54 protein-coding genes (1 of these 54 running past the window's edge) are annotated in these 57,671 nt (G+C 39.5%); 21 read left to right on the forward strand and 33 right to left on the reverse strand.

From position 1 onward, the window contains the following. Window positions 1-375: 375 nt before the first annotated feature. From BW142_RS12020 to BW142_RS12035, 4 genes are all read right to left on the reverse strand, one after another. Window positions 376-1,323 carry a hypothetical protein gene (locus BW142_RS12020; protein ID WP_076925005.1) on the reverse strand — a complete coding sequence of 316 codons (948 nt, stop codon included), beginning with the start codon at window positions 1,321-1,323 and terminating at the stop codon, window positions 376-378. Continuing rightward, window positions 1,320-2,108 carry a hypothetical protein gene (locus BW142_RS12025; RefSeq protein ID WP_171972329.1) on the reverse strand — a complete coding sequence of 263 codons (789 nt, stop codon included), beginning with the start codon at window positions 2,106-2,108 and terminating at the stop codon, window positions 1,320-1,322. The genes BW142_RS12020 and BW142_RS12025 overlap by 4 nt, the downstream gene beginning before the upstream one ends. 582 nt (window positions 2,109-2,690) lie before the next feature. Beyond that, the gene (locus BW142_RS12030) at window positions 2,691-4,007 is read right to left on the reverse strand and encodes a tyrosine-type recombinase/integrase (RefSeq protein ID WP_076925007.1); all 1,317 of its coding nucleotides are present in this window, start codon (window positions 4,005-4,007) and stop codon (window positions 2,691-2,693) included. A gap of 529 nt (window positions 4,008-4,536) precedes the next feature. Next, entirely contained in the window at window positions 4,537-4,866 is a 330-nt protein-coding gene (locus BW142_RS12035; RefSeq protein WP_024590599.1) for a 5-carboxymethyl-2-hydroxymuconate Delta-isomerase, read from the reverse strand. Between the two features lie 207 nt (window positions 4,867-5,073). Here BW142_RS12035 and BW142_RS12040 point away from each other — a divergent pair, with 207 nt between their 5' ends. The 6 genes from BW142_RS12040 to BW142_RS12065 all read left to right on the forward strand — a co-directional run bounded on the left by BW142_RS12040 (window position 5,074) and on the right by BW142_RS12065 (window position 10,102). Continuing rightward, window positions 5,074-5,559 carry a CreA family protein gene (locus BW142_RS12040; protein ID WP_076925008.1) on the forward strand — a complete coding sequence of 162 codons (486 nt, stop codon included), beginning with the start codon at window positions 5,074-5,076 and terminating at the stop codon, window positions 5,557-5,559. Between the two features lie 35 nt (window positions 5,560-5,594). Beyond that, on the forward strand, window positions 5,595-6,368 hold the full coding sequence (locus tag BW142_RS12045; RefSeq protein WP_076925009.1) for a hypothetical protein: 774 nt from the start codon (window positions 5,595-5,597) through the stop codon (window positions 6,366-6,368). An 11-nt stretch (window positions 6,369-6,379) separates the two neighbouring features. Further along, window positions 6,380-7,006 (forward strand): LysE family transporter, encoded by a 627-nt coding sequence (locus tag BW142_RS12050; RefSeq protein ID WP_076925010.1) that lies wholly within the window; start codon window positions 6,380-6,382, stop codon window positions 7,004-7,006. Between the two features lie 26 nt (window positions 7,007-7,032). Beyond that, window positions 7,033-7,527, forward strand: coding sequence for a gamma-glutamylcyclotransferase family protein (locus BW142_RS12055; RefSeq protein WP_076925011.1), 495 nt, complete (start codon window positions 7,033-7,035; stop codon window positions 7,525-7,527). Between the two features lie 15 nt (window positions 7,528-7,542). Beyond that, the gene (locus BW142_RS12060) at window positions 7,543-9,084 is read left to right on the forward strand and encodes a serine hydrolase (RefSeq protein ID WP_076925012.1); all 1,542 of its coding nucleotides are present in this window, start codon (window positions 7,543-7,545) and stop codon (window positions 9,082-9,084) included. Window positions 9,085-9,184: 100 nt separating this feature from the next. Beyond that, window positions 9,185-10,102, forward strand: coding sequence for a histone deacetylase family protein (locus BW142_RS12065; RefSeq protein WP_076925013.1), 918 nt, complete (start codon window positions 9,185-9,187; stop codon window positions 10,100-10,102). Window positions 10,103-10,115: 13 nt separating this feature from the next. Here the strand turns inward: BW142_RS12065 and BW142_RS12070 are convergent, their stop codons facing one another. From BW142_RS12070 to rsmD, 14 genes are all read right to left on the reverse strand, one after another. Continuing rightward, entirely contained in the window at window positions 10,116-10,409 is a 294-nt protein-coding gene (locus BW142_RS12070) for a hypothetical protein (protein WP_002957811.1), read from the reverse strand. Between the two features lie 6 nt (window positions 10,410-10,415). Further along, window positions 10,416-11,225, reverse strand: a complete 810-nt coding sequence (locus BW142_RS12075; RefSeq protein ID WP_076925014.1) for a DUF2797 domain-containing protein — start codon at window positions 11,223-11,225, stop codon at window positions 10,416-10,418. Between the two features lie 22 nt (window positions 11,226-11,247). Continuing rightward, the gene (locus tag BW142_RS12080; RefSeq protein ID WP_076925015.1) at window positions 11,248-13,788 is read right to left on the reverse strand and encodes an EAL domain-containing protein; all 2,541 of its coding nucleotides are present in this window, start codon (window positions 13,786-13,788) and stop codon (window positions 11,248-11,250) included. 112 nt (window positions 13,789-13,900) lie between these two features. Beyond that, window positions 13,901-15,184: a phosphoribosylamine--glycine ligase gene (purD, locus tag BW142_RS12085; RefSeq protein ID WP_076925016.1), complete on the reverse strand. Its 1,284-nt coding sequence runs from the start codon at window positions 15,182-15,184 to the stop codon at window positions 13,901-13,903. A 15-nt stretch (window positions 15,185-15,199) separates the two neighbouring features. Further along, window positions 15,200-16,021: a class I SAM-dependent methyltransferase gene (locus BW142_RS12090; protein WP_024600158.1), complete on the reverse strand. Its 822-nt coding sequence runs from the start codon at window positions 16,019-16,021 to the stop codon at window positions 15,200-15,202. Between the two features lie 106 nt (window positions 16,022-16,127). Then, the gene (purH, locus tag BW142_RS12095) at window positions 16,128-17,714 is read right to left on the reverse strand and encodes a bifunctional phosphoribosylaminoimidazolecarboxamide formyltransferase/IMP cyclohydrolase (RefSeq protein WP_076925017.1); all 1,587 of its coding nucleotides are present in this window, start codon (window positions 17,712-17,714) and stop codon (window positions 16,128-16,130) included. 191 nt (window positions 17,715-17,905) lie between these two features. Beyond that, entirely contained in the window at window positions 17,906-18,196 is a 291-nt protein-coding gene (gene fis / locus BW142_RS12100) for a DNA-binding transcriptional regulator Fis (protein WP_002957804.1), read from the reverse strand. Window positions 18,197-18,215: 19 nt separating this feature from the next. Then, complete coding sequence (gene dusB / locus BW142_RS12105) at window positions 18,216-19,187, reverse strand: tRNA dihydrouridine synthase DusB (RefSeq protein ID WP_010553368.1); 972 nt, start codon at window positions 19,185-19,187, stop codon at window positions 18,216-18,218. 281 nt (window positions 19,188-19,468) lie between these two features. Further along, window positions 19,469-20,350: a 50S ribosomal protein L11 methyltransferase gene (gene prmA / locus BW142_RS12110; protein WP_076925018.1), complete on the reverse strand. Its 882-nt coding sequence runs from the start codon at window positions 20,348-20,350 to the stop codon at window positions 19,469-19,471. 67 nt (window positions 20,351-20,417) lie between these two features. Beyond that, a complete protein-coding gene (gene rpoD / locus BW142_RS12115) occupies window positions 20,418-22,265 on the reverse strand; it encodes an RNA polymerase sigma factor RpoD (protein WP_007586533.1) in 1,848 nt (615 codons plus the stop codon). A gap of 390 nt (window positions 22,266-22,655) precedes the next feature. Beyond that, complete coding sequence (gene dnaG / locus BW142_RS12125; protein WP_024603725.1) at window positions 22,656-24,407, reverse strand: DNA primase; 1,752 nt, start codon at window positions 24,405-24,407, stop codon at window positions 22,656-22,658. A gap of 244 nt (window positions 24,408-24,651) precedes the next feature. Further along, complete coding sequence (locus BW142_RS12130; protein ID WP_076925019.1) at window positions 24,652-25,098, reverse strand: GatB/YqeY domain-containing protein; 447 nt, start codon at window positions 25,096-25,098, stop codon at window positions 24,652-24,654. Between the two features lie 19 nt (window positions 25,099-25,117). Further along, window positions 25,118-25,333: a 30S ribosomal protein S21 gene (gene rpsU / locus BW142_RS12135; RefSeq protein WP_002957797.1), complete on the reverse strand. Its 216-nt coding sequence runs from the start codon at window positions 25,331-25,333 to the stop codon at window positions 25,118-25,120. A gap of 145 nt (window positions 25,334-25,478) precedes the next feature. Continuing rightward, window positions 25,479-26,084 carry a 16S rRNA (guanine(966)-N(2))-methyltransferase RsmD gene (gene rsmD, locus BW142_RS12140; protein ID WP_076925020.1) on the reverse strand — a complete coding sequence of 202 codons (606 nt, stop codon included), beginning with the start codon at window positions 26,082-26,084 and terminating at the stop codon, window positions 25,479-25,481. Between the two features lie 208 nt (window positions 26,085-26,292). On the opposite strand from rsmD, the gene ftsY reads away from it, so the two are divergent. The 4 genes from ftsY (at window position 26,293) to rpoH (ending at window position 31,300) form a co-directional block, all read left to right on the forward strand. Further along, a complete protein-coding gene (gene ftsY / locus BW142_RS12145) occupies window positions 26,293-28,392 on the forward strand; it encodes a signal recognition particle-docking protein FtsY (protein ID WP_076925021.1) in 2,100 nt (699 codons plus the stop codon). 87 nt (window positions 28,393-28,479) lie between these two features. After that, window positions 28,480-29,157, forward strand: coding sequence for a cell division ATP-binding protein FtsE (ftsE, locus tag BW142_RS12150; RefSeq protein WP_007582842.1), 678 nt, complete (start codon window positions 28,480-28,482; stop codon window positions 29,155-29,157). Further along, a complete protein-coding gene (gene ftsX, locus BW142_RS12155) occupies window positions 29,154-30,140 on the forward strand; it encodes a permease-like cell division protein FtsX (protein ID WP_007582840.1) in 987 nt (328 codons plus the stop codon). The genes ftsE and ftsX overlap by 4 nt, the downstream gene beginning before the upstream one ends. 296 nt (window positions 30,141-30,436) lie before the next feature. Further along, window positions 30,437-31,300, forward strand: coding sequence for an RNA polymerase sigma factor RpoH (gene rpoH, locus BW142_RS12160; RefSeq protein ID WP_024600152.1), 864 nt, complete (start codon window positions 30,437-30,439; stop codon window positions 31,298-31,300). 158 nt (window positions 31,301-31,458) lie between these two features. Here the strand turns inward: rpoH and BW142_RS12165 are convergent, their stop codons facing one another. From BW142_RS12165 to gpmM, 4 genes are read right to left on the reverse strand one after another with little or no spacing between them, the layout of a single operon-like run. Next, the gene (locus tag BW142_RS12165; RefSeq protein WP_143475935.1) at window positions 31,459-32,220 is read right to left on the reverse strand and encodes a divergent polysaccharide deacetylase family protein; all 762 of its coding nucleotides are present in this window, start codon (window positions 32,218-32,220) and stop codon (window positions 31,459-31,461) included. A 50-nt stretch (window positions 32,221-32,270) separates the two neighbouring features. Beyond that, window positions 32,271-33,536, reverse strand: a complete 1,266-nt coding sequence (locus tag BW142_RS12170) for a S41 family peptidase (RefSeq protein WP_076925023.1) — start codon at window positions 33,534-33,536, stop codon at window positions 32,271-32,273. 34 nt (window positions 33,537-33,570) lie between these two features. After that, on the reverse strand, window positions 33,571-34,710 hold the full coding sequence (locus BW142_RS12175; RefSeq protein ID WP_024600149.1) for a peptidoglycan DD-metalloendopeptidase family protein: 1,140 nt from the start codon (window positions 34,708-34,710) through the stop codon (window positions 33,571-33,573). Window positions 34,711-34,713: 3 nt separating this feature from the next. Further along, window positions 34,714-36,258, reverse strand: a complete 1,545-nt coding sequence (gpmM, locus tag BW142_RS12180) for a 2,3-bisphosphoglycerate-independent phosphoglycerate mutase (RefSeq protein WP_076925024.1) — start codon at window positions 36,256-36,258, stop codon at window positions 34,714-34,716. 546 nt (window positions 36,259-36,804) lie between these two features. Here gpmM and BW142_RS12185 point away from each other — a divergent pair. From BW142_RS12185 to gpsA, 4 genes are read left to right on the forward strand one after another with little or no spacing between them, the layout of a single operon-like run. Further along, the gene (locus BW142_RS12185) at window positions 36,805-37,236 is read left to right on the forward strand and encodes a rhodanese-like domain-containing protein (RefSeq protein WP_002957784.1); all 432 of its coding nucleotides are present in this window, start codon (window positions 36,805-36,807) and stop codon (window positions 37,234-37,236) included. A gap of 31 nt (window positions 37,237-37,267) precedes the next feature. After that, window positions 37,268-37,525, forward strand: coding sequence for a glutaredoxin 3 (grxC, locus tag BW142_RS12190; protein WP_024600147.1), 258 nt, complete (start codon window positions 37,268-37,270; stop codon window positions 37,523-37,525). A 34-nt stretch (window positions 37,526-37,559) separates the two neighbouring features. Then, the gene (gene secB, locus BW142_RS12195) at window positions 37,560-38,045 is read left to right on the forward strand and encodes a protein-export chaperone SecB (RefSeq protein WP_024600146.1); all 486 of its coding nucleotides are present in this window, start codon (window positions 37,560-37,562) and stop codon (window positions 38,043-38,045) included. A 3-nt stretch (window positions 38,046-38,048) separates the two neighbouring features. Next, window positions 38,049-39,056: an NAD(P)H-dependent glycerol-3-phosphate dehydrogenase gene (gene gpsA / locus BW142_RS12200; RefSeq protein WP_024600145.1), complete on the forward strand. Its 1,008-nt coding sequence runs from the start codon at window positions 38,049-38,051 to the stop codon at window positions 39,054-39,056. 69 nt (window positions 39,057-39,125) lie between these two features. Here the strand turns inward: gpsA and trmL are convergent, their stop codons facing one another. Then, window positions 39,126-39,590, reverse strand: coding sequence for a tRNA (uridine(34)/cytosine(34)/5-carboxymethylaminomethyluridine(34)-2'-O)-methyltransferase TrmL (gene trmL, locus BW142_RS12205; RefSeq protein ID WP_024600144.1), 465 nt, complete (start codon window positions 39,588-39,590; stop codon window positions 39,126-39,128). A gap of 160 nt (window positions 39,591-39,750) precedes the next feature. Here trmL and BW142_RS12210 point away from each other — a divergent pair, with 160 nt between their 5' ends. Then, entirely contained in the window at window positions 39,751-40,617 is an 867-nt protein-coding gene (locus BW142_RS12210; protein WP_076925113.1) for a cation diffusion facilitator family transporter, read from the forward strand. On the opposite strand, the gene BW142_RS12215 is transcribed toward BW142_RS12210, so the two are convergent. From BW142_RS12215 to BW142_RS12225, 3 genes are read right to left on the reverse strand one after another with little or no spacing between them, the layout of a single operon-like run. Next, window positions 40,577-41,524: an alpha/beta fold hydrolase gene (locus BW142_RS12215; RefSeq protein WP_076925025.1), complete on the reverse strand. Its 948-nt coding sequence runs from the start codon at window positions 41,522-41,524 to the stop codon at window positions 40,577-40,579. The genes BW142_RS12210 and BW142_RS12215 overlap by 41 nt on opposite strands. 3 nt (window positions 41,525-41,527) lie before the next feature. Then, window positions 41,528-42,943, reverse strand: a complete 1,416-nt coding sequence (locus BW142_RS12220) for an ATP-binding protein (RefSeq protein ID WP_076925026.1) — start codon at window positions 42,941-42,943, stop codon at window positions 41,528-41,530. After that, window positions 42,921-43,610, reverse strand: a complete 690-nt coding sequence (locus BW142_RS12225; protein ID WP_024600142.1) for a response regulator — start codon at window positions 43,608-43,610, stop codon at window positions 42,921-42,923. Before BW142_RS12225 ends, BW142_RS12220 begins: the two co-directional genes overlap by 23 nt. Window positions 43,611-43,787: 177 nt before the next feature. Between BW142_RS12225 and BW142_RS12230 the strand changes: the two genes are divergently transcribed. After that, window positions 43,788-44,276 (forward strand): Spy/CpxP family protein refolding chaperone, encoded by a 489-nt coding sequence (locus BW142_RS12230; protein ID WP_076925027.1) that lies wholly within the window; start codon window positions 43,788-43,790, stop codon window positions 44,274-44,276. 74 nt (window positions 44,277-44,350) lie between these two features. Here the strand turns inward: BW142_RS12230 and yacG are convergent, their stop codons facing one another. The 7 genes from yacG to nadC all read right to left on the reverse strand — a co-directional run bounded on the left by yacG (window position 44,351) and on the right by nadC (window position 51,229). Further along, window positions 44,351-44,581, reverse strand: coding sequence for a DNA gyrase inhibitor YacG (gene yacG, locus BW142_RS12235; RefSeq protein WP_076925028.1), 231 nt, complete (start codon window positions 44,579-44,581; stop codon window positions 44,351-44,353). 114 nt (window positions 44,582-44,695) lie between these two features. After that, window positions 44,696-46,372 carry a type IV-A pilus assembly ATPase PilB gene (gene pilB / locus BW142_RS12240; RefSeq protein ID WP_076925029.1) on the reverse strand — a complete coding sequence of 559 codons (1,677 nt, stop codon included), beginning with the start codon at window positions 46,370-46,372 and terminating at the stop codon, window positions 44,696-44,698. Between the two features lie 126 nt (window positions 46,373-46,498). Then, the gene (gene coaE / locus BW142_RS12245) at window positions 46,499-47,140 is read right to left on the reverse strand and encodes a dephospho-CoA kinase (RefSeq protein ID WP_076925030.1); all 642 of its coding nucleotides are present in this window, start codon (window positions 47,138-47,140) and stop codon (window positions 46,499-46,501) included. A 1-nt stretch (window position 47,141) separates the two neighbouring features. After that, window positions 47,142-48,035 carry an A24 family peptidase gene (locus BW142_RS12250; RefSeq protein WP_076925031.1) on the reverse strand — a complete coding sequence of 298 codons (894 nt, stop codon included), beginning with the start codon at window positions 48,033-48,035 and terminating at the stop codon, window positions 47,142-47,144. 161 nt (window positions 48,036-48,196) lie between these two features. After that, window positions 48,197-49,417 (reverse strand): type II secretion system F family protein, encoded by a 1,221-nt coding sequence (locus BW142_RS12255; protein WP_076925032.1) that lies wholly within the window; start codon window positions 49,415-49,417, stop codon window positions 48,197-48,199. 63 nt (window positions 49,418-49,480) lie between these two features. After that, window positions 49,481-49,894 (reverse strand): pilin, encoded by a 414-nt coding sequence (locus tag BW142_RS12260; protein ID WP_216351715.1) that lies wholly within the window; start codon window positions 49,892-49,894, stop codon window positions 49,481-49,483. A 483-nt stretch (window positions 49,895-50,377) separates the two neighbouring features. Beyond that, window positions 50,378-51,229 carry a carboxylating nicotinate-nucleotide diphosphorylase gene (nadC, locus tag BW142_RS12265; RefSeq protein WP_076925033.1) on the reverse strand — a complete coding sequence of 284 codons (852 nt, stop codon included), beginning with the start codon at window positions 51,227-51,229 and terminating at the stop codon, window positions 50,378-50,380. A gap of 237 nt (window positions 51,230-51,466) precedes the next feature. Here nadC and ampD point away from each other — a divergent pair, with 237 nt between their 5' ends. From ampD to aceF, 5 genes are all read left to right on the forward strand, one after another. Continuing rightward, the gene (gene ampD / locus BW142_RS12270; protein WP_076925034.1) at window positions 51,467-52,021 is read left to right on the forward strand and encodes a 1,6-anhydro-N-acetylmuramyl-L-alanine amidase AmpD; all 555 of its coding nucleotides are present in this window, start codon (window positions 51,467-51,469) and stop codon (window positions 52,019-52,021) included. A 13-nt stretch (window positions 52,022-52,034) separates the two neighbouring features. Beyond that, window positions 52,035-52,886, forward strand: a complete 852-nt coding sequence (gene ampE / locus BW142_RS12275) for a beta-lactamase regulator AmpE (protein WP_076925035.1) — start codon at window positions 52,035-52,037, stop codon at window positions 52,884-52,886. Between the two features lie 352 nt (window positions 52,887-53,238). After that, complete coding sequence (gene pdhR, locus BW142_RS12280; RefSeq protein WP_008170672.1) at window positions 53,239-53,988, forward strand: pyruvate dehydrogenase complex transcriptional repressor PdhR; 750 nt, start codon at window positions 53,239-53,241, stop codon at window positions 53,986-53,988. Between the two features lie 90 nt (window positions 53,989-54,078). Beyond that, a complete protein-coding gene (aceE, locus tag BW142_RS12285; protein WP_024600130.1) occupies window positions 54,079-56,745 on the forward strand; it encodes a pyruvate dehydrogenase (acetyl-transferring), homodimeric type in 2,667 nt (888 codons plus the stop codon). A gap of 10 nt (window positions 56,746-56,755) precedes the next feature. Next, on the forward strand, window positions 56,756-57,671 hold the 5' portion of the coding sequence (gene aceF, locus BW142_RS12290) for a pyruvate dehydrogenase complex dihydrolipoyllysine-residue acetyltransferase (protein ID WP_076925036.1). Its footprint extends 1,004 nt past the window's final position; 916 of the gene's 1,920 nt are visible here — the first part of the coding sequence; it begins with the start codon at window positions 56,756-56,758; its stop codon lies off the right edge, out of view.

Here is a 57,671-nt window from a genome sequence, read left to right on the forward strand (position 1 = left end):
TCGTTGGTCAGGAAAGTCTCGAGATTGGACGATGATCAATGAAGTAGATTTAAATCCAGAGAAAAAAGAAGAAGTACGGGCGGCATAAAATTTAACTTGATGCGACAACTAACTTGAAAAACTCCGATAGAGATGTTTTAATTTTTAATTCAACCACAGGAGGTAGTACTTTATTTGAGGAAAAGGCTAACGAGCTAGGAATAGAGTTAGAGGAAGGTGAAGCTGAAAATTAGTACTAAGTTTCAGCTAATAGGTTTAGAAGAGATAAGGTGCTAATCTTTAAAGCGTTATTAGCTCTATACTGTTAATTACTCCATCTCTATTGTATTGTTAGGAGTATTAATAAGTCATGTAACTTTGACGTCGCAGCTAAGTTTACTTGTCTAGATCTTCTCGCGCGGACTTAGATATCAGAGAGGTAACAAATATAACGAAGGATAAATTCTCGTAAGATATCTTCTTACTATTAAATGAACTAACCCATTCTAATTCCTCTTTATTGTACAAGAAGTTTCCATGAGGTGTTTTAGGCTTACTAGGGACAATATGATAGGTGTCGCATAACTTTTTAGCCTCTTGATTCTTGTACTTTTCATCTAATAAAGTTACTAGGTAAGAACGGATAGTACGATAATCTGTGGTTTTTTCATTGATCCAATAAGGTAAAATTTCTGATGAAATATCTAGTTCCAGAGTTTCTCTAACGGTTTTTTCTTCTTTTATTCTATGATTTTTTTCAATAGCAGTTAATAAGAAATTTTTGTAAAGTGAGCTGAGGTTTTTGTGTTTAGACTCAAGAATGGTTACATCATTAGAGTTGCTTCCTTGAAAGTAAACATTAAACTTATTTGAGGGGTTTTCTATTTTCTTAAGCTTTACATCATTATGTTTATTAAAAGCAGGCACAAGGTTTGAGATGACTTTTCTAAATAAATAATGTTTATTTGTTATACAGCCACTGTACTCTGGAAGAGTGTACTGGCAGAAATCACTTATAGATCTATAGAAAAATGGTGAATCAATATAGTCATGAAGATTTTGCTTAAAATACCTTTTCATGTAGTTAACATCACCGGATGATATTTTTAATTTACGATCCTGAGTGGAGTATATAGCATAGTCGCCAATGCCTACGTAGTCATCACACATATCATCGTAAATATCTAATTTATCTATATGAATTTTTTCAAATCCGGTGACTTTGTGAGCATCATTGATTTTTTGAGCGTAGAGAATGCTGTCTTTTTCAAACACAGGAGTTATAAAGCCTGCGCTAGAGCTCAAAGGAGAAATATAGCCTAGCAGTTTGTAACGTTTTGTCATGCTAATATCCTCTCTCGTTTATAATACTCATTCAATTCAGTAATTATATGTGGTGTTATCGCGCTAGGATCCCACCTCATTGTTTCATAAGAAATACCTTCAATCCCCATATTATATAAGTAGTTAGATACTATTTCGTCATCTAAAACAGAGGAAGGCAAAATTACCGCTTTAACTACACTTGGAGAAAGCTGTAATCCAGCCTTACTCTGAACTTCAATTGCTGAACATCTGTCATCTGTCATAGTGGCGCATTTGTTAGCTGCTAGGCTATAAATTGACTGTAATTCAAATGACATGGTTGGGATATCAGATTCGTTTATCTGAATTTTACCATAGTAGTAGTTTTCATTAGTTTCGTAAAAAAGAGAGATAAACTTCTTTATAAAATCAAATGTTGATTTGAGTTTAAAGTCAGCAATCTTTGCATTTTGATTGATAGCATCTTTATACAAGTCAGCAGAATAAGCTCCTGTATCAAATGGATAAACATTATCTATATACTTTAAATTATTGGGCTCTATAACTAAACAGACTGGGAAGTTACTCATACTTGAAGATGACATTCCTTTATTGTTTACTCTATAAGAAGGTCTACCATAAAAAAAGTACGCTAAATCTTCATCAAAAACAGGGCAAAGTGTAGGCGCAATCCTATTACTGACTAAGATTCCTCTAAAATGTTGACCGTCACAGGTATGCACCAAAGGCAATGTCTTGATATCGTTGTGCTCTGTTTTATCTATATGGCTGACATAAAAATCATCTAAAGTTAAATTAGTCATTTCCCTGTACATTAAATAATTCATTTAAATTCATAATAAAACATATAGTTAATTCCCGCAATGAGTATACTTAACAACTTGTTCAAGCAAGATTCACGAGGCACTGTTTTTACATTATGTCTGTCTTAGTTGTTATGGGTGGTTAAAGAAATAAGCCTTAAGTAGATTCATTATAGTTTGCTTATGATACATATGGACGATGTGGAGCCTTGTTAACCAAATCATATATTTCAGGTAAAGACTTATTCTCTCAAGTACCATTATTCAAGGTGCAAATCACTTTTTAGTTTAGCTAGAGCCAGAATATTCAAAGGAGCACAGTATCGTATTTTTAATTATGGATAGACACGTACTTTTGATACGGGGTATCGTACTTTTAATACAGTTTCATCGTACCTTTGGTTACCGGAATTGGTGTTAAGTTTTTGCTTTTAAATGACTTTTCATGTGCTAATCTTTAAACGTAATTAAATAAATAAAATAAACCGATTTTTCACATTCTTTTAGCGAGTTTTAGTCTGTGGGCAATTAGCTTGTAATTAGATAGCCTTCACTAAATGCCCTCTGTGAAAGTGCTGCACTTTAACTTAATAAAGTGCTCATCAACTCAACTTTTTGTTCTTTAGTTAAGCTTGCCAACAGACTTTTCATTTCAGCCATTTGGTTCTCAGGTTCTTGCTCAATCAAACCTGCATATTTGGCTATCGTTTCTGTTACTTTTTCTGCTGGCTCTTTGAGCTCCTCAGCCGTTAAAATTAAATAGCCAGCAGTTACATCACTTTTATCTGTAATATGGTTTAGAAGGCGTTTCAGGAGGTATCCTGATACTCCGCTACTCTCAGCCATTGATGTAAATGTGCGCCGTAAATCATGCGAAGTAATTTTTACTCCTGCAATTTGGCATACATGTTTCAACGTCTTTTTAGGATCAGTGAGGTAGCCTTTTTTACTTTTTGTCCCAAACACATAATCAGATACTTTGTATTCTTTTCGTCGATTAAATATCTCAGCTAATCGATCTGTAATTGGAAACTCGACGTCCAAGCCATTTTTTGTATCTTCTAGAATGAATATTTTATCTTCAAGGTGTACTTGTGACCATGGGAGTTGCAGTAGCTCAGACCTTCTCAGGCCTGAAAAGGTTAAAAACTCCAGATAATCACAAAAACCAACGCGAGTATTTTGACGATATTTAGCTGCTTCATTTCTAACTTCATATAATGCATCTACAAAAGGTTTTAGTTGTGAACGACGCAGCCGTGTTGTTTTACGCTTTACATTATTCCAGCTTCGTTTTTCAGAAAGTGCATCTACAGGGTTTTCTGGAAATAATGAGCGACCTTCAGAAGATTTGTATTCAGCTTTAGCAAAGTTAAATAAAGCACGCATTAGGCGCATGGTATAATTTGCCTGAGCAGGACTTCTTGAGGTTATTTCTCGTTGGCGCTTTAAAATCATTGTTTGATTAATATCGGCTAGACGTTTGTTATGCCAATCAGATAGGTAGCAATCTATTTTTTGTTGATACCCTCTTTCAGTTATAGGCTTAAGATCTCTAGATTCGATGTATGAATCAAAGGCTTCTTTCAAGGTAATTGAAGCTGCTCTAAATTGGCGCTTAAGGTCGTTCGGGTTTATACCCTCAGCAATATCTGCCATTACTTTACGAGCCATTCGCCTTGCATCATCAAGTGTAATTGATGGAAAGTACCCAAGGGTGACATTAATAGGGGTGTCTCTTCCTGGTATTTTTTTATAAACTCTAAATGACTTCTTACCTGCTACGCTCACATCTAAAATGAGTCCTGACAATAGATTGTCATAATAGCGAGTGCGTTTACCGTTTGATTCTATCTTTTCAAGCGACAATTCTGTGAAGCGAAATTTTGTGTCTGACATATGGTGCTACCTCTGTGCTACTTTGAACGTAAAATTTAACGTTCTGAAATACATAATGATTTATGCATCAGAGGTAGGGGTTATTCAATAACCCTATGATATAGCTATGAAAATTAGTAAATAGTTATATTTAAAAGTAACTCGTAGTAAGTCCTTGTTTTGCAACTCATAATCGTTAGGTCCCCAGTTCGAGTCTGGGAGGGGCCACCACTTTTACAAACTTTCCAAAAATACCTACTCAAATTATTTAAAGCTACATAAATTTAATATCGTGTAATTTATTACTCTTTTTTTACCCATAATAATAAATATAATTTAAATAAAGATAATCCATAGATTAAGCTAAGCTCTCTTAAATTTGAAATAGTGCGAATGCACTATTAAGTTCCAGCGTTAGATCGGACGTCATTCATGCTCTGTTTTGTAAATGACAATGAGCTGCATCTGATTTCAGGATACAAAAAAAGCCCCTGTTGGGGCTTTTTACTTATTAGCGATTACTTTTATTGCTCAAAACTACAAGAGTTAACTAATTTTTACGGTATATTTCATGCTCAATATCGTAAATATTTACACTTAGGCTGTCTGATGCTCTGCAATATGTTTTTAAGCACGAAAGTAGCAGTTCGCTTAGCATTTGCTTTTGTTCAATTGAGCGCCCAGCTAATATATGTACCGCAATATGTATAAACCCTGATTTTCCTGCGCCTAGTTGATATTGCTGATAAGCAATAGCGCGCGTTTTTATGGTTTCTAACTCAAATAAATCGCTTTCAAAGGCGGTATTGTGAATTTTTTCTACGAGAACTTGTGGTAATACAGGGAGGTCTTCTGAGTGTTCAATAATAATGTGCGGCATTTAGGCGTTTCCTATTATGAGTTACTGCATGGGCGAGAGTTAATTGTATCAAATACAACAGGGTTCGCTAAACCCTGAGCTATCTAAAATCTTTACTTTAAACTAATTTAGTCGTATTTATTTTTGATGTTAGTATAAAAACATACAGGTGAACCTTCGCTTAGTAACGTAGGTGCTAAGTTACTTATATATTAATTAAGGATAAGTATGAAATTACCACAAAAATTTAAACGTTTAGTTTTACTTGCAGGTGCTGTTGTTACATTAAGTGCTTGCTCTGATGATGTTGCGTCGGTAAGTCTTGGGTTATTTACAACTAAAGATGTTGTAGTTAATTCGCAGCAAGATCCAATCCTCGAAGGCGTTACTTGTCATATTAGTCATATAGAGGCTAATTTGGACTTTTCTGACCCGTCAGATATGTCTATAGCGTGTCGTCAAACAGGGCCTATTACAGCGCAGCAACTACAAAAAATAGACCGCAGTAAATCAGGTGAGGTGATATTTAAATCATCTAAAAGTATATTATTTAAATCACTAAAAGTACGCCGTATTTATGATGCTGAAAACCGTACCTTATTGTATTTATCGTATTCAACTAAAGAATCCAGTGGTAGCCACCACCATGCACTATCAACAGTGCCGCTATACAATACTCAAGCGTGGGATTGGGCGCTTACACAAAAAAACTAAACTGGTACCTAAACTAAAATCTAAAAGAGCACACTATGTTAGCTTTATTTAAATCAAAGCCATTATTAGAGCAGCAAGAACAGCAATGGCTTATTGATACATTTATTTGGGCTGTAGAAAACTTTGATGCTGAATTTTTTACAAAGCACACTCAAATAATACTGCCAACGGCCACTTTTTTCCCCGATTCGGTATCGAGCATTGAAGAGATGGCGAGTAATGTTTTTACCCGCGTTACTAATTACGCGGGTATGAACGCATGGCCTATCCAACTAGTTGCACCGCAGCAGTTACAACCGCAAGTTTTTCCGCACTTTGAATTTAGTGATGAAATACGTGGCAAAGGCAGTCATTTAATTGTGCCGCCAAGCCATAAGGTCAGTATCTCTTTTAATCCTAATCAGATTAATCAGCCACAAGATTTAGTGGCAAGTTATGCGGGTACATTGGCCACCATACTTATTCATCACGTTGGGGTGTTACCGCCAGGTGGTAGGGAGTATTTACCACAAGCTGCAGATGCACTTGCCTGTTTTTTAGGGTTTGGTGTGATGATGAGCAACACGGTGTATCAGTTTAAAGGCGGTTGTGGCTCGTGCTATAACCCATACGCTAACCGTGAAGCTAAGTTAAGTGAAACGCATACGGTATTTATGCATGCCCTGATTAGTTACTTTAAAAGCGATAAAGTGTCTAAAAAACACTTAAAGCCGCATTTACGTGGTCAGTTTAAAAAAGCACAAAAAGAAATTAAAGCGTTGGTAAGTAACTCGGCTAACCCGCTGTTATTAGCTTATTCGCCAAACTAGCAAGGACCTGCGTGGAATACTTAGATGAATTTTTACTGATTGTTATTGCTCATTTTTTTGCAGTAGCAAGCCCTGGGCCTGACTTTGCTGTTGTACTCAAACAGAGTGTGCAACAAGGTAGACGCAATGCACTCTGGACAAGTGCCGGTGTTGGCGCTGCTATTTTATTGCACGTTGCCTATTGCGTTTTAGGTGTTGCGCTTATTTTAACGCAGTCACCTAGCTTATTTATGGCGCTTAAATATGTGGCTGGTGCCTATTTAGCTTATTTAGGTGTGCAGGCGCTTAGAGCGGCAAAACCACCAACAAGTAATCAAGACAATGTAGAAATAAAAACGGTAGTCGAAGAACCTGTTTGGCTTGCTTTTAGGCGAGGCTTTTTCACAAATGCATTAAACCCAAAAGCCACGTTATTTTTTATGTCGTTATTTACACTCGTGATTAGCCCAACAACACCTACTAGTATACAGGTAGGCTACGGCGTATACATGGCATTGGCTACGTGGGCGTGGTTTTCAATGCTTTCAATGATACTTTCTAGAAATAATGTAAGGGGTTTTTTCCAACAACGCGGTTATTGGTTTGACCGTGGAATTGGCGTTATTTTAATTGCCCTTGCAGTACGTGTTGTTATTTAACTTATTTAAAAAGTGTAGGAGATAAAATGCCGTTATATAATTTTTCGTTTGGCTCTAATATGTCATCTAATCGTTTGCTAGCGCGCTTACCGAATGTAAAGCGTGTAGGAACAGCGGTACTTAAAGGTTATGAGCTAACTTTTGATATGCTATTTAAAGATGGCTCAGGCAAGTGCAGTATTTGCCCAAGCGATAAAGAAGACGCGCTGGTTTACGGCGTTATTTATGAGCTCAATGAAGATGAAAAAGCTATTTTAGATGGTATTGAGGGCGTAGGTTACGATTGTGTAGATATAGCCCCAACGCTTTTAACGGGTGAGACTGTAGCCGCACATTGTTATATAGCTAATACCCATGACAGCGATGTACTCCCATATGATTGGTACATAAAACACGTTCATCGCGGTTCACTTGAAGCGGGCGTACCAAAAGAATACAGTGATGCCATATTAAATCGCGCACAAAAAAGCGACACCAATCAAGAGCGCGCAGCAATTGAATTTGCAGTTCATCAAAAATAATAAAATAGGATTGATATGAAATTAACCAAACTTGCCGTAATTGCACTATTAGCAGGCTCTACGTTTAGCAGCTGGGCACAAGTTGATACCAACAAAGTTGACGACGTAATTAAAGCGTCAATGGCACGTTTTGACGTACCCGGTATGGCAGTTGCCATTGTTGAAAACGATAAAGTAATATTTGCTAAAGGCTTTGGTGTAACTAATCTCGATACCAACAAAAAAGTAAACAAAGACACTTTATTTGGTATTGCTTCAAACACAAAAGCATTCACTACTGCGGCACTGGCAAAGTTGGTTGATGAAGGTAAATTAAGCTGGGATGACCGCGTCATTGATCATTTACCAGAGTTTAGATTGCACGATTCGTACGTAACACGCGAAATGCGTATTCGTGACTTATTAAGTCATCGCAGTGGGCTTGGGCTTGGGCAAGGAGATTTAATGATTTGGCCAAGTACCGATAAATCAGTTGATGAAATTTTAGCGGGATTACAGTATTTAAAACCAGCGAGCAGCTTTCGTAGTAAGTACGCTTATAACAACTTGATGTTTGTTACCGCTGGTGAAGTGGTTGCACGTGTGGCGGGGATGAGCTGGAACGATTACATCGAAAAAAATATATTACAGCCGCTGCATATGGATAACTCACGCGCGGGATTTTCACGTATTCCTAAAAGTAATAAAAACTGGGCGACAGGTCATATTCCTATGGATGGCACGCTTCATCCATTTTTTGTGAACTACCTTGAGGACTTTAGAGGCGCAGGCGCCATTGCATCAAGTGTAAGCGACATGAGCCAATGGCTTCGTACGCAATTAGCAGGCGGTAAAATGCCAAGTGGCGAGCAGCTATTTAGTGAAAAGCAACAAGCGCAAATGTGGCACCCGCATATTACGTCTATGGCGTCTAAAAGTGCGTTTGAATCGTATCACCAGCAGTTTAGGGGTTATGGGTTAGGCTGGAGTATTGAAGACTACCACGGCTTTAAAAAGCTAGGTCACGGCGGTGGTATTTTGGGAATGGTATCGCAAGTTACTTTATTGCCTGAGAAAAACCTCGGTATTGTTATTTTATCTAATCAACAAGCTTTTGGTGCACTTTCGGCAGTAACCCATGAAGTGCTTGAAGATGCACTTGAACTTGAAGATAAAGACTGGGTAGAAGATTTAGCTAAAAGTCATTTTGAAGGCAAGCAACAAGCGTATGCTAATGCAAAACCAGAAGCCCCCGCTGACTACCAACCACAATTACCAAATATTAATTACACCGGAACATTGCACGATGACTGGTACGGCGATGTAATTATTGAGCAGTTAGATGGTAAATTACGCATTGATTTTACGCACACTAAACGCTTGAAAGGTACTCTTGAGCATTACACCGGTAATACATTTATTGTTAAGTGGGATGAAAAATTACTAGAAGCAGATGCGTTTATTCGTTTTGAAATGAGCTCACAAAATCGTGTAAACAGTGCCAAAATGCGCGTGGTATCAACACAAGTGACCGACTTTAGCTTTGACTTTAGAAACCTACATTTAAAAGCAAAATAGCTAATATTGATATTTAAAGTATTGATATAAACCAAAGTCGCAAAGCCACCCATCGGTGGCTTTGCTATATTAAGTTTTTACACCTTGTAAGGGACTTTTTATGCGTACCGCTGTTATTTCTCATCCTCATTGCCGTAAGCATAAAATGATAGACGACCACCCCGAGTGCCCAGAACGTCTAGATGCCATAACCGATAGATTACTTGCCAGCGGCGTAGATGTTGGCTTAACACACCTCCAAGCACCCAAGGCCGAGCGTGAGCATTATTTACTTGCTCACGATGAAGCTTTACTTAAACACGTAGAAAATACGCTACCAACAGAAGGGCTCGCTAATTTAGATGGCGATACGTGGCTGTGCCCCGATTCGTTTAAAGCGATTGAGCGGGCAGTAGGTGCAGGATTGTTAGCGGTTGATGAAATACTTGCCGATAAACTCGATGCTGCTTTTTGCTCAGTGCGCCCGCCAGGGCATCACGCTAATAAAAACTCATCATCTGGGTTTTGTGTGTTTAATAACTTAGCTATTGCTGTTAAGTACGCACAAAGCAAAGGGGTTAAGCGCATTGCTATTGCGGATTTTGATGTACACCACGGTAATGGCACGCAAGATATTTTTATTGATGACGAAAATGTACTGCTTTGTTCGTTATTTCAGTATCCGTTTTATCCAAATACAGCGGTTAAAAATAATAGTCATATAGTTAATTCACCTCTGCCAATTGCCAGTAATGGCGACGATTTAAAAGAGGTGTTTGCTCAGCAATGGCTACCAAAATTAAAAGCGTTTAAACCTGAATTACTTTTTATAAGCGCAGGGTTCGATGCTCACCTAGAAGATGATATGGCAAGCTTAAAGTTTGTAGAGGATGACTATATTTGGCTTACCGAGCAACTATGTGGTGTTGCTAAAGAGGGCGGTTGTAAAGGGGTTATTTCGTATTTAGAAGGTGGCTATGCGCTATCAGCTTTAGGTCGCAGTGCTGTAGCGCATATAAAAGTGCTTACTGAGGTTTAAATAAAGAGAGTGTTTATAGCCCTAGTAAATCAAACGCCTGCGCAGTACTTAGGGTTTTGATTTTACCAAGGCAGCATTGCCCTTCATTTAATAAGTAAGCTGTAACAAGCTGTGCTAGTTGCTCGCCATTCAATTTAGGGCAAACAGTGCCTTGTAAATTAAGGTAGTCACCTTGCTTGTTAAGTACTCGCACATCGCTTAGCTCACTTTGCGTAACGCTGTGCAAGCACTCTTGTTGCTCTTGTTGGTTATGGGCTATCTCAAGCTCATTATAAATAACCAATAATTGTGGGTAGCTGTTTAACATGGCCCGTTAGCCTACGGTTACTTCATAAGACGTAAATTTACGTATATTAATAACGCCTTTTTCAAAGATTAAGTACTGACCTTTAATACCTTGTAAAACACCACTTACTACAGGGTCTTTGTCAAAGTTAAATGAGCTGATTTTTGTAGGATACTCGGTTACTGGGAAGTCTAAATCAACCACATCTTCATCAAGTTGTTCTATTGCTGTTGCACCAAATAATTCACTTAGCTCATTTAGCTTCTCACTAATTTGTGGGATCAGTTCGGCTGCAGCTGCTTTTAAGTCAATTGCTTCGTTTTGACCTTTTAACATATTGCGCCAATTAGTTTTGTCGGCAATAAATTCAGCCAATGCAACTTCCACTAAACCTGATTGCAGGCGAGTTTGCACTTTAAAAATAGGCAATGCTTGAGTCGCGCCTTGATCAACCCAACGAGTCGGTATTTGTGTGTGGCGGGTAATACCTACTTTTAACCCAGAGGTGTTAGCGAGATATACATAGTGTGGGATCATGCAGTTTGCTTCGCCCCATTCTGGCTCTCGGCAAGTACCTTGGTCATAGTGGCAGGTTTCTGGTTTCATAATACACATATCGCAACTAGCAAGCTTGCGCATACATACAAAGCAGTGACCTTGAGAATAGCTTTTTTTGGTTTTTTTACCGCAGTTAGAACATAAAATAGTGCCACTAAAGGTAAGCGTAAGCTCCTTACCTATAAATGCATTTAAGTCTACTAAGTGCTCACCTACTGGTAAGTGATATTGTACTGGTTCGGTTAAGCTCGATTTTAGTTTACGCAGTGTGCCTTGCATCTTTACTTGGCCCCTAAAGATGTTAAAAAGAGGAGTCTAACATTTTTAAGCTATATTGGCTTTTTAAGAAGTGTAAATAGTCGGTGTAAGGCAGTGCTTTTGCGTATAAATAACCTTGGGCGGAATCAGCGTTCATATCTTTGAGCAAGTGATGGATTTCTTGGGTTTCTACCCCCTCAATTGTTATTGATAAATTGAGGTTATGCGCCATATCAATGGCTGTTTGTACAATAACTTGGTGAGTTGGGTTATTAGGCAAATCAAAAACAAATGACTTATCTATTTTAAGCTCACTAAAGTGATAATTAACTAAGTAGCTAAGTGACGCGTAGCCTGTCCCAAAGTCATCCAGTACCACTTTAATACCTAATGCGGTTAACTCATCAACTAACTTTATAAGTGCATCTTGACTATCTACGAAGGCCGATTCGGTTAGTTCAAATTTAAGTAAGTGTGCCGGCACTTGGTATTTAATTAAAATATTTTCTACTTTTTCGGCTAAGTTATTTATGGTTAAGTTTTTAGCACTTAAATTTACGCTAATTGTGTGCTCGTTATAGCCATTTTTTGTAAGCTCAACTATGTCTTTACAGGCTTGCTCTATTACCCACAGTGTTAGCTCGTTAATAATACCTGTGTGCTCAGCAAGTATTATTAATTCTTCAATTGATAAGTTGCTGTAAGTTGGATCGGGCCAACGCAATAAAGCTTCTGCGCCACTTACGTGGTTACTGAATAAATTAATTTGAGGTTGATAGTAAAGCGCTAGTTGATTGGTTTGGATGGCTTTTTGCAACTTAGCAGCTAAAGCAACATCCATCATCAGGTTATTTGTGTTTGACGATGACCCAACTTGATTAGCGCTACTTTTTGCTTTTTTAAGCGCTAAATAACCACGTTTTAACCAATATTCAAAATCGTTACTTTTACCTGCACTACTAATACCTATGCTGTAGCTAAGCTGCAGGTTTAGTCCTTTAATTTCATATTGTTTTGGCAGGCTACTAATTATTTTTGTTAATAATGTTTCTAGCATTTCTTGGTTTTGTGTTTTAGTAGAAATACAGGCAAATACGCCACTACTCAAATCGGCTAAGCGTGGGCTGGTGTTTAAATCTGTTTCGAGGTTTGTAAATTCGCGTTCATGGCTTAGTTCTAATTCAAGCTCTTTGGCTACATGCTTTATGAGTGTGTAGCCCTGAGAAGAGGTAATAATAGTATTGAGCGAATTAAAGTGACGTATTTTTATTAGGCATAAAGTTGTTGAGCGGTTTTGACTTTGTAGTGCCATAAATGCCTGTTTTAGCTTAGAGCTATTAAGTAACCTTGTTTGTTGTGTGTGCGTGGCATGGTAAAGCGCACGCTCTCGCTGATACCTTACTCGGTCTGCTAATGCCATTGCCATTAAAATAACTTCACACAGAATCGCAACTAAAAATGCATGGCGAGTTGTAAAGGTATACGGTAAAACTCCAGTAAGTTCCATAGGTTGAATTACCGCACCAATTATTAGTGGTACCCATGAAAAAACATAAAACTTAGCCCACCTAAAACCACTACGTAACTTGTTATATATTAAAATAATACAGGTAATATAAAGTAGTGCCATCACACCAAAAAATATAGGAGCCGCTATGTTCTCGGGAATAAATAAGCTACATACAGCAAGAATAAACATAAGCCAAAGTAGGGCGATGCTCATTTTGTAGCGCCAGCATTTATCCTTATGGTAGCGTAAAAACATGATGCAAAAAGAAAGGGTGAAAAAAGCGACACCATAATTACTAAATACGACTTGTTCGTTTATAAGGAGCTGCCAGTGATTAGGCCATATATAAAAACCAAAACCTAATACAGCCCCCATTAGCGTAATAGCGCTGACGATGTAGCCAATATAAATTAAATAAACACGGTCTTTTATGCCAAAATAAAGCACCAAGTTATAAAGCGCAGCCATCAATAGCACGCCTACAAAAATACCCCAGATCCCAGTTTGAGAGCGCACTAAGTCAATAAACTCTTTATCACGGTATAAGTTTACAGGTGTTTTACTTATGCCGATTGTGTCTATTTTCATTACTAGGCGCTGTGACGACTTTCTTTCTACTAAAAAACGAATATGCGGTACGCTGTATTCAAACAAAGAGAGGGCTTCTTCTTTATCGCCGAGTTTGTATGTTTCAATTAGTTTGTTGTTTTTATCGAGGCGGTAAACCGTAAGGTGATCGACCATAGGGTTGTCAAAATGTGCCACAACATTTTGCTTGTTAAGGCTTTTATTTTCTAAATCAAGAAACAACCAATAGTTTTGCTGGCTAAAACTCCATGGAACATCTGAAAATGGTTGATGAGTAAGTAATTCAGGTTGGTTAATGATCGTATCGAATGTTTTAGTTTTAGTTTCGTCAATGTAGTAGGCGTAATCGAGGTACATTGGAGCCGTTTTATCAATTGTATATCGTGTAGGCACGACAAGGTTTGATGCCAATGTACTGATTATAAAAAATATAAAGATCAGTATGGCAACAGCAATTGCATGATAACGTAAAGTTCTTAGTTCCAACGTTTGTGTACTTTCAAAAAACCTTTTAATTAGTGTAGCACTAAAAAAGCGCAGGGAAACTGCGCTTTTTTAGTTAAATTAATTGGTTATACCAATGAATAGGTATTACAAGCTATTGCTCGCGTGCAATAGCACGGTAAGCAATATCAGTACGATATTCCATACCATCCCAGCTAATTTGTTTAACAAGCTCATAGGCGCGCTGCTGCGCTTGCGTAACGGTATTACCAAGTGCTGTTGCGCATAATACGCGACCGCCTGCGGTTACAACGTCATTGCCACTTTGCTTAGTACCCGCATGAAACACTTTTTCACCCGCAGGGTAATCAACTTGTAGCCCCGAAATTGCGTCACCTTTAGGATAATCACCAGGGTAACCTTTAGCTGCAAGTACAACACCAACGGCTGCGCGTGGGTCAAACTTAATCGTTGTTTTATCAAGTTCTACACGGTTAGCGGCTTCAATCAATTCAACTAGGTCTGATTGTAAACGTAGCATCATTGGTTGAGTCTCAGGATCGCCAAATCGGCAGTTGTACTCAATTACTTTAGGGGTACCTGTTTCGTCAATCATCAAACCTGCGTATAAAAAGCCGGTGTAAGGATGGCCTTCGCTTGCCATGCCTTCTACCGTAGGGTAGATCACTTCGTTCATAATACGCTGGTGGATTTCATCAGTAACAACTGGCGCAGGTGAGTATGCACCCATGCCACCCGTGTTAGGACCAGCATCGCCATTGTAAGCGCGTTTATGGTCCTGACTGGTAGCAAATGGTAATACGTTTTTGCCATCAACCATTACAATGAAAGACGCTTCTTCACCGTCTAAAAACTCTTCGATAACAACACGACTTCCCGCATCGCCAAAAGCATTACCCGCAAGCATATCGCGAATAGCATCTTCGGCATCGGCTTCCGTCATTGCTACAATTACGCCTTTACCTGCAGCTAAACCATCTGCTTTTACAACAATTGGCGCGCCTTTTTCTTTTAAATAAGCAAGGGCAGGGTCAATCTGTTCAAACGTTTGATAATCGCCTGATGGAATATTGTGGCGTGCTAAAAAATCTTTAGTAAACGATTTAGAGCCTTCAAGCTGGGCTGCGCCTGCCGTTGGGCCAAAAATAGCCATGTTATGTTCACGAAACTTATCAACAACACCCAGTACTAACGGTATTTCTGGACCTACAATAGTAAGCTCTACCTTATTTTGCTGTGCAAAACTAAGTAAACCCTCTAAATCGTCAACGTTTATTGCTACGTTTTCAAGTTTTGGTTCAAGTGCAGTACCCGCATTACCAGGGGCTACAAATACAGTATTTACTTTGGTGTTTTGAGCGGCTTTAAACGCAAGTGCGTGTTCGCGGCCGCCGCTGCCAATGACTAAAACATTCATGGCGAAAATTCCTATTTAAAGCGGTTTCTTAAATTTCAGCGTCATGCGGTCGCTTTCACCAATGGCTTTGTATTTGTCAGCATCTTGTTCGCCGAGTCTTAAGCTTGGTGGTAGCGTCCATACACCTTTAGGGTGATCGGCTGTATCTTTTGGATTTGCATTTATTTCACTGCTTGCCACTAATTCAAACCCAGCTTGTTTAGCAAGGTCTACTACGTAGCTCTGCTTCATATAACCTGATGTTTTTTGATCTTCGTCAGCACGTTCTTCAGCTAAACGGTGTTCAACTAAACCTAATGTACCACCTGGTTTAAGGGCTTTGTAAAAAGCTTGGAATGCACTTAATGCACCGCTTTTATCTTTACCCATGTACCAGTTATGCACATTACGGAATGTTAAAACCATATCGGCACTGCCAGCTGGCGCAATATCTAAATGTGTTACAGGTGCAAACTCAGTAATTTTAACGCTACTAAAGCGCTTATCTTCAGCTACTTTTTGTTCAAAGCCTGCAAGAGAGCGTTGGTAGTAGCCAACTGATGAATCAGCAGGAAAATGCGCGGCATAATAAGTGCCTTGCTCTTTTAGTGCTGGCGCTAAAATTTCACTATACCAACCACCGCCTGGCGCAATTTCAACAACTGTCATAGTTGGTTTAAAGCCAAAAAATGCCAGTGTTTGAGCCGGGTGACGATATTCGTCACGAACGCTGTTTTTAGCGCTACGTTCGCTTGATTGAAGTGCATGCTCTAGGCTCGATTCGTGGTTATGGCTAAGCGCCATAGTCGATGTCATCGTTAGTGTGGCTACAAGTAGCGATTTTAGCGCAAATTTCATTGTTTGTTCCTTCACATTATAATTTTAAATAGGTTATTGAATAATCAGAATACGTGAATTTATAGCAAACAAAAAGGGTTAAACCAACGTTTAACCCTTTGTGTGATTAGTGGCGGAAATGGCGCATACCAGTAAGCACCATTGCCATGCCAGCTTCATCAGCAGCTGCAATCACTTCTTCATCACGCATTGAGCCACCAGGCTGAATTACCGCAGTAATGCCAGCGGCTGCTGCAGCGTCAATTCCATCACGGAATGGGAAGAACGCATCAGACGCCATAACTGAACCTTTAACTTCAAGGTTTTCATCTGCTGCTTTTATGCCTGCAATTTTAGCTGAGTATACGCGGCTCATTTGGCCTGCGCCTACACCAATGGTCATACCGTCACGGGCATAAACAATCGCGTTTGATTTAACAAACTTAGCTACTTTCCAGCAAAATAGTAAATCTTTAAGTTCTTGCTCTGTAGGTTGACGTTTAGAAACAACTTTTAAGTCGCCTTGCGTTACCATGCCTAAATCGCGGTCTTGAACTAAAATACCGCCATTAACGCGTTTAATATCTTGGCCAGCGGCTTTACCTGTCCACTGTCCACATTCTAATAAACGAACGTTCTTTTTAGCTTCAACAATTTTTGCAGCGTCGCCCGAAATACTAGGTGCAATAATTACTTCAACAAACTGACGGTCAACAATTGCTTGTGCAGTTGCTGCATCTAGCTCTCGGTTAAAGGCAATAATGCCACCAAATGCTGATGTAGGGTCTGTTTTAAAAGCGCGCTCGTATGCTTCGAGGATGTTGTCCCCAATTGAAACACCACACGGGTTAGCGTGCTTTACAATTACGCACGCAGGTACGTCAAATTCTTTAACACATTCAAGTGCTGCATCAGTATCTGCAATGTTGTTAAACGAAAGGGCCTTACCTTGCAATTGAGTTGCTGTTGCAACTGATGCTTCAGCAATGTCACTTTCAACATAAAAAGCTGCATCTTGATGTGAGTTTTCACCGTAGCGCATATCTTGCTTTTTAGTGAACTGCATATTGATAGTACGTGGGAATTTAGTCTCTACAGCAGCTTCCTCGGTGTAATCAGGAACCATTTTACCGAAGTAGTTAGCAATCATGCCATCGTATTGTGCAGTATGCTCGTAAGCGGCAATCGCTAAATCAAAACGTGTTTTGTACGTTGTTGAACCATTGTTGTTTTGCATTTCGCTAATAACACGGTCGTAATCGCTCGCGTTTACCACGATTGTTACGTCTTTGTGGTTTTTAGCGGCTGCACGAACCATTGTAGGGCCGCCAATATCAATATTTTCAATGGCATCTTCAAGGCTGCAGTTTTCTTGAGCGACTGTATTCGCAAAGGGGTATAAGTTAACTACAACTATGTCGATAGCAGAAATGTTGTTATCTGCCATTACGCTTTCATCTTGTCCGCGACGGGCTAATATGCCGCCGTGAATTTTTGGGTGAAGTGTTTTTACACGACCATCCATGATTTCAGGGTGGCCTGTGTGATCTGATACTTCAGTCACTTTTATGCCATTATCAGCAAGTAGTTTACATGTGCCGCCAGTTGATAATATATCAACGTCTTGCGCTTCTAGTGCGCGGGCAAATTCAACAATACCGGTTTTATCAGACACACTTAATAGTGCGCGACGAATGGGACGATGAGTATCCATTGTAGTTTGATTTCCTCAGTTAATGAGCTAGCTTAGAAGCGGGCATTTTAACTGATTACAACTCAAAAAACGACTTATAAAGCGTTAATGAGGGTGAGCATTTTGCAACTCGGCTATTAAATTACGGGCATAAAAAAAGCACCCTAGGGTGCTTTTTTAATAATTAGCTGTGGTGAATCACAGCCAGCATATTAGTTCATGCCGTATTTTTTAAGCTTTTTACGTAAAGTACCACGGTTGATACCTAGTAAAATTGCTGCACGAGTTTGGTTACCACGTGTATATGTCATCACTTCTTCAAGTAATGGCGCTTCTAGCTCTGAAAGAACAAGGTCGTAAACGTCTTGCACATCTTGACCGTTAAGCTGCTTTAAATAGTGGTGAACAGCTTTTTTTACTGCATCACGCAATGGCTGCGGTTTCTCGTGTGACTGAACATGAGGGTTAGTGATAAATGGAGAAGTCACGTTTTGTTCGAACATTATTAAGTCTCTTTCTTTCTTAGTTAGCTGCTAGTGTTTTAAAGTATTGCTCTAATGCGACGACCTGTGCCTGTGGGTTGTCGAGCGCATTAAATACTCGCCTAAACTGACCATCACTGTCATGGGTTTGCAAATACCAAGATACATGTTTGCGAGCAATTCGCGCTCCCATTGGCTCACCGTAAAACAGATGGAGGTTTGTTAAATGCTCCATTAAAATACTGCGCACCTCTGCAATAGCAGGCGGCTGTAAATGTTCCCCAGTTCGCAAATAGTGGTCTATCTCCCTAAATATCCAAGGGCGACCTTGGGCGGCTCGGCCAATCATAATGGCATCTGCACCCGTATAGTCTAAAACCTGTTTTGCTTTTTCTGGTGATGTAATATCACCATTGGCAACAACAGGAATCGACACTGAACGTTTTATATCCCTAATCGTGGCGTACTCAGCATCACCTTTGTACATACATGCGCGCGTACGCCCATGTACAGCAAGTGATGCAATGCCATAACGTTCAGCTATTCTCGCAATCTCTACACCATTACGGTTATCCGGATCCCATCCTGTACGGATTTTAAGTGTCACAGGTATATCAACAGCATTAACGACTGCATCAATAATCTCTTCCACAAGTTCAGGAAACTGTAATAAGGCAGAGCCTGCGAGTTTCTTGTTCACTTTTTTTGCTGGGCACCCCATATTGATATCTATGATCTGTGCACCGTTAGCAACATTGAATTGTGCGGCCTGCGCCATAAGCTCAGGATCTGCTCCTGCAATTTGCACCGCGCGTATACCCGATTCACCGCTGTGATCCATACGGTTCATCGACTTTTCCGTTTTCCAAACCTTAGGATTAGACGATAGCATTTCAGAAACAGCTAGCCCTGCGCCTAAACGACGGCAAAGTTGTCTAAATGGTCTGTCTGTAATGCCAGCCATTGGCGCGACAATTACATTATTCTCAAGTTGGTATTTACCGATACGCACTATATTCAATAGGCCTCTTTTCAAGGGGCGCTAAGTTTACGGTTTTTTTCACAAAAATCAAAGGCTATAAATTGAACAAAAGTAACTTTTTTTTGCCCTTTTCGTATTGACATTTGATAACCGCATGACAAGTAGGTTGATTTGTTTGAAAATCATACAAGTTTTATTTTTTACATAATAATCAGAAAACTTTTAATATGTAAAAAAATAGTAAAGCCTGTTAAATACAGGCTTCACATGCAGGTTTTGAGCTAATGCTCTAAATTTGATTGTGCAGTTTATTACGCTTTTTTAGTGCCACTAACTCGAGTCCAATCACCTTCAACGGCAATGTCATCTAGTTCAATAAACGGTGCATAAATGTCAGCAACTGATTGCGCTTGCTCTTCTAAAATGCCCGACATGGCAATTTTACCACCTGGCTTTAATAAGCCTAAAATTACACTGTGTAGTTCGCGAAGTGGCTGGGCTAAAATATTAGCAACTACTATATCGGCAGTAAATTCAGGTTGGTTTTCTGGAAGATATACTTCAAGTTTGTCAGCAACGCCATTGCGGTTAGCGTTATCTAGGCTTGCTTCAAGTGCTTGAGGATCAATATCAATCCCAATCATGCGCTCAGCGCCTAGTTTTATAGCTGCAATACCTAAAATGCCTGAGCCACAACCAAAATCAACAACCGTTTTACCTGTTAGGTCTTGGCTTTCTAACCACTTAAGGCACAAGGCCGTTGTTGCATGTGTGCCCGTACCAAAAGCAAGGCCAGGGTCAAGCAGTACATTTACCGCAGTAGGGTCTGGAATGTCGCGCCAGCTTGGACAAATCCATAGCCTTTCACCAAATTGAATAGGGTGGAAGTTATCCATCCATTCACGTTCCCAGTCTTTATCCTCAAGCTGCTCTATTTTGTATACTAAATTGTCTTTTAGCTCATCATGGCGTTTCAGTAACGCAACGACTGCATTCATATCGTGATTAGCTTCAAACAAGCCAATTACTGTGGTATCAGCCCAAAATACAACGGTGCCAATTTTAGGCTCGTAAATAGGGGTGTCTTTTGCGTCAATAAAGGTTACTGAAGCACTACCCGCTTCCATTAATAGGTCACTTACTGCATCTGCTGTTACAGCATTGGCGTTAATACGAATTTGGATCCAAGCCATGATTATTTCCTTCAAATAGAAAAAAGGCCGCTATAGCGGCCTTTTTAGTTTATATAGTAGCGCTAAATTATTTAGCGTCTAAAAAGCTTTTCAGTAAATCTGAGCGAGAAGGGTGGCGTAATTTACGCAGCGCTTTCGCTTCTATTTGACGAATACGTTCACGTGTTACGTCAAACTGTTTACCTACTTCTTCTAAGGTGTGGTCGGTATTCATATCAATACCAAAACGCATACGTAGTACTTTAGCTTCACGGGCTGTTAGGCCTGCAAGTACATCGTTAGTTGCGCCACGAAGAGACTCCATTGTTGCCGAATCAATTGGCGAATCAATAGTTGTATCTTCGATAAAGTCACCTAAGTGAGAATCTTCATCATCACCGATTGGTGTTTCCATTGAAATTGGCTCTTTAGCAATCTTAAGTACCTTACGGATTTTATCCTCAGGCATCATCATGCGTTCTGCTAATTCTTCTGGATTTGGCTCACGACCCATTTCTTGTAACATTTGACGAGAAATACGGTTAAGTTTATTAATCGTTTCAATCATATGTACTGGAATACGGATTGTTCTTGCTTGGTCAGCAATAGAGCGAGTGATTGCTTGACGTATCCACCACGTAGCATAAGTAGAGAACTTATAACCACGGCGATATTCAAATTTATCAACCGCTTTCATCAGACCAATGTTACCTTCTTGAATTAAATCCAAGAATTGTAAGCCACGGTTTGTGTATTTTTTAGCAATTGAGATTACAAGACGTAAGTTAGCTTCAACCATTTCTTTTTTCGCACGGCGTGCTTTCGCTTCACCAATGCTCATTCGACGGTTAATGTCTTTAATACGCTCAATGCTTAAACCTGTTGTTTGTTCAATAACAGATAATTTATTAATGCTACGAATGATTTCTGGCTTAACTTCTTCAAGTTTAGCTGAATACTTTTCGTTACCCGAAATTTCTAAATCTACCCATGAAGCGTCAGTTTCGTTGTTAGCAAAATGCTTAACGAATGTTTTCTTCGGTAATTTAGCAATTTGTACAGCTTGTTTCATGATTAGACGTTCTTGAACGCGAACACGATCCATCATTTCACGCATGTTATTTACCATGCGGTCAAACTGTTTAGGTATTAATTTAAAGGTTCTGAAAAGCTCACCAATTTCAAAAATGGCGGCTTGTGATTCAGGATGCGAACGACCTTTAGCTTCAAACGTATCACGTGCTTTATTGTATAAATCACGTAAATTTTCAAAATGAATGCGCGCTTCTTCAGGATCTGGCCCTGTGTCTACTTCTTCTTCATCTTCGTCATCGCTATCAGCATCATCTTTGTCATCTTTATCGTCATCAAGTTGCTTAGCACTTAATTCTGAACCGATATTAGTTGCTGAAATTGGCGCTGTATCTTCATTAGGATCAATAAATCCAACGATGATATCGCTTAAACGCATTTCTTCAGCTTCAAACTTATCCCACTGCTCTAGCAGGTAAGTGATTGCTTCAGGGTACTCTGCAACAGAAATCTGTACTTGGTTAATGCCTTCTTCGATACGTTTAGCGATTACAATTTCGCCTTCACGTGTAAGAAGTTCAACAGTACCCATTTCACGCATGTACATGCGAACCGGATCCGTTGTACGGCCGATTTCTTTTTCTACAGTCGCAAGGGCTGCAGCGGCAGCTTCAGCTGCGTCTTCGTCTGTCGTTGTTTCTTGCATCATTAATTCATCAGCATCAGGCGCATTTTCGCTAACCTTAATACCCATATCATTAATCATGCTTATGATATCTTCTACTTGATCTGAGTCTATAATGTCTTGTGGAAGGTGATCATTTACTTCTGCAAAAGTTAAGTAGCCTTGCTCTTTACCTTTTTGAATCAGAAGTTTTAATTGTGACTGAGGAGTTGGATCCATAGAGATTGTTTCTTCCACTCTGATAAGTTGATACAACAGGCGCCATCATGTAGTTTGCCTTAAAGCCAACTAGAATAATGTGACGCAGTGAATAGCACAGTATAACAGTTTAAATCAATTTTGACTAGGGTCTGTTGGTCTTTCAGGATTAAAGTTTATTCTATCCAAGGGTGGTTTAATCGCGGCGCGAGGTTTGTAACCTAGTGGGCTAAGTAAAAACCGAGCAACAAAGAGTAAACCTCCCTTGGGTCGAACCCAAAGGGCAGCGCGTGTTTAGCATTTATGCTGCGTTATCGCCTATTTATGTGGAATAATCACACTACATAGGCTCTGTCTTGTCTAAATACCAAACACACTGCTGTAAACTTAACCGCGAAAGATAAACACACCCTAACTGTTAGTCGCTTTTAACGCTGTCATTAACAAATGACACTCAAGTCTTTCATCGCTACTAAGGCCTTGAGTCTTGTCCTTTATTAATAGGGTCTCGAGTCGATAATTTAAACACTGATCTTCAATAAACTTGAAAGTATTTTTAAAAACCGTTTCTAAACGTTCTTCATTTATGTCGTGTTGCCACGTTGCAAGCTTGATTAATGGCTCATAATCTTCAGTTCCTCTAAAAAATTCGAGCAATTGTGCAGTGGTAACATTTTCTTTCTCTAAAGCTTGCTCTTGTAAACGTAACAATAGTCCTATACCAGCAATATTCATTTGTGCGAGCTCAGGTAAGTACGGCACATTTTTAGCTAAATTAGGATGTTGAATTAAAATACCAATCGCTTGTCGCATCGGTGTTATTTTAAATTTACGTTCAATAGAATGCTGTTGTTTTGGTGTTTTTAAACGGTTATTTAATTGCTCACGTGTTCTTCCGATTAAACGCCCTAATTGTTCAAGAATGTTTTCTTGATAAAATTCACTTGGGATTTTTTCAATTAGTGGAAGCGCTGCACTGAGTAATTTAGCTTTCCCTGAGTCGAGTGTTAAATCAACTTCTTGGCTTAATTTATTAAATAATACTTTAGTAAAGTCATCCGCTTGGCTTAGGCGCAATTCGAATTGCTCCTTCCCCTCTTTTTGTACAAGAGAGTCAGGGTCTTCGCCATCAGGTAAAAACGCAAATTGCAGTGCTTTACCATCATTTAAATAAGGAAGTGCGTTTTCAAGCGCTCTCCAGGCTGCATCACGGCCAGCTCTGTCACCATCGTAACAACAGATTACTTTATCTGTTGTTCTAAACAGAGTATGCATGTGCTCGCTTGTTGTTGCTGTGCCTAAAGATGCTACAGCGTATTCAATTCCTTGTTCGGCTAGGGCAACAACATCCATGTAACCTTCAACAACCATTACATGTTCAAGTTTTTTATGGGCTTGCTTTGCTTCATAAAGCCCATAAAGCTCAAAGCCTTTATGAAAAATTCGGGTCTCTGGCGAGTTTAGATATTTGGGCCCTTGGTCAGCTTGCATTACACGTCCACCAAATGCAATAACGCGTCCGCGTTTATCGCGAATAGGGAACATTAATCGGTCGCGGAAAAAATCAAATTGTCTGCCTGGTGTTTTTTCTGAAGCTAGTTTTAATTCAACCAACTGCTCTTTTTGTTCTTTATTACGGCCAAGTTGAAGGCATAATCCATCCCACTCGCTGGGAGCGTAGCCAATCATAAACTTTTTAACTGTTTCACCACTTAAACCACGGCCTTTTACATATTCAATAACGGCAGCAGAATTACTGTGGTGTTTTAATTGGTGTTGATAAAAGCGCGCAGTATGAAGCATTAAATCGTAATCAGAGCGCTTTTGTGCAGCAGTACGTTCTGGTGCTGAGTTTGTGCCTTGTTCTCGAGGTACTTCTAAGTTAAGCATGCTTGCTATTTCTTCAATAGCATCTACAAACTCAAGCTTTTCATACTCCATTACAAACGAAATTGCATTACCATTAGCGCCACAACCAAAGCAATGATAAAACTGTTTGTCTTGCGATACAGTAAATGAGGGCGATTTTTCGTTATGAAATGGGCAGCACGCTTGATAATCCTTACCTGCTTTTTTTAGACCTACTTTTGAGTCTATCAGGTCGACAATATCGGTTCTGGCAAGTAAATCGTCTATAAAGTTACGTGGGATCTTTCCAGCCATTAGTAAAATACAGTCCTGAAATAATAAGAAGAATAACGAATATGAAATTTACTTTTTTATACTTGCTTGATGCAAAATATAGCGTGCTTTAACTTACCAAAATGATAGCAAAATAAATAGGGAAGCTATAAAAAATTTCATTTTAAAGTAACCTAATAGGCGTACTTTTTATTAAAGTTAAAAACAAAGAAACCGAGCGCAAGGCTCGGTTCACTTCAATCATACTTTAATGTATGTGGGAGTATTAGGCAGTTAATCGTTGCTTAATTAAACCAGAGATTTTGCCCATATCGGCACGACCTTCGGCTTTGCTTTTGATTATACCCATTACTTTACCCATGCCTTGCATACCTGCTGCGTTAGTATCAGCAATAGCCGCATCAATGAGAACAATGATTTCTTCTTCACTCAATTTTTGAGGTAAGAAAGTTTCAAGTGCTACTATTTCATTGGCTTCAATATCAGCTAAATCATCACGCCCAGCATCTTTGTACTGAGTGTAAGAGTCACGACGTTGTTTAACAAGCTTCACTATAACGGAGGTAATACCTGCGTCGTCTAGTTCTATGCGCTCGTCAATTTCACGTTGCTTGATTGCAGCAAGTACCATACGAATAGGGTTAAGACGTTGTTTGTCTTTAGCTCTCATCGCATCTTTTTGCGCATCTTTTAGCGTTATTAAAAGGCTCATTTATACAAGACCTAATATATTAGTATAATTTAACGCGACGTGCGTTATCACGAGAAAGTTTTTTCATGTGACGTTTTACTGCAGCAGCTTTTTTACGCTTACGCTCAGCTGTTGGTTTTTCATAGTGCTCGCGACGACGAACTTCTGAAAGGATTCCTGCTTTTTCACATGAACGCTTGAAGCGACGAAGTGCTACGTCAAACGGTTCGTTCTCTCTTACTTTAATTACTGGCATTAAAAATTCACCTACCTAAATTATGAGCGTTGCTCAAGTTGATCAAACATTGATCAAGTGGTTCAAAAATGGTGCGGTATTGTAATCCGAAGCAACACCACATGTAAAGGACAATATTAACAGAAACGCATCATGTAAAACAGTATTAATTTACTTGGCGCTGGTAGAGTTTGCAAAACACTTGGCCTGCCTTTTTTTCTTTAATTAACAACCAGTTGCTTGGGTTGTTAAAGGTGGTTAACTCTGTTTCGACTTCAACATAAATTAATGCATCATCGCTTAACCATTGGTTTTTTTCTAATAAATCACAGGTTGTTTGCGCTAAATCTTTACGAAATGGTGGGTCAACAAATACAAGATTAAACGCTTCGTTTGTGTTTTTTTGCTCTAAAAAGGAGAGTGAATTAATATGTTTAACGTATGCGTTGTCGAGCTTTAAAGTGCTAATGTTTTGTTCTAATTGCTTGGCAGCTGACGAGTCGAGCTCGATAAATGTGGCGTTTTTGGCAAATCGAGATAGCGCTTCAAATCCTAACCCACCAGAACCTGCAAAACAATCAAGTACATTTGTGTCACGCGTATCTTGCATTAGCCAATTAAATACAGTTTCTTTAATTCGATCGGTAGTAGGTCTTAAGCCTTCTACATTTTTAACAGGGAGTTTTCGGCCTCGAAATTGGCCACTAATCACTCTAATAAAGCCATCGCAGGGCTTGTTAGTAGCTTTATTTTGCGTTGTTTTTTTTCTCATTTAGCTCACTAAAAAATGGTATATGGTATCTAGCTCAGATAATATTATGGGTGATTACGCGTAGCTTCATTTTTCAACCGTATTAAAAGTGTTACTATTGAACACTTACGTTTTGAATGGTTGTATTTAATTAGCAACTATTGCTGGGCATTGCCAAGCTATTTCAAATTTTAGTTTATCAGATTTTTATAAGTGGTTATTAGCAAGTATGACAAAAAAAAGTAAATTCATGTCGTGGCTCGGTTTTGGCAAGTCAGATAAAAAAGAAGCAGAGCAAAAAGCAGCCGCTGATAAACAACAAGCATTAGCGCAAGAAGAAGCGCAGAAGCTAGAGCAAGAAAAGCTTGCACAGCAGGCTGAAACTGAACGTTTACAAGCAGAAGCCGAAACAGAGCGCTTAGAGCAGGAGCGTATTGCTGCTGAACAAATTGAAGCGAAACGTCTAGAGCAAGAAAAGCTAGCACAGGAGCAAGCTGAACGTTTAAAAGCAGAAGCCGAAACAGAGCGCTTAGAGCAGGAGCGTATTGCTTCTGAACAAATTGAAGCAAAACGTTTAGAGCAGGAGCGTGCTGAAAACGCAGAAAAGATTGCAATTGAGCAGGCCAATGCTGAATTACTTGCAAAACAACAAGCTGATGCAGAAGCGCAAAGACAAGAACATGCACAACGTTTAGCCGATCAAGAAACGCAGATGCAATTAGAGCAAGAGCGATTGGCTGCAGAAAAAGTAGAGGCTGAGCGACTAGAGCAAATACGCCTTGAAAAAAAGGATGAAGCTGTAAAGGCTGAAAAGCTTGCAATAGAGCAAGCGAATGCTGAATTACTAGCAAAAGAACAAGCAGATGCTGAAGTACAAAGACAAGAACAAGCAAAACGTTTAGCAGAACAAGAAGCGCAAATGCGTTTAGAGCAAGAGCGCATTGCTGCTGACAAAGTTGAAAATGAACGTTTGGAACAAGAGCGCATTGCTTTAGAAAAAGCAGAAAATGAACGTTTAGAGCAAGAGCACATTGCTTTAGAAAAAGCAGAAAACGAACGTTTAGAGCAAGAGCGTATTGCTGCTGAACAAGCAGAAAACGAGCGTTTAGAGCAAGAGCGCATTGCTTTAGAAAAAGCAGAAAATGAGCGTTTAGAGCAAGAGCGCATTGCTTTAGAAAAAGCAGAAAATGAACGTTTAGAACAAGAACGAATTGCTGCTGAAAAAGCAGAGAATGAACGTTTAGAGCAAGAGCGTATTGCTGCTGAACAAGCAGAAAACGAACGCTTAGAGCAAGAGCGTATTACTGCAGAAGAAGCAGAAAATGAGCGTTTAGAACAAGAACGTATCACAGCAGAACTTGCAATTGAAGAAGCTAAAAAAGCAGAAAAGCCGAAAAAAGAAGGGTTTTTCTCTCGTCTTAAAAAGGGCTTGTTAAAAACTCGCGTTAATATAGGTTCTGGTTTTGCGTCTATTTTTAGTGGTAAAAAAATAGATGACGAATTATTTGAAGATCTTGAAACGCAGCTGCTCACCGCCGATTTAGGCGTTGACACTACTATGAAGTTGATTGATAGCCTGACTGATGCTGCGAACCGTAAGCAGTTAAAAGATGGTGATGCGCTTTATGAGTTAATGAAGCAAGAAATGGCTGCGATGCTAAAAACAGCTGAACAGCCTTTAGTAATTACCGAAGATAAAAAGCCGTTTGTTATTTTAATGGTGGGTGTAAATGGCGTTGGTAAAACAACGACTATAGGTAAGATGGCTAAGCAATTTCAAAACGAAGGTAAGTCGGTTATGCTGGCCGCTGGTGATACGTTTAGAGCGGCTGCTGTTGAGCAACTTCAGGTTTGGGGCGAACGTAACAGCATTCCTGTTATTGCCCAACATACAGGTGCAGATAGTGCGTCGGTTGTCTTTGATGCATTCCAAGCTGCAAAAGCACGTAATATAGATGTGTTAATTGCTGATACAGCAGGGCGCCTGCAAAATAAGGATAACTTAATGCAAGAGCTTGAAAAAATAGCTCGCGTAATGAAAAAGATTGATCCTGATGCGCCGCATGAAGTTATGCTAACCATTGATGCTGGTACAGGTCAAAATGCAATTAGCCAAGTGAACTTATTTAATCAATGCGTTGGTTTAACTGGTATTACGCTTTCAAAACTAGATGGAACTGCAAAGGGTGGTGTTATTTTTGCGGTTGCAGATAAGTTTAATATTCCAATTCGTTACATTGGTGTTGGTGAAGGTATTGATGATTTACGCGCTTTTAAAAGCGATGACTTTATTGATGCGTTATTTAGCCAAGATGAGGACGACGTTTAATTTACCAAAAAAGGGAGCTTGCTCCCTTTTTAATTGCGAGGAATACCAATTTTATTAGTAAATTAATTGAATTGGCATAATAAAAAGATGATAAATTTTCAGCAAGTAAGTAAGACTTATCCTGGAGGGCACCGCGCCCTCGAAAAAGTTAATTTTCATGTTAAACCGGGTGAACTTGCCTTTTTAACCGGTCACAGTGGTGCGGGTAAAAGTACGTTGCTTAAGTTAATTAGCTTAATGGAACGTCCATCGGCAGGCAGTGTATTTATCAACGGTGTTGATTTAAATAAAGTAAACTCGCGTCAAATTCCTTATGCTCGCCGTGATATTGGTATTATTTTTCAAAACCACCGTTTACTAGAGCGCTATACTATTTTTGATAACGTGGCGCTGCCTCTTATTATTGAGGGTACTCACCATAAGCAAATAGCTAAACGTGTTCATGGTGCGCTTGATAAAGTAGGCCTGATAGACAAAATAAAATGTCATCCGTCGATGCTCTCTGGAGGCGAGCAGCAGCGTGTTGGTATTGCCAGAGCAATAGTGAACTCCCCGCCAATTTTGTTAGCCGATGAACCTACAGGTAACCTTGATCCTGAGCTTTCAATGGAAATACTAAAGCTGTTTGAAGACTTCAATAAACACGGCACCACTGTTCTTATAGCTACGCATGACTTAGGTTTGGTTGCACGTATGAAGTACCGCAGTCTAACCTTAAAAGATGGTCGTATGCTTCAAGATCCGCTCGCTGAGGGAGCACTATGAGTTTACTTTTTAAAAGTCGTCAAAATAGTAACGACAAGCAAAAAAAATCAGTATTAGCTGGCGGTTATTTTTTCATTATTAATATTTTTCGCCAAGGTGTTCATAGCTTAGGTGAAATGTGGCGTACGCCGCTTGCGTCTATGATGACTATTGCTGTACTTGGTTTGAGCCTAACGTTACCTGCAACACTTTATCTTGTCGTTAAAAACGTACAGCAAGTAAGTAGTGGTTTTGAAGAAGCGAGTGAAATATCGTTGTTTGTAAAAGAAAGTATGAACGAGCAAGAAACGCAAACATTAGTAAAGCGCTTAGCGTTATATCCAGAGGTTGAAAGTGTTGAGTTTATTTCAAAACAAAAAGCACTTACTGAGTTTAAAGACGTATCTGGATTTGGACAGGCCTTAGAATATTTAGATAAGAACCCATTACCAGATGTGGTACTGGTTACGCCAACAAAACGTCACAGACACCCAAATGCTGCTAAAGTACTGTTAACTAAATTAGAAAGTGAACGTGAAGTTGATTTTGGTAAGCTCGATATAGCGTGGTTAGAGCGTTTAAATGCATTACTAGATTTACTGAAAGAAAGCGTAATAACCATCGCATTATTACTGCTTACCTCAGTGACGCTTATTATTGGTAACACTATTCGTTTGTCGATCATGGATAAAAAAGAAGAAATACAAGTCATGAAGCTAGTTGGCGCAACTAACACCTTTATACATGCCCCATTTTTATGGACGGGCATTTGGTATGGTGTAATAGGTGGTTTGTTTGCCTTTATATGCGTAGGACTAATGATGTGGTGGCTTTCAAGCGCCGTGAGCAGTGTAGCAGGGGTATACCAAACAAGCTTTTCGTTAATTGGATTATCGCTTAACGAGCTTGGCTTTTTAGTGTTACTTGCAACAAGCTTAGGATTTGTAGGCTCTTACCTTTCTGTAAATCGATATATTAAAGAAATAGAACCCGATAAAGTATAAGTGAACCAACTCAGTTCGATGTGCGTATGGTATCGGACTGGGTTGTACCTCCTGTTATTAAAACTGTCATATTTGTGTACTATCCTCCCATAAAGTAATGAGTTGTAAATAAGGTGATACAGCGAAGTTAACCCGCTGCAATCCCTCAATTCATCACTTATTCAGTCGCTTGTAGTAGACTAAACCCATACTAAAAAACTGCTTGATTTATACTTTTAAAAAGTTTTAAATTGGGGTTAGCACTCTTAAAGAAAGAGTGCTAAGATAGTTTCAAATGTTTATCACCGAGGTGAAAAATGAGTAAAGATTTATACGCAATGGCACTTACAGTCGGACAACAAAGCGCAAGCATGGACGGTTACCTTCAAGCGGTAAGCACTATCCCTATGCTTAAAGTTGAACAAGAGCAAGAACTTGCTAAAAGGCTTCAGGATGAAGGCGATCTTAGTGCTGCCAAGCAACTCATTATGTCGCATTTACGCTTTGTAGCACATATTGCTAAAAGCTACTCGGGATACGGCTTGCCACAAGCTGACCTTATTCAAGAAGGTAATATAGGCCTGATGAAAGCGGTTAAACGTTTCGATCCTACAGTGGGTGTACGTTTAGTATCGTTTGCAGTGCATTGGATTAAAGCCGAGATTCACGAGTTTGTGCTTAAAAACTGGCGCATAGTTAAAGTTGCAACCACTAAAGCGCAACGTAAATTGTTTTTCAATCTTCGTAAAAACAAAAAGCGTTTAGGTTGGTTTAATCAAGCTGAGGTAAGCACCGTTGCTAGCGAGCTAGGTGTGAGTGAAAAAGAAGTACGTGAAATGGAATCGCGCATGAGCGGCCAAGACATGGGCTTTGACCTAACTGGCGATGATAACGACGACGCACCAACTAGCACTTACTCTCCAGTACAGTATTTAACAGATGGTGCAGCTGACTTAGCTGACGACGTTGAACAACAACAGTGGAAAGAGCAAGCGCATACTCGTTTATTTAGTGCACTTAAAACACTAGACGAGCGTTCACAAGATATTGTTAGCGCACGTTGGTTGTCGGATGATAAAGCGACTCTTCAAGAGCTTGCACAAAAGTACAGTGTATCTGCTGAACGTGTTCGCCAGCTTGAAAAAACAGCGATGAAAAAATTACAAAGCGCTATGAGCTAAACACAGTTCAACCTGAAAAATTTAAAAAGCCCTGCATGAGAATGCAGGGCTTTTTGCTTTCGCGTTGGTTTGTGCGAAGCGAAACCCAACGATAAAATATCCTTTCAAGTAATATGCATATTGAATGGTTAGTTTGTAATTAGTGTATGAAAGCTATATCACCTAGCACTAATCTCTTTTCCCTCAGCCTGCGCTAACTGAATGTATTTACGTTCAACCAGCTGCGAAACCGGCACGAGCTCAAAACCTTGCTTAGCTAGCTCGGGTAAGGCATGGCGTAAAAATTCGATTGTTTCTGGATAGGGATGAGCAATTGCTATAGCGGAATTATGTATGGTGGCTAGTTGCTTTAATTCTTCAAGCCTCAGCTGGAGTTGTTCTGCTGTAGTTATATTGTCTAAGAACACTTGGCGACTAATATTAGCAACACCTAAAAAGTTAGCAGCATTTTGTGCTTGGCTTAAGTCGGTTGTACGGCTATCTAAAAAATATAAATGGCGCTTTTTAAGTACTTCCATTGTCCATTTCATAGCTTGGCTTTTTTGCGTAAGCGCTGAGCCCATGTGGTTATTAACGCCTTTAACTTGCGGTAAACTAGCGAGAGCTGTTCCAAGAGTTTGCTGAAGCTGCTCTTTATTCATATTTAAAGTAAGCGCGCCAGGTCCGAGTTCTTTACCGTTAAGTGCCTGCATAGGCACATGGAGTAATAACTCTTTATTTGATTGACTGGCAAGCGTTGCAAAAATTTGCGAATAAGGGGTATGAGGCAAAATTGAATACGACAATTGCCCTGGTAAGGAAAGGAACTCTAAGTCCCGTTGATGATAGCCTATATCGTCTATCACTATCGCTATTTGTTTGGCGCTAATTGTTGCTGAGCTAAAACAAATAGCTAATATTAGCCATTTTATTATTTTCACGTTTATAGTTTTTATTATCTTTTTAGCTTTGTTTATACAGCTTGTACAAGCTATTGCATGCTGAGTAATTGTTTTGCTTTAACTAATTGTAAATCTGCTAAGTTACCAGTAAGTAATTGCGCGCTACTGTTAGTGTGTTCATTTTTTATTATAACGGCTTTATTACTTTGTGAAAGGTTTGTTTGATTAACAGCCACATCTGGGGTTATTCCTATTCCATCAATCGATTTACCTAATGGCGTAAAATATTTGGCTGTGGTGAGCTTTAATGCAGTGTTGCCATCACCTAGCGGAATGAGCGATTGTACAGAACCCTTCCCAAAAGATTGACTGCCTACAACAGTTGCTCGTTTATTATCTTTGAGTGCTGCTGCAAGTATTTCGGCTGCAGAGGCTGAATTTTCGTTTATAAGCACAACAATGGGGGCATTTTTTAGAATGTCTCCACGCTTTGCATAAAATGCTTGGTTGGCATCGTAAAAACGTCCTTTAGTTGTCACTATAGTGCCACTTTGTAAAAATAGGTCTGATACCGCCACAGCGCTTTGTAATGTACCCCCAGGGTTATCGCGTAAATCAATCACTAAGCCTTTAAGTGGGTAACCAAAGTGGCTTTGCAGGGCAGCAACTTGCAGAGCAACCTCATGCAATGTGTGGTTAGAAAAATTATTGATAGCTATATAACCAGTTCCAAAATCTAGAAGTTCGCTTGTTACGCTTTCGAGGTTTACTTGGCGGCGTGCAACATGAAACGTGATAGGGCTTTTATTGTTATCACGATTTATAATTAGGTCTATATTTGAAAATTTACTGTCTCTTATTAGTGTTGCTACTTCATCGATTGTACGATTTTGGACTGCGTGGTTGTTTACACTTACAATAATATCGTCTGGTAAAATCCCCGCCGCTTTTGCGGGAGAGTTATTAACCACATTAACAATAGTCATATTCTCGTCGATATTTTTAACCTCAATACCAATACCTGTGTAGCGGCCATTTGTGTTATCAAATAATGAGGTTAGTTCGTGCTCATTTAAGTACTTAGAGTAAGAGTCGAGCTTTGAATATAAACGCTCAAATTGCTGGTTATTATATTTAATGTGGTGGCTATTTTGTAAGGTGAGATCTTCAACGTAGTAGGCATGAATGTTAAAGAGTATTTCGTCTATTTGTTGTCTTTTAAGATCTTTAATCGAGCTTGCTAGTGTGTCACTAGTAAAGGCAATTAAGGTTAGTAATACGAGTAAATACAGACTTATATAAAAGCCTGTATTTTTTTGAACAATGGTAGTTACTACAGTTTTTTTAGTTGTCATCAGCTGCTCCAGAGCGGTGCAGCGATTAATTTAATTAAATGCGTTTGCACCATTTGATAGGATTTACTGCGCGTCCTTTGTGGCGTATTTCAAAGTATAGACCAGAACTAGCTTGTCCGCCGCTTTGGCCAACTAAAGCAAGTGTTTCGCCTTCGCGTACCATATCGCCTACATCTCTTAGCAATGTTTGAGCGTGGCCATATAGGCTCATAAAGCCCTCACCATGATCTACAACAATTACCCAACCATAGCCTTTTAGCCAATCGGCAAATACAACTTGACCATTATGTACGCTATTAATATTAGTGCCTTCTTTTGCACCAATTAATACGCCTTTCCAATCAATACCACCATGTTTACGTTGGCCAAAAGTGTGCTCTAACTTGCCTTTGCTCGGCCAGTCTAATTTACCTTTATTTTTATTTAGGCCCAGTAATTCAATTTTTTGTGTTTTTTCTTTTTCTAGTTCTTCAATCGTTGCTACCAAAGTTTGTTGGTTTTCTTTTAAATAATTTATTGAGCTTTTAGTGCTGTTGAGCTGAGCTTGTAAGTTTTTAAGATTTGCTTGGCGTTCACTTTGTGCATTAACTAAAGCGGTTTGGCGTCTTTTTTGCTCATCAAATAAAAGTTCTAGTTTTTCTTGTGTTTTAACAAGCTCTTTTTGGTTTTGTACTATTTGCTGTTGAAGATCTTTTAGATCTTCAATTTGTTCAATACGAGCTTTATTTAAGTAGTTGTAATAACTTAGTGTGCGCTCAAATTTTGCAGTGTCTTCTTGATTTAATAACATTTTAGAGTAATCGTCGCCACCGGCCATATAGGCACTTTTGAGCTGCGCGGCTAAAACTTTCTGAAATTGAGCATGCTTTTTATCGAGCTCATCGGCTTTATTTTGCAACTCTTTTTGCTGTGTTTTAGTTTCTTTTACTGATTGCTCTGCCATGTTAAGTGCTTTAGCATTTTTAGCTATATCGAGTTCATGGCTTTTGAGGTTTTTTTGTAGTGACGCTATTTTTTTTCTTTGCGCGTTATATTCAGCCTGGCTTTGCTCAAGTGCATTTTGAACTTCTGATAAGTCTTTTTTAGTACGATCTTCATTAGCAACTGCAGATGCAGTCACTAATGAAGTTAGTATTAAACCGCACTTAATTAACCGGTTAATACGTCTATTCATGTGTTATTTCAACATCATGATAGGCGTACCAGTCATTTCGCTTGGTTGCTCCATGCCCATTAAGTGAAGCATTGTAGGGGCTACATCGCTTAATGCCTTACCTTGCATAGGCTCTGCATCGCGACCAACATAAATAAAATGTACAGGTTCACTAGTGTGGGCAGTATGCGCTTGGCCTGTTTTAAGATCAGCCATTTGCTCGGCATTACCATGATCAGCTGTTATTAGTGCTTCACCACCAAACTCTTCAAGTGCATCAACAACACGTCCGATACAGCTATCTACAGCTTCACAAGCTTTAACAGCAGCTTCAAATACACCTGAGTGACCAACCATATCGCCATTAGGATAGTTACAAATAATAGCGTCGTATTTTCCACTTTTAATTGCTTCTACTAGCTTGTCGGTTAGCATTTCTGAGTTCATTTCAGGTTGTAGGTCGTAGGTTGCTACCTGCGGCGAAGGAATTAGCTCGCGTGTTTCGCCTTCAAATTCGCTTTCACGTCCACCACTAAAGAAAAATGTAACGTGTGCGTACTTTTCGGTTTCTGAAATGCGAAGTTGTGTTTTGTTATTTTTTTCAAACCACTCACCAAGTACGTTTACTAACGGTGTTGAACCAAAGGCAATAGGTGCATCTATATCAGCTGCGTATTCTGTCATCATTACAAATGCGCTAAGCTCTGGCGTTCTTTTTCTTGCGAATCCATCAAAATCAGGCTCAACAAAAGCGCGAGTAATTTCGCGGGCTCTGTCTGCTCTAAAGTTGGCAAAAATTAGCGTGTCGCCATCGTTTATTGAAGCAGGAGCGGCGCCTGTTGGTGTAATAGTTGTAGCGGCAACAAACTCGTCGTTTTCGTCGCGCTCGTACGCTGCGTTAAGTGCCTCTACGCCGTTATCAAAATTAAAGTCACCTTCAGCTAATGCAATTACGTTGTAAGCTTTTTCTACGCGGTTCCAACGATTGTCTCTGTCCATTGCGTAGTAACGGCCAACAAGTGACGCTAAACGACCGCATTTAAGTTCACTAAATAACGTTTCAATACGTTCGATTGACGCTTTAGCACTACGTGGAGGTGTATCGCGGCCATCTAAAAAGCCGTGAAAGTAAACTTCTTTAGCGCCACGTTTTGCAGCAAGTTTTATGCTAGCAACTATATGGTCTTCATGGCTATGTACGCCACCTGGGCTTAAAAGACCCATTATGTGGACTGCTTTACCTGCTTTTACGGCTTTATCTATATTTTCAACTAAGGCTGGTGTTGAATCAAATTCGCCATCGTTAATAGCTTTTGTGATACGGGTAAAATCTTGATAAACAATGCGACCAGCACCTAAATTTACATGGCCAACTTCTGAGTTACCCATTTGACCATCAGGAAGACCTACATCTAAACCCGAAGCTGATATTAATGTGTGTGGGCGAGTGGCCCATAAATTGTCTAATACCGGTGTGCTAGCTGCAAGAATGGCGTTACTTTGCGTATCTTCGCGGTGTCCCCAACCGTCTAAAATCATTAATACCAGTGGTTTTTTATGCTCTGTCATAATAGCTCCTGAAAATTAGTATCTGTTGATGGATACTGTGCACCTAAAAAGGTTTATTAGCGTGGTTTTAGCATACCGTGTTTTTAAGCTAGGATCAGCATTGAAAACAAGATATTAAATTTTTTCACTTACTGCTATATATGGGGGGCTTTATCGTTTTTTAAACGTCTCTAAGTGCTCCTAAACTCGCATTTTAGGTTGGTTTGGGTATACTTGCGTGGCTAAAGTACAAAATCCTTAAAATATTAGGGCGTGTTGCACTTTGGTGGTTGAATTTGCAGCAGGATGTTTGGTTTTTAGGCAAGGCAGAGCCTATGAAGTGTGGTTACTCCCCATAAATAGGCGATAACGTAGCATAAATACCAAACATACGCTGCCCGTTGGGTTCTTTCTAGAGACTATTACCTCTTTGTTGCTCGGTTTTTACTTAGCCCACTAGGTTACAAATCTCGCGCCGCGATTTAATCGCCCCTAGATTGAACAAATTTCAATCCACAAAGGCCAACACGCCCTAGGTTTAAAACATAATTTCATAGTGGAAGTAGAATGGATCAATATATTGAATTTATTACAAATCATCCCATTTTAAGCCTTGCTTGGGTTGGTATTGTTTTCCTTATTGTTAGTGGCTGGATAAAGAGTAAGCTTTCAGCTGTTCGTCAAATAAATCCTCAGCAGCTTACGTTACTTATTAACCGTGATGACGGTCAAGTAATCGATATACGTGCGCAAAAAGAGTTTAATGCAGGGCGTATTTCTGGTGCTGAGCATTTGAGCCCAGAGAATGCGAAAAAATCTGACTTTTCAAGCCTTGAAAAGTACAAGACTAAACCCATTATAGTTGTATGTACTACAGGTATGACTGCCCAAGGTACTGCAGCCGCTATGAGTAAAGCTGGTTTTGAACGAGTTTACTTATTAGCAGGTGGCATGGGTGCGTGGCAATCTGCCAGCTTACCAACTACAACAGGTCGCTAATCAGTTTAGCTAGGCCGATAGAGGATTTATTATGAGTAATGTTGTTTTATACACCAAGGCGTATTGTCCATTTTGTCAGCGTGCTCTTTCGCTTTTAAATAGCAAAGGCGTTGAATACACTAATTATGATATTGGTGTACAGCCTGAACTACGCGCTGAAATGATTGCTAAAGCCGGTGGCGCAAGCACAGTACCGCAAATTTTTATTAATGATGAACATATCGGTGGCTGCGACGACATGATGGCTATTGAAGCGCAAGGTAAACTTGACGCTAAGTTAAACGCTTAATTTAATTATAATAACGAACAAGTTAGGAATAACAATGAACGAAGAAAATCAAAACGCGGCCGCTGCACAAGACGGCGCACAATTTACTATTCAACGTATTTACACTAAAGATGTATCGTTTGAAACGCCAAATTCTCCGGCCATTTTTCAAAAAGAGTGGACGCCAGAAGTTAAGCTAGACCTAGATACACGTTCAAACAAGCTGGACGAAGGTGTATTTGAAGTTGTTTTAGCGCTAACAGTAACTGCGTCTATTGGTGAAGAAACTGCGTTCTTATGTGAAATTCAACAAGCGGGTATTTTTACTATTGCTGAGGTTGAAGAAGTACAACTTGCACATATGCTTGGTGCATTTTGTCCTAACGTGTTGTTCCCATATGCACGCGAAGCTGTTTCAAACCTTGTTAACCGTGGTACTTTCCCACAGCTTAACCTTGCGCCAGTTAATTTTGACGCATTGTTTGCACAATACATGCAACAACGTACTGCGCAAGCTGACCAGGTTACAGCAGACGCATAACCTATGAGTACAGCAACTACAGCTGTTACTGTATTAGGGGCGGGGTCTTACGGCACCGCCCTTGCTATTTGTTTAGCCCGAAATGGTCACAACGTGACACTTTGGGGACGAAATAGCGACGACGTTGCCACGCTTGCAGCTGAGCGGAAAAATCAACGTTACTTACCTGATGCTCCTTTCCCAGACACTCTGACTCTTGACGCTAACTTACAACATGCCGTTGCTAGCAGCGCTATTGTACTTGTTGTTGTGCCAAGTCATGCTTTTGGCGACACACTAGCCCAGATAAAACCTGCACTGCAAGAAGGCGCTAAAGTTGCTTGGGCCACAAAAGGCCTTGAGCCTAATACAGGCCGTTTATTACAAGAAGTTGCTTTGCAAGAATTAGGTGATGACATTCCACTTGCGGTACTTTCTGGTCCTACGTTTGCAAAAGAAATGGCGATGGGTTCACCTACAGCTATTTCTGTGTCTTCTACGTCGCCTGAATTTGCTCAGCAGCTCGCTGATTTACTTCATTGTGGTCGCTCATTCCGTGTGTATAACAATGATGATTTTATCGGTATACAGCTCGGTGGTGCGGTTAAGAATGTAATTGCCATTGGTGCCGGTATTTCGGACGGTGTTGGTTTTGGCGCTAATGCGCGTACCGCGCTTATAACCAGAGGCCTTGCAGAGCTTACTCGTTTAGGTTGCGCTCTTGGTGCTAAGCCAGAAACCTTCATGGGAATGGCTGGCCTTGGCGATTTAATACTAACGTGTACAGATAACCAATCACGTAATCGTCGATTTGGTTTAGCACTAGGTAAAGGTGAAAGTGTCGATGCTGCTATTGAGTCAATTGGCCAAGTAGTTGAAGGCTTTAGAAACACCAAAGAAGTGTATTTATTAGCGCAACGTAGCGGTGTAGAAATGCCGATTACCGAGCAAATTTATAAAGTACTTTATGAAAATAAAGATATGAAAGAAGCTGCAATGGCGCTATTAGGCCGAGAGCAGCGTTCTGAATAAATTTATACAAATATACTAAAACTAAAAAACCGACGTTATGTCGGTTTTTTGTTGTTTGGTACAAGGTGTTTATTGCGCGTTAGGAAAACCCAACTGGCGCCACGACTCGTAAACAAACACGGCTACTGCGTTTGATAAGTTCATGCTGCGGCTATTGGCTTGCATAGGAATACGCACACGCTGCTCTTTTGGTAATGCTTGGATCATATCATCAGGTAGACCGCGGGTTTCAGGTCCAAATACTAAGCAGTCGCCGGCTTCGTAGTTAGCTTCATGATGGAATTGGCTACCTTTGGTTGTACATGCATATACTTTTTTAGGCTTGCACTTCTCAAGATAATCTTCAAAAGAAGCATGGCGTTGAACATGGCTAAATTCGTGGTAATCAAGGCCCGCACGCTTTACTCGTTTGTCGTCCCATTCAAAACCTAACGGCTCAATTAAATGTAGTGCATAGCCGGTATTGGCACATAGGCGAATAATATTACCAGTGTTAGGGGGTATTTCAGGTTGGTATAAAACAATATCCAGCATAGTGAGCCTTTTAAATAATCTGTAGTTTAACGATTTTCAGTATACACGAAACCCTTCAAAAAAATGATATACTCACACTATTGAATACTCCTAATTATCGGATTAAAACGTGCATAACCGTAGCTACGAATTTTGGGTTAAAACTTCCAGCATTGTTACCATGGTAATGGTTAGTTTAATGATTGGCGCAAAAACATGGGCATGGCTTGCTTCGAGCTCTGCCTCAATGCTTGGCTCGTTAACTGATTCGTTAATGGATATAACAGCCACCGCCATGAGTTTTTTAGTGTTAGGCTACGCACTGCGCCCAGCAGATGATGACCATAGGTTTGGGCACGGTAAAGCTGAAGCACTTGCTGGACTTGGGCAAGCCGCGTTTATTGCGGGCTCAGGTTGCCTACTTGCTTTTCATGGTATTGAGCGGTTATTTAACCCTATACAGTTAAGCCATTCTTTATTAGGTGTGTGGGTAAGTATTTTTGCTATTGCGTGTACGCTCGTCATTGTATTTGTACAAAACAAGGTGGTTAAGTATACCGATTCAATTGCCATAAAAGCCGACTCAGTACATTACAAAGGTGATTTAATATTAAATGCCGCTGTGCTATTAGCTATTTTGTTAGCTTATTATGGTGTGTTGTATGCCGATCCTGTTTTTGCGATAGGTGTAGCGGGTTACTTACTTTATAACAGCTGGGATATTGCTCGCGATAGTGCCGATCATTTAATGGATAAAGAGCTGCCGGACGATGAAAAGCAAAGCATATTTGATATAGCCAGAGCCCATGCAGATGTACATGGTGTGCATGATATTCGTACGCGCCAAGGCGGGAAAGTTAAGTTTATCCAAATGCACTTAGAGCTTGATGACCATTTAAGTTTGATTCGCGCGCACAATGTGGCTGATGAAGTAGAGGCAATGCTTAGCGAACGCTTTGAGTCTGAGGTAGATATACTGATCCACCTCGACCCTTTGTCGGTACTTGTTAAGCCGTCACCGACTCACAAAACTGATACAAGCTCTTAAGCAATGGCTGGCGTATTTCATCACGTTCAAAAAACAGCTCGTGTTTAGCGCCTTCAAAGCTTTTAAGTACTGTATTTGCATGTCTGTTTGCTAATTTATATTGGGCATTGTTATCAACCACTTCGTCGTTTTGCGCACTGGCAATATAAAGTGGAATAGTCACGCTCAAGTTATCCACAGAGGTTATAAATACAAACGTCGCATTTAGCCAGCCGTAAGTAACACCGCCGAGCTGTAGTAATGGCTCTTCTTGATATGTTTGCCTAAATAGCTCGTAACGCACTGGACTGCTGGTTAATACATTTGTAGCAAACTCATCGGGTATGTAATCGGTTTGCCCTAGTGCGTAGTTGTCTTTTTGACCCAAAAGGGTCGCGGTACTTGCTATCAATTTAGCTAAAGGTTTTGGTGTGTTTTTTGTGTAAATATCAAGCATAGGCGCTGATAAAAACGCGCCACTAAAATTGTGTTCAAAATGCGCAAGGTAATCAAAAGCAATAGCGCCGCCCATTGAATGACTCACTAATACTTTTTTACCCGGCCAATAAGTATCGACAATTTGTTTATTAAATAAGTTTAGATCGGCACTGTAATCTTTAAATTCATTAACATGGCCTTTATGCTTATTTAGTAGATGGCGATAAGAGCGACCTTGTCCTTGGTGGTCGACTATGAATATGGCAAAATTATTATTATAAAGCTCCCATAACAGCTCTTTATATTTGTCTAACCCTTCAAGGCGTCCCGAGCTTATTACAATGGCAGTTTTAGCTTTATCAGGTATGGCATAAGCATAAAATAATTGCCCGTTAGGCGTATCTAAATAAGCTTTAATTAGCGTGTTTTTATAAAAGTTATTAATTGTTATTTGATTACTTTTAAGCTCACGCTCACTACTATAAAACATGCTTTACTCTTTTATTAATGGCAAGGTTATATTAGCACACAAGCCACCTTGTTCTTTATTTGATAATACTAAACTGCCGCCATGCGCAGTAATAGCATTTTTAGCAATCGCGAGACCTAAACCCGTGCCACCACTTACGCGGTCGCGCGCATCTGATTGCCTAAAAAAGGGCTCGCAAAGCTTGCTCAGTTGCTCATTTGGCACACCAGAGCCATCATCACATATTTCTATATAAATGGCATCTGTATGCTTTAGGGCAATGCTAATAGTCTTATTTGCGTATTTAATAGCGTTGCGTAATAGGTTTTCAAGTGCGCTGGCAATAAGGCCTTCGTCGCAATTAATATTTACGTCTACAGCGCCCACTATATTTAGCTGCTTATTATTTTGTTTTGCTTCAAACTGCGCATCGTTAATAACGTGATCTACAATTATTTGTAATGATTGTTTTTGCAGTGAAAGCGCTTGGCTTTTTGCTTCTAAGCGAGAAACTTGCAGCACGTCAGCAATCATTTTATCGAGCTGGTTAGCCTCTTTTTCTATGCGTAATAAATATGATTGGCTAGCGTCGTTAGCTTGCATTTGTGCAAGTCCGGTAGCCATTTTTAAACGTGTAAGAGGCGATCGTAACTCATGTGATATGTCGGCTAACAAGCGTTTTTGTGAGCTAATTAAAAGCTCTAACTGATTAGCCATACTGTTAAAATCTCGCCCAAGTATTCCTAGCTCATCTTTTCGGTTTACAGAAATATCGGCCCTTGCACTTAAGTTACCCGCAGATAATTTAATTGCTGCTTTTTTAAGGCTATTTATAGGGGCTATTAAATTACGGCTAAATACAAAACTTAAAATGAGAGATGCAACAATTGCGATGACTATTTTCATCCAATTAGGCATTAGCTTAAAGCGCATTATTAGCGGCGGTTGATGGTTAATATCTATTTCATAAAGATAAAAACTCCCTTCAGGCACTTTTATATTAACAGGGCCGAAGGCTTGGTATTTTTCAGTGAAAATAATTTGCGGTGACATGTTTTGAGTAAAGTTTAATAAACTTAAGTCAATGCTCTCTGGCACTTCTTTATTACTAAGTGAGTCATCGGATTGTGCTGCGCTTAAATATAAAAGTTTACGCTTTGATAGGCGAGGGTGAACTAATACTTCGCTTAGGGTGCGCTTATGTTTAACAGCAGATCGCTCAATGCTTTTAGCGGTATATATCAGGTTTTTTTTCATCGGCCCATAAAGTGGCTCGTTAGATACCGCATTAATAGCGGTAATATTACTTAAAAATATAAGCGCTGCTACGGTGCCGATTATAGTTAACCAAAACCAAATAAATATTTTAAAAAATAGGTAGTGCCCAGGGTGCTTTAACCAAGCAAAGTAAGTGCTTTTATTCGCCTTGGATAAAGACATAACCTGTACCTCGCATTGTTTTAATTCGCTCGCCTGGAATATGCTCCGCAATTTTTTTACGGATATTACTTACATGCATATCAATAGAGCGATCAAAAGAAGCTAAACGCCTGCCTAGTACTTCTTCGCTAATTTGCTCTTTACTAACAACTTCGCCTGCATTTTTACACAATAGCGTGAGTATTTCGTACTCTGTACCGGTAAGGGTTAGTGTAGAGCTGTCTATTGAGGCCTCTCGCGCTGCAAGGTTAACAGTAATACCATTAACGAGTAACTTACTCGTTGTAGCTGCATTTAAGCTATTAATGTGCTCTATACGGCGTGTTATCGCTTTTACGCGGGCTAGTAATTCACGATGATTAAAAGGCTTTGGAATATAATCGTCAGCGCCTAGCTCTAAACCAAAAATACGGTCAAAGTCTTCACCTTTTGCAGTAAGCATTATTACAGGGGTGAGCTTTGTTTGCCTAAGTTGTTTAAGCACTTCAAAGCCATCAAGCGTTGGTAGCATTACATCAAGCAGTATAAGTGCGTAGTCGTTTGCTTGTGCTAGTTTAAGGCCCTGCTCACCGTCGTGCACGCTTTGTATTTCAAAGCCTTGAGCAGTTAAATATTCACTTAATAGCTCACAAAGGCCCGTATCGTCATCAATCATTAATAGTTTCATTTACAAACCCTTAGAGTTGTTTATAGCGTTATTTTACCCGCTAAATAGTGCAAAGGTGAATCTTTACACAACCTTTACACTGCTTTGCGTTACTTTGCGTTGAGTTAGGTATAGTTAACTCACTGGCTTAGCAGCCACAATCGCTCAACCAACCAATTCAATATTAAGGTAATGATTATGACTAAAGTAAACACACTATCAAAATTAGTACTTATTTGTGGCTTAGCAACAGCAACTCTTGGCGCTGGTAGCGTATTAGCTAAAGGCGACGGGCATAAGCAAGGCCATTCTCAAGCTCGTTTTTTACTTTCTGATCGCGGCGTTGAAAAATTAAGCCTAACAGATGAACAGCAAACTAAGCTAAAAGCTATTTTTGAAGCACAAAAAACACAAATGAAAGCATTGCGCGGCGACGATAAAGAAGCCCGTAAAGCAATGCGTGAAGCGCACAAAGCAAAAATGGATGCGTTACTTTCGGCGGCAACATTTGACGAAAATGCAGCTAAAGAGCTATTAAACGAACGCCGCGAAAAAGGTGAGCAATTTGGTTTAATTAAACTAAAAACGCAGCACCAAGTAATGCAAGTTCTTAACGCTGAGCAAAAAGAGAAGTTTGCTAAAATGCAAAAGCGTATGAATAAAAAGCATCGTAAGCAAAAAGACTAATCGTTCAATTATATTGAACACTAAAAAGCCAGCATCGCGCTGGCTTTTGTGCTTTTAAATGAAAAATTCAGCGTTTACTTAAAAAAGTCATCTTCATTTTTAGCCAGCATAGCTTCAATATCTTCAATCATGTCTTGGCTAAACTCTTCTGCTGAGGTGATTGGCGCAGAAATTTTATTATTTTCAAACGACCATTCACCCAAATCAATTAGCTGACAGCGCTTGGAGCAAAAAGGGCGAAATGGGCTTTGCTCTGACCATTCAACTTTAGTTTTGCAGGTCGGGCAGTTTACAACAGTAGGCATAATTTACTCTTTACAATCTTTTTCTGCATTTTACATTACTTAGATATGAGTCTCTAGGTATAAGTAAGGCTCTGAGTTTAGTGTTCAGAACCTTGTCACTTTTACTATGGACCTTTAAAAATTAGTCACGCGATTAATTTCAGCAAGGGATGTAAGACCATCGGCTGCTTTGCGTAAACCCGATAGACGTAAATTATTAAAACCGGCTTTAAGTGATACGTCAGCTATTTCAAGCGAGTTACCACCGCGCATAATAATTTGGGCAATTTCAGGGGTAATTTGCATTACTTCGTAAATACCCACTCGGCCTTTATAACCATCGGTACAGCTATCACACCCTTTAGGTGTATATAATGTCATTTCTTCAATTTGCTCGGAACTAAACCCCTGGCGAGTCAGTTCTTCACTCGGAAGTTGTTCCGGCGTTTTACACTTGGGGCACAAACGACGTGCTAAACGTTGGGCTATTATTAAGCTGATCGAACTTGCTACGTTATAAGCCGGCACACCCATATTTAATAAACGGGTGATTGTTTCTGGTGCTGAGTTTGTATGCAATGTTGATAAAACCAAGTGACCTGTTTGCGCCGCTTTTATTGATATTTCTGCGGTTTCTAGGTCACGTATTTCACCTACCATAACTACATCAGGATCTTGACGTAAAAATGCACGCAATGCGTTGGCAAAAGTCATATCGGCTTTAATATTAATTTGTACTTGGTTTACACCTTCAAGGTTAATCTCAACCGGATCTTCCGCAGTACTAATATTGCGCTCTGGCTGGTTTAATATATTTAAACCTGTGTATAGCGATACTGTTTTACCAGAACCCGTTGGCCCTGTTACCAATATCATCCCTTGAGGCTGAGCAAGTGCATCCATGTAGAGCTTTTTCTGCTCAGGCTCATAGCCTAATACATCAATGCCTAACATAGCGCTTGATGAATCAAGGATACGCATTACTATTTTTTCACCCCACAAGGTAGGCATGGTACTTACACGAAAGTCGATACTTTTGCGTTCAGTAATTTTTAGTTTTATACGACCATCTTGTGGTTTGCGTTTTTCGGCAATATCGAGTCGCGACATAACCTTAATACGCGCAGAAAGCTTGGTTGCTAATGTATTAGGTGGGCTTGCCACTTCATGCAAAATGCCGTCAATACGAAAACGAATACGGTACTTGTGCTCATACGGTTCAAAGTGTAAATCAGAGGCGCCTTTTTTAATGGCATCCATTAAAATTTTGTTGATGTAAACGATGATAGGCGCATCATCTTTATCGTCATCTTGTGGTGCTGTATCTCTTTGGCTTTCTGAATCTAAATCAGCAAATTCCTGAAACTCGTCATCAGTTAGATTTAAGCTGCCAGTGGCATCTAGCAACTGCTCAATTTTGTTATCGAGTTGAATATAATCAACAACGACAATTTCGCACGAGAGACCGGTACTAAACTCAAAGTTTTCGAATGCGCCGTAATCTGTTGGATCTGATGCTGCTATATAAACTTTTCGATCTTTTTGAACAAGCGGCAAAATGTGATGTTTACGTATGAGTTTTTCTTTTACGAGATCGGCAGGGATTCTTGTAGGGTCAAAATCTTTTAAATCAAAATAAGGTACGCGAAACAAATCAATACATTGTTCAGCTAAATCTTTACTATCGATTTTTCCACATTTAGAAATAAGCTCAGCTGTTGAGGCAAATTCATTTTGTTTGTTTTTAACCGTGTCGGCATCAATGCGGCCAAGGGTTATAAATTTTCTCAATAACGGTGAGTTAATATTCATTGCGCACCTGTTTTATTCCTTCAATAGTTAGCAATTTATCAGAAAAAAGAAGGTGATTACATCACCTTTCATTCTTTGTTGTGATTTTACTAACTAAAATACGAGTTTGTGTGAGTTAGGACATCGTTAATGTGAGTTAGTTTTGTTGTGTAATGCATATTGTAGGTACTTTTTATGAAGATCAACAAGTTCTATATGCACTAGGTTTAAACTTCGGTCATTATTTAAAATATCATCCGCTTTTTGCTGTTTATCGGCACGTGACATTTGCGAGGCAATAATACTTTTAACTTGCTTAATACTTGTGCTGTCGCGTTTTGCTGTACGCGCTATCTGTACTGAGGTTGGTACATCAATAAGTAAGGTATGGTCACAATATTTATCAAGGTTGTTTTCAAACAATAAAGGCGCTACTAAAACAACATAAGGGCTAGTTGCATTATTTAAATCGTTTAATGTTTTTTCGCGAATAAGAGGGTGCAGTAACGCATTAAGCCATTCTTTGTCATTGTTGTTAGTAAATATTTTTGCGCGAAGCTCTGCTCTATTTAATGTGCCGTCGGGCAATAAAATATGTTCACCAAAGTGTTGGGTAATCGCTTTTAGCCCTTTGCTATTTGGAAGTACTACTTCACGCGCAATTATATCGGCATCAACAATTGTAATACCAAGATCTTCAAACATATTGCTTACGGCTGTTTTACCACAGCCAATACCACCAGTTAAACCTAGTACCCAGCTATTAACTCTAGTAATTTGCTCTCTCATTTTAATAACCAATTAAATTAAAATAAGCGCCTTGAATTTGGTTGCCCCAAAGCATTGCAATCCAGCCAGCTATCGCTAAATAAGGCCCAAAAGGGATAGGGGTCGCTTTGTCTTTACCTTGTATGCTTAACAGTGCAATACCTATAATGGCACCTACTACGCTCGAAAGCAGAATAATTGTAAGTAATGACTGCCAGCCAAGTAATGCCCCAAATACAGCAAGCAATTTAAAATCGCCATAACCCATACCTTCTTTACCGGTTAATAACTTAAATAGCCAAAACACGCTCCATAGGCTTAAATAACCACAAGCCGCGCCAATAATGGCATCTGTAGGTGTAATTGTGTAACCCATTACAGAGGCAATAAGTGCAAGCCATACTAGCGGAAGTGTAAGTTGATCTGGCAGCAACATATGGTCAATATCAATAAAGGTCAGTGCTACCAATATCCACGTTACAAAAATATATAAAAGGGTTTGCTCGGTCGCACCAAAGCTATAGGCAACAATTAAACTTAATAGGGCAGTTATTAACTCTACAGCAGGGTATCGGGCCGAAATAGGATTACTGCAACTTGCACATTTACCTTTAAGTGCTAACCAACTAATAATAGGAATATTCTGCCAAGGCTTAATGGCAGTTTTACATTTAGGGCAGGTAGAGTTGGGTTTTACTAAGTTAAAAGGCTCATTGATATTGGCTTGTTTAGATTTATTAGCTGTAAGTTCATCTTCTAGCAGTAGTCTGCATTCGCTTTGCCACTCACGTTGCATCATCAACGGTAAGCGATAAATAACTACATTTAAAAAACTACCTATACATAAACTAATTAAGCCAATTGTGGTTAAATAAAACCACAATTGGCTTTGCATTACTTCAATAATACTTTGCATCATATTACCTGAAAATTATTTTAAAAATTAAGCGTTTAAAAATTAAGTGAAGTATTTATCACAAAGAGGAGTGAAAGAGAGCGATGAGAAGACATTAATAGCTATACCTAACCAAAAAGTAAGCCTCTCTTTAATTTCCTGGAAATTGTTATTTTTAGTAATTAAATAACAGAGCCAAGCTGGAAAATAGGCAAGTACATCGCGATAATTAAGCCACCAACAAGTACACCAAGTACGGCCATAATAAGTGGCTCAAGCAAGCTTGAAAGGCCATCTACTGCATCATCAACTTCTTGTTCGTAAATAGTAGCCACTTTCGCGAGCATGCCATCTAGTGAGCCAGATTCCTCACCAATAGCGACCATTTGTATTACCATATCAGGGAATATTTTTGAGTTACGCATTGCCCAGTTCATCTGATTACCAGAGCTAACCTCGGCTTTTATGTCTAAAATGGCATAACGATAAACAGCGTTACCTGAAGCCCCGGCAGCAGAGTCAAGCGCATCAACCAGCGGCACACCAGCAGCAAACGTAGTCGAAAGAGTTCGTGCATAGCGAGCAACAGCCGCTTTATTTAAAATCATGCCAATAACAGGGAGTTTTAGTATGGCTCTGTCTGTAGCATCTCTGAGTTTTAAGCTTCTTAATTTTGCTTCTTTAAATATCCAACCACTAGCAACTACAGTAATTAATGCAATCCACCAATACTCCTGCATAAATTCCGATATCCCAATTACAAATAATGTAAATGCGGGTAGTTCTGCGCCAAATCCTGCAAAGATATCTTGAAACTGCGGTACTACAAATATAAGAAGTATTGAGGTCACTATTAAAGCTACAACTAAAACAGCGATAGGATAAAACATCGCTTTTTTAATTTTTGATTTTAACGCTTCTGACTTTTCTTTATAAAGTGCAACACGGTCAAATATCTTATCAAGTGAACCAGATTGTTCGCCTGATGCCACTAAATCGCAGTATAAATCATCAAAATAGCGAGGGTGTTTTCTAAGCGCTGTAGATAATGGTTGGCCTGCTTTTACTTCATCCGCAATAGTATCCATTAACTTGGCGATACTTTTATTAGTTGCACCAGTCCCAATCATCTCTATAGATTGTATTAGTGGAACACCGGCCATAAGCATAGTGGCAATTTGACGCGTAACTAATGCAATGTCCTTCGGGGTGATTTTTTGAATCCGTTCACCAAATAATGGCTTAGATTTACGTTTGACTTTAGAAGGGGTGATACCTTGTTTTCTGAGTTGGGCTTTAACTAATGAAATACTGTTACCAGCAAGTTCTCCTTCAAGTTTTTTACCTCTTGAACTTACACCCACCCACTGAAAAACATCTTGTTTTATTGGGTTTTGTTTCATTTAAGTTCCTAAAAAGTAGTTCAGTTGGCCTGCTCCGAATTGAAGCAAGCCAATCAAGATATATTATCTACACTGAGCTGGTACTAAGGCTGCATCAGAGGCATTATTACAAACCCACTCTACTCCGCCCGTAGCGCCTAATGTTCCAACTAAGTCGAAAGTAACAGGTGTACCGGTATCAACATCTACGCTTATATCTACAGTGGCTGTATTATCACCATCAGTACAACCTAAAGTAGTTTTACCTATAGTCCCAGTCTTAACTCCTGAACATGCGTCTGCTACTCCACTAGATAAATTTTCAGAAACAGTTGCTTTAGCACCGCTTCCTTGCACAATCCCTTCGCTTACTTTCGCTCTCGTTGTATAATCTTGATACGCAGGTAGTGCTACTGCTGCAAGAATACCGATGATTGCTACTACAATCATTAATTCAATTAGGGTGAAACCCTGTTGTTTTTGAGTCATTGTTTTCATGTTTCCTCTCCTAAAGGATAGATTTTTGTAACTTAAATCACTTAAGTGGCAAAATGCCTCACTTAATTTAACTGATTTACTTTACAGTTTTACTTAAAATTAATTTTATTACACTTTAGCTTTAGAGTATGAAACACAAAAGCCGAATGTGAATTCATTATGTTTAGTACTAATTATAAAAGTTTACTAAGTGCACTACATGTTGTAGCAACAAATAGTATAGGCATAAAGTAAGTAGTTTAGTTGCTTTAGTTTTTAATTATGTCTTTAAAAACTAAAGGCACTAGTTATTTATGACTACCTTTTCAAATAAAATAGTACAACAGAATTAGTCTACCATTTTATTTTAGTATTTAGCACGTATCTTCTGATAAAAAAGCGATTTTATTTAACAAAATGTTACAAAGTAAGCCTTTTGGGTTATTTAATGCTTTTTTACTTAACTTGTCAATTGATTAGCGGTATTAATTACCCATTATTGCTTTAAAATTGTTCAAAGCGCATCGATAAATCGATTGATTGTAAGTTTTTTGTTAACGCCCCGCTTGATATAAAATCAACGCCTGCTTGTGAATAAGTTTTGAGCGTTTCTAGAGTCATATTGCCTGAAACCTCTAGTTTGGCGCGTTTGTTGGTTAAAATTACTGCTTGCTTAATTTGCTCTACGCTAAAATTATCGAGCATAATTATGTCGGCGCCAGCTTCAATTGCTTGCTTAAGTTCAGGGAGTGATTCTACTTCTACTTCGACAGGTTTGTTTGGGTGGTTTTGTTTAGCTTGAGCTACGGCTTTGTTTATTGTGCCACAAGCCGCTATATGATTTTCTTTAATTAAAAAAGCATCAAATAAGCCAATGCGATGGTTTGCACCCCCACCACATTTTACCGCGTATTTTTGAAGTGCTCGCAAACCAGGTATGGTTTTGCGTGTGTCGAGTAGTTGCGTAGTTGTGCCGCTTAGCTCTTTTACGTAACGCGCTGTAGTAGTTGCAGTGCCTGATAACGTTTGTACAAAGTTAAGTGCAGTACGTTCGGCAGTTAATATTGAACGAGCTGAACCAATAGCGGTAAATAATGTGCTGTTTGCTTTAACTGCGTCGCCGTCGTTTATTAGTACATTAACCTTAACGCTTGGGTCTACTTGTTTGAATACTTCAAGGATGATGTCTTTTCCGCAAAAAATGCAGTCTTCGCGAGTGATTACTTTGGCGTTGGCTTGCTCGCTCTGAGGGATAAGCTGCGCGGTAATATCTCCGTCTTGAGCTGTTTGATAATTTAGATCTTCGTCGAGTGCAAGAGTGACAAGTTGGCTAACTAAAGAGTGCGGGATAGACATAATAAAAGCTCATAAGCGTTAATAAATTAAGCAAATTTTACTATGTTTATAAAAGAAAGAGAAGCGATTGCCTTTTCGCCAATATAAAGATAAGCGCTTGTAGTAAATTCGCACCTACGTGTGGGTTTGAATTATTTGTATGTGAGGTTTTATACCTCGCTTGTTACTATCATTGTTTTAATAAATCCTTTAGCATCAGTACTATGTATCTCTTGGTGTTTATATAATAAACGTATCATGAAAATAGATTTAAATGGTGTTTTAAGTACGGTAGCGCAGCGGCCTTGTTCGCATTTTGATGAGCGCCCTGATGAGGCTGATATTTCTTTATTGGTGATTCACAATATATCATTGCCAGCAGGGCAGTTTGGTACACCTTTCGTTGATGACTTATTTATGGGTAGCATTGACTGTAATGCTCATCCAAGTTTTAGTGACTTAAAGAATTTACGTGTATCGGCCCATTGTTTTATAAAGCGCACCGGTGAGGCTATACAATATGTACCTTTTGAAAGGCGTGCTTGGCATGCAGGCCAATCTGAGTTTGAGGACGCGCCTACGTGTAATAACTTTAGTATTGGTATTGAACTTGAAGGTACCGACATCGCACCATATTCTTTAGAACAGTACAAAACATTAACTATTATTAGTAAATCTATAATGCAGCGCTATCCAAAAATTACCCCTTCGCGTATTGTTGGGCATTGCGATATTGCTCCAGGGCGTAAAACCGATCCTGGTAGTAGCTTTAATTGGCCATTGTTTTTTAATATGCTTGAACAACTAAGTTAAGAGAGTTATTCCCATGATTTTAGTTTCTATAATAATTGCATTAATACTAGAGCGCTTAGGCGCTCGGTCTAACTACTGGCAGATAAGTTATTACGCAAATGGTTATTTAAATCGCTCTAATAAATTACTTGGTGATAAGGGCTTATTTAGCTCAGCACCGGGCTTTTTAATTTGGCTTTTACTCCCAGTGATTGCGGTGGCACTAATTTATTGTTTGTCAGATTTTGTATTGTGGCAGTTGGGCATTAATATCGCGGTGCTTTTAGTGTGCTTTGGTTGTGCTAAGCAGCGTGCTTTATATAAGTCGTACTTAAATGCGTTAACGCGAGATGACGGGACCGCTGCATCATTATATGCATTGCAAATAGGTCAAAAGCGTACTGATGGCTACGATGGTGGTGAAACCTTTGGGCAAACATTGGCGTGGGTAAACTTTAGATTTTACTGTGCGGTTATTTTTTGGTTTGTTGTTTTAGGTGCGCCAGGTGCGGTTTTATATGCACTGGTACGTACTTTAGCTGATTTAGTACGAGAAGATCATAAAGTAATATTTGCTAAGCGTTTTAAACTTATACATAAACTACTGTTCTGGCTTGACTGGTTACCTGCACGCATTACCAGCTTTGGTTATTTAGTAATAGGTAACTTTAATAAAGGCACGAGCTGTTGGTTACGTTACGTACTTAACTTTAAATCTCCAAACCGAGAAGTAGTAACATGTACTGCACTTGCTGCAGAGCAAGTTGAAAAGCGTTATTACGGCTGTACCTACGAAGCCACTTGTATGATTAAGCTTGTTAAGCGCAATGTATTATTTTACTTAGTACTTATAGCGCTACTTACATTATTTGGTGGACTGTCTTAGGTTAATACCTTTTTAATAAAGTACCTTATGCAAGGTAAGGTGCTTTAATCTCTTCCTGCAATTTTTGAACACAATAAAATAGAGCTAATATTCTAATCCCTTCTGGTCAGACCAATTGTTTTCATCCTATTAACGTTATAACAATTTTTGTAAATTGCGCATTGTTTAATCTTCGTTCAAAATGCGTTACGCTACTTTAATTGCTCAAATTACCTGTAAATTGACAGCTAATAAGGTTTTTGATACCGTATTGAAAATTTTTGGTATGACCAATTTACCTTTTGGGTAAATCATACTACTCAAAGCCCCGCTTTATGGGCTCTTGGTATTTATACAACGCGGACGTTGATTCATGTCTTTAAAGATCAAAGCAGCAAAGTTATCTGATGTTATTTTACAGCAACTCGAGAATATGATTCTTGAAGGCTCGTTAGCACCAGGTGAAAAGTTGCCACCAGAGCGTGAACTAGCAAAGCAATTTGAAGTGTCTCGCCCGTCACTGCGTGAGGCAATTCAAAAATTAGAAGCGAAAGGTTTAGTTACGCGTCGCCAAGGTGGTGGCACGTTTGTAAAAAATCAGCTCGAAGAAGGGCTTACTGATCCACTTTTTGATTTGATTAGTAAACACCCTGAGTCGCAGTTTGATTTACTTGAATTTCGTCATGCATTAGAAGGGATTGCTGCTTACTACGCGGCACTACGCGGGACCAGCAACGATTTTAGTAAAGTGAAAGAAAGCTTTGATAAAATTGCCCTCGTTAATGATGATTTACAGCAAAAAGCAAAAGCAATTAATGCATTTCACTTTAGCGTGGCAGAAGCCTCGCATAATGTGGTTTTACTGCATTTAGTAAGAGGCATGAAAGCGCTGCTTGAGCAAAATGTATTGCAAAATTTAACTGTTTTATTAAAAAAGTCAGATATTAGCAGTCAGTTAGCCGAGCACAGGCGTTTATTAATGGATGCCGTTATTGACGGTAATCCAGAACAAGCCCGTTTAGCAAGTAATGCGCACTTAGCGTTTATTGAAGAAGCACTACTTGAAGCAGGCAAAGAACATTCGCGAATTGAACGTAGTTTAAGACGCACTAAACAAAATTAAGTTAGTACATAACTACTTTGAACACACAAATTAAGTAGCTGTGATATTAAATTAACAATATTCGTATTTTAAACATAAGGAAACCTCCATATGTCTGAAGTCAATAAAATTGACGTAGACGCGCTAGAAACACAAGAGTGGTTACAAGCTCTTGAATCAGTTGTGCGCGAAGAAGGTGTTGAACGAGCTCAGTTTTTACTTGAGCAAGTATTAGAGCAAGCCCGTTTAGATGGTGTTGATATGCCAACGGGTATTACCACGAACTACGTTAATACTATTCCTGTAGATCAAGAACCTGCTTACCCGGGAGATGTAAATCTTGAGCGTCGTATTCGTTCAATTATACGTTGGAACGCGATTATGATCGTTCTACGTGCATCTAAAAAAGATCTCGACTTAGGCGGCCATATGGCGTCTTACCAATCATCTGCTGCATTTTATGAAGTGTGTTTTAACCACTTCTTTAAAGCGCCAAATGATGTAGACGGTGGTGACTTAGTTTATTACCAAGGTCATATTTCTCCTGGTATTTATGCACGTGCGTTTGTTGAAGGTCGTTTATCGGCTGCACAGCTAGATAACTTCCGCCAAGAAGTTGATGGTGAAGGCTTACCATCGTACCCACATCCTAAGTTAATGCCTGAATTTTGGCAGTTCCCTACGGTATCAATGGGCTTAGGTCCTATTTCATCAATTTACCAAGCTCGCTTCTTAAAATACTTAGATGGTCGTGGCTTAAAAGACACTAAAAACCAACGTGTATACGCGTTTTTAGGTGATGGTGAAATGGATGAGCCAGAATCACGCGGTGCTATTTCTTTTGCTGCACGTGAAAAACTAGATAACCTGTGTTACTTAGTTAACTGTAACTTACAGCGTTTAGACGGCCCAGTTATGGGTAATGGTAAAATTATTCAAGAGTTAGAAGGCTTGTTTAAAGGCGCTGGCTGGAACGTAATTAAACTAGTGTGGGGCAGCGGCTGGGATATTCTTCTAGCTAAAGATACAACGGGTAAATTACTACAGTTAATGAACGAAACTGTTGATGGCGATTACCAAACATATAAAGCTAAAGATGGCGCGTACGTACGTGAAAACTTCTTTGGTCGTTACCCAGAAACAGCAGCACTTGTTGCTGACATGACAGATGATGAAATTTTCGCGCTTAAGCGTGGTGGTCATGAGTCATCAAAATTATTTGCTGCATTTAAAAAAGCAGAAGACACTAAAGGCCGTCCAACTGTAATTCTTGCTAAAACTGTAAAAGGTTACGGCATGGGTGAAGCAGCTGAAGGTAAAAATATTGCGCACCAAGTGAAAAAAATGGACATGTCGCATGTTGCACATTTACGTTCACGCCTTGGTCTTGACGATTTAGTATCTGAAGAACAGTTAAAAGAACTTCCTTACCTAGAGCTTGAAGAAGGTTCTCCTGAGTATAAATACCTACATGCTCGTCGTGATGAACTTAAAGGTTATACACCTAAGCGTATACCACGTTTTAGTGAAAAATTAGCGTTGCCAGAAGTAGAAGCATTTAAGCCGCTACTTGAAGAGCAAAAACGTGATATTTCTACCACTATGGGCTTTGTTCGTGCACTTAATATCTTATTAAAAGATAAAGGCATTGGTAAAAACATCGTACCAATTATTGCCGATGAAGCGCGTACATTTGGTATGGAAGGTTTATTCCGTCAAATCGGTATTTACAATCCGCATGGCCAAAACTATACGCCACAGGATCGTGATATTGTTTCTTACTATAAAGAAACTGTATCAGGGCAAGTGCTTCAAGAAGGTATTAATGAGTTAGGTGCAATGTCGTCATGGGTTGCTGCTGCAACTTCATACAGCACTAACGATTTACCAATGATCCCATTCTACATTTACTACTCTATGTTTGGTTTCCAACGCGTTGGTGACATGGCATGGATGGCGGGCGATCAACAAGCACGTGGTTTCTTATTAGGTGCTACTGCGGGTCGTACAACGCTAAATGGTGAAGGCTTACAACATGAAGATGGTCACAGTCATATTCTTGCTAATACCGTTCCTAACTGTATTTCATATGACCCAACTTACGCGTTTGAAGTAGCGGTTATTGTACAAGACGGTATTCGTCGTATGTACGGTGATGACCAAGAAAATATTTACTACTACCTAACGCTTATGAACGAGAACTACCATCAGCCAGCTATGCCAGAAGGCGCTGAAGAAGGTATTCGTAAAGGTATTTACAAGCTTGAAAGTTACGAAGGTAAAAAAGCCAACGTACAGCTATTAAGCTCAGGTACTATTATGACTGAAGTACGTAAAGCAGCTGCGATTCTAAGTGAAGAGTATGGCATTGCGTCTGACGTGTTCTCTGTAACGTCTTTCAACGAATTAACGCGTGAAGGTCAAGATGTTGAACGTTTCAACATGCTTAACCCTGAAGGCGAGCAAAAAACAGCATTCATCACAAGCGTGTTAAACGACTCTGTGACTGTTGCAGCAACGGATTACATGAAAAACTACGCAGAACAAGCGCGTTCATTCATTCCAAGCAGCAACTACAAAGTGTTAGGCACAGATGGTTACGGCCGTTCTGATAGCCGTGAAAACCTACGTCGTCACTTTGAAGTTAACGCGGGCTACGTTGTTGTTGCTACGTTATCTGAACTTGCTAAACGCGGTGAAGTTGAGAAGTCAGTAGTTGTTGAAGCACTTAAAAAGTTCAACATCGACACTAACAAACTTAACCCACTGTACGCATAAGAGGTTTGCAATGAGTATTGAAATTAAAGTACCTGATATTGGTGACGACGAAGTAGAAGTAACCGAAATATTAGTAAGTGTTGGCGACAAAGTAGATGTTGACCAATCATTATTAAATGTTGAAGGCGACAAAGCATCAATGGAAATACCTGCTTCGCAAGCGGGTACAGTGAAAGAGATTAAAGTAAACGTTGGCGACACCGTTACAACTGGCTCTTTAGTATTTTTGTTTGAAGGCGAGAGTGAAAGCACTGATGAAGAAGATACATCAGCCGCTGCTCCAGCTAAATCTGAAGAGGCAGCACCCGCTGCTTCTACAGGTTCTTCAACTAAAGAAGTAACCGTACCAGATATTGGCGATGATGAAGTTGAAGTAACTGAAATCATGGTTGCTGTTGGCGATACCGTTGAAGAAGAGCAATCTATCTTAAACGTTGAAGGCGACAAAGCTGCAATGGAAGTACCTGCTCCATTTGCCGGTACAGTTAAAGAAATTAAAGTAGCCGCTGGCGATACAGTTAAAACTGGCTCATTAGTGTTTGTTTTTGAAGTAGCAGGAAGTGAATCTGCAGCACCGGCTAAAGAGTCTGCTCCTGTAGAAGCGCCAGCTGAGAGTTCAACAGCAAGTTCAGCACCAAGCACTAAAGAAGTTAATGTGCCAGATATTGGTGGTGATGAAGTTGAAGTAACTGAAATTATGGTTGCAGTTGGCGATACGGTTGAAGAAGATCAATCAATCTTAAACGTTGAAGGCGACAAAGCGGCAATGGAAGTACCAGCTCCATTTGCAGGTACAGTTAAAGAAATTAAAGTAGCTGCTGGCGATAAAGTATCGACAGGCTCATTAATTTTTGTATTTGAAGTTGCAGGCAGCGCGCCGGCAGCAGCATCAGCACCAGCTGAAAAATCAGCACCTGCAGCAGCGG

This window comes from Pseudoalteromonas sp. EB27 (genome assembly GCF_001974875.1).
Lineage (GTDB): Bacteria > Pseudomonadota > Gammaproteobacteria > Enterobacterales > Alteromonadaceae > Pseudoalteromonas.

Excerpts from the sequence above, each read along its gene's own strand:
- ampD (WP_076925034.1), top strand. The coding sequence starts at position 51,467 with ATGAAAATAGATTTAAATGGTGTTTTAAGTACGGTAGCGCAGCGGCCT.
- BW142_RS12185 (WP_002957784.1), top strand. The coding sequence starts at position 36,805 with ATGGATCAATATATTGAATTTATTACAAATCATCCCATTTTAAGCCTT.
- BW142_RS12020 (WP_076925005.1), bottom strand. The coding sequence starts at position 1,323 with ATGACAAAACGTTACAAACTGCTAGGCTATATTTCTCCTTTGAGCTCT.
- secB (WP_024600146.1), top strand. The coding sequence starts at position 37,560 with ATGAACGAAGAAAATCAAAACGCGGCCGCTGCACAAGACGGCGCACAA.
- trmL (WP_024600144.1), bottom strand. The coding sequence starts at position 39,590 with ATGCTGGATATTGTTTTATACCAACCTGAAATACCCCCTAACACTGGT.
- BW142_RS12060 (WP_076925012.1), top strand. The coding sequence starts at position 7,543 with ATGAAATTAACCAAACTTGCCGTAATTGCACTATTAGCAGGCTCTACG.
- BW142_RS12130 (WP_076925019.1), bottom strand. The coding sequence starts at position 25,098 with ATGAGCCTTTTAATAACGCTAAAAGATGCGCAAAAAGATGCGATGAGA.
- prmA (WP_076925018.1), bottom strand. The coding sequence starts at position 20,350 with ATGGCTTGGATCCAAATTCGTATTAACGCCAATGCTGTAACAGCAGAT.
- BW142_RS12090 (WP_024600158.1), bottom strand. The coding sequence starts at position 16,021 with ATGAAATTTGCGCTAAAATCGCTACTTGTAGCCACACTAACGATGACA.
- gpsA (WP_024600145.1), top strand. The coding sequence starts at position 38,049 with ATGAGTACAGCAACTACAGCTGTTACTGTATTAGGGGCGGGGTCTTAC.
- purH (WP_076925017.1), bottom strand. The coding sequence starts at position 17,714 with ATGGATACTCATCGTCCCATTCGTCGCGCACTATTAAGTGTGTCTGAT.
- BW142_RS12220 (WP_076925026.1), bottom strand. The coding sequence starts at position 42,943 with ATGTCTTTATCCAAGGCGAATAAAAGCACTTACTTTGCTTGGTTAAAG.
- aceE (WP_024600130.1), top strand. The coding sequence starts at position 54,079 with ATGTCTGAAGTCAATAAAATTGACGTAGACGCGCTAGAAACACAAGAG.
- dnaG (WP_024603725.1), bottom strand. The coding sequence starts at position 24,407 with ATGGCTGGAAAGATCCCACGTAACTTTATAGACGATTTACTTGCCAGA.
- BW142_RS12215 (WP_076925025.1), bottom strand. The coding sequence starts at position 41,524 with ATGTTTTATAGTAGTGAGCGTGAGCTTAAAAGTAATCAAATAACAATT.
- BW142_RS12035 (WP_024590599.1), bottom strand. The coding sequence starts at position 4,866 with ATGCCGCACATTATTATTGAACACTCAGAAGACCTCCCTGTATTACCA.
- BW142_RS12255 (WP_076925032.1), bottom strand. The coding sequence starts at position 49,417 with ATGAAACAAAACCCAATAAAACAAGATGTTTTTCAGTGGGTGGGTGTA.
- BW142_RS12075 (WP_076925014.1), bottom strand. The coding sequence starts at position 11,225 with ATGCAAGGCACACTGCGTAAACTAAAATCGAGCTTAACCGAACCAGTA.
- BW142_RS12230 (WP_076925027.1), top strand. The coding sequence starts at position 43,788 with ATGACTAAAGTAAACACACTATCAAAATTAGTACTTATTTGTGGCTTA.
- pdhR (WP_008170672.1), top strand. The coding sequence starts at position 53,239 with ATGTCTTTAAAGATCAAAGCAGCAAAGTTATCTGATGTTATTTTACAG.
- BW142_RS12025 (WP_171972329.1), bottom strand. The coding sequence starts at position 2,108 with ATGACTAATTTAACTTTAGATGATTTTTATGTCAGCCATATAGATAAA.
- BW142_RS12250 (WP_076925031.1), bottom strand. The coding sequence starts at position 48,035 with ATGCAAAGTATTATTGAAGTAATGCAAAGCCAATTGTGGTTTTATTTA.
- BW142_RS12175 (WP_024600149.1), bottom strand. The coding sequence starts at position 34,710 with ATGAATAGACGTATTAACCGGTTAATTAAGTGCGGTTTAATACTAACT.
- BW142_RS12045 (WP_076925009.1), top strand. The coding sequence starts at position 5,595 with ATGTTAGCTTTATTTAAATCAAAGCCATTATTAGAGCAGCAAGAACAG.
- rpoH (WP_024600152.1), top strand. The coding sequence starts at position 30,437 with ATGAGTAAAGATTTATACGCAATGGCACTTACAGTCGGACAACAAAGC.
- gpmM (WP_076925024.1), bottom strand. The coding sequence starts at position 36,258 with ATGACAGAGCATAAAAAACCACTGGTATTAATGATTTTAGACGGTTGG.
- BW142_RS12040 (WP_076925008.1), top strand. The coding sequence starts at position 5,074 with ATGAAATTACCACAAAAATTTAAACGTTTAGTTTTACTTGCAGGTGCT.
- BW142_RS12170 (WP_076925023.1), bottom strand. The coding sequence starts at position 33,536 with ATGACAACTAAAAAAACTGTAGTAACTACCATTGTTCAAAAAAATACA.
- nadC (WP_076925033.1), bottom strand. The coding sequence starts at position 51,229 with ATGTCTATCCCGCACTCTTTAGTTAGCCAACTTGTCACTCTTGCACTC.
- rsmD (WP_076925020.1), bottom strand. The coding sequence starts at position 26,084 with ATGAGAAAAAAAACAACGCAAAATAAAGCTACTAACAAGCCCTGCGAT.
- ampE (WP_076925035.1), top strand. The coding sequence starts at position 52,035 with ATGATTTTAGTTTCTATAATAATTGCATTAATACTAGAGCGCTTAGGC.
- BW142_RS12065 (WP_076925013.1), top strand. The coding sequence starts at position 9,185 with ATGCGTACCGCTGTTATTTCTCATCCTCATTGCCGTAAGCATAAAATG.
- BW142_RS12260 (WP_216351715.1), bottom strand. The coding sequence starts at position 49,894 with ATGAAAACAATGACTCAAAAACAACAGGGTTTCACCCTAATTGAATTA.
- BW142_RS12030 (WP_076925007.1), bottom strand. The coding sequence starts at position 4,007 with ATGTCAGACACAAAATTTCGCTTCACAGAATTGTCGCTTGAAAAGATA.
- BW142_RS12210 (WP_076925113.1), top strand. The coding sequence starts at position 39,751 with ATGGTAATGGTTAGTTTAATGATTGGCGCAAAAACATGGGCATGGCTT.
- ftsE (WP_007582842.1), top strand. The coding sequence starts at position 28,480 with ATGATAAATTTTCAGCAAGTAAGTAAGACTTATCCTGGAGGGCACCGC.
- grxC (WP_024600147.1), top strand. The coding sequence starts at position 37,268 with ATGAGTAATGTTGTTTTATACACCAAGGCGTATTGTCCATTTTGTCAG.
- ftsY (WP_076925021.1), top strand. The coding sequence starts at position 26,293 with ATGACAAAAAAAAGTAAATTCATGTCGTGGCTCGGTTTTGGCAAGTCA.
- fis (WP_002957804.1), bottom strand. The coding sequence starts at position 18,196 with ATGTTCGAACAAAACGTGACTTCTCCATTTATCACTAACCCTCATGTT.
- purD (WP_076925016.1), bottom strand. The coding sequence starts at position 15,184 with ATGAATGTTTTAGTCATTGGCAGCGGCGGCCGCGAACACGCACTTGCG.
- coaE (WP_076925030.1), bottom strand. The coding sequence starts at position 47,140 with ATGAGAGAGCAAATTACTAGAGTTAATAGCTGGGTACTAGGTTTAACT.
- BW142_RS12225 (WP_024600142.1), bottom strand. The coding sequence starts at position 43,610 with ATGAAACTATTAATGATTGATGACGATACGGGCCTTTGTGAGCTATTA.
- yacG (WP_076925028.1), bottom strand. The coding sequence starts at position 44,581 with ATGCCTACTGTTGTAAACTGCCCGACCTGCAAAACTAAAGTTGAATGG.
- ftsX (WP_007582840.1), top strand. The coding sequence starts at position 29,154 with ATGAGTTTACTTTTTAAAAGTCGTCAAAATAGTAACGACAAGCAAAAA.
- rpsU (WP_002957797.1), bottom strand. The coding sequence starts at position 25,333 with ATGCCAGTAATTAAAGTAAGAGAGAACGAACCGTTTGACGTAGCACTT.
- BW142_RS12070 (WP_002957811.1), bottom strand. The coding sequence starts at position 10,409 with ATGTTAAACAGCTACCCACAATTATTGGTTATTTATAATGAGCTTGAG.
- pilB (WP_076925029.1), bottom strand. The coding sequence starts at position 46,372 with ATGAATATTAACTCACCGTTATTGAGAAAATTTATAACCCTTGGCCGC.
- BW142_RS12055 (WP_076925011.1), top strand. The coding sequence starts at position 7,033 with ATGCCGTTATATAATTTTTCGTTTGGCTCTAATATGTCATCTAATCGT.
- rpoD (WP_007586533.1), bottom strand. The coding sequence starts at position 22,265 with ATGGATCCAACTCCTCAGTCACAATTAAAACTTCTGATTCAAAAAGGT.